The sequence below is a fragment of the Terriglobus sp. ADX1 genome, assembly GCF_036877645.1.
GTDB lineage: Bacteria > Acidobacteriota > Terriglobia > Terriglobales > Acidobacteriaceae > Terriglobus.
Genome location: NZ_JAEDXV010000003.1, coordinates 1 through 57,671 on the forward strand (window position 1 = coordinate 1; position 57,671 = coordinate 57,671).

30 protein-coding genes and 1 pseudogene (1 of these 31 running past the window's edge) are annotated in these 57,671 nt (G+C 55.2%); 17 read left to right on the top strand and 14 right to left on the bottom strand.

Features of this window, described 5'->3' with window-relative positions; genetic code table 11:
* Both JAO32_RS02935 and JAO32_RS02940 read left to right on the top strand, forming a co-directional pair.
* A partial coding sequence (locus JAO32_RS02935; protein ID WP_334237321.1) for a hypothetical protein occupies positions 1-271 on the top strand: 271 nt, incomplete at its 5' end.
* Between the two features lie 288 nt (positions 272-559).
* Positions 560-1,774, top strand: a complete 1,215-nt coding sequence (locus JAO32_RS02940; RefSeq protein ID WP_334237324.1) for a peptidylprolyl isomerase — start codon at positions 560-562, stop codon at positions 1,772-1,774.
* On the opposite strand, the gene JAO32_RS02945 is transcribed toward JAO32_RS02940, so the two are convergent.
* Positions 1,775-2,866 (bottom strand): Rieske 2Fe-2S domain-containing protein, encoded by a 1,092-nt coding sequence (locus tag JAO32_RS02945; RefSeq protein ID WP_334237325.1) that lies wholly within the window; start codon positions 2,864-2,866, stop codon positions 1,775-1,777. It abuts the gene before it with no gap.
* Between the two features lie 297 nt (positions 2,867-3,163).
* Between JAO32_RS02945 and JAO32_RS02950 the strand changes: the two genes are divergently transcribed.
* Positions 3,164-6,547 carry a TonB-dependent receptor gene (locus JAO32_RS02950; protein WP_334237327.1) on the top strand — a complete coding sequence of 1,128 codons (3,384 nt, stop codon included), beginning with the start codon at positions 3,164-3,166 and terminating at the stop codon, positions 6,545-6,547.
* An 84-nt stretch (positions 6,548-6,631) separates the two neighbouring features.
* Complete coding sequence (locus tag JAO32_RS02955; RefSeq protein ID WP_334237329.1) at positions 6,632-7,735, top strand: phosphatidylinositol-specific phospholipase C1-like protein; 1,104 nt, start codon at positions 6,632-6,634, stop codon at positions 7,733-7,735.
* Positions 7,736-7,745: 10 nt separating this feature from the next.
* Here JAO32_RS02955 and JAO32_RS02960 read toward each other — a convergent pair whose 3' ends face one another.
* The 4 genes from JAO32_RS02960 to JAO32_RS02975 all read right to left on the bottom strand — a co-directional run bounded on the left by JAO32_RS02960 (position 7,746) and on the right by JAO32_RS02975 (position 15,280).
* Positions 7,746-9,107: an MATE family efflux transporter gene (locus tag JAO32_RS02960; protein WP_334237331.1), complete on the bottom strand. Its 1,362-nt coding sequence runs from the start codon at positions 9,105-9,107 to the stop codon at positions 7,746-7,748.
* A gap of 138 nt (positions 9,108-9,245) precedes the next feature.
* Entirely contained in the window at positions 9,246-12,650 is a 3,405-nt protein-coding gene (locus tag JAO32_RS02965; RefSeq protein ID WP_334237333.1) for a TonB-dependent receptor, read from the bottom strand.
* Positions 12,651-12,853: 203 nt separating this feature from the next.
* Positions 12,854-13,900, bottom strand: a complete 1,047-nt coding sequence (locus tag JAO32_RS02970; RefSeq protein ID WP_334237335.1) for a glycoside hydrolase family 43 protein — start codon at positions 13,898-13,900, stop codon at positions 12,854-12,856.
* 30 nt (positions 13,901-13,930) lie between these two features.
* On the bottom strand, positions 13,931-15,280 hold the full coding sequence (locus JAO32_RS02975) for a DNA polymerase Y family protein (RefSeq protein ID WP_334237337.1): 1,350 nt from the start codon (positions 15,278-15,280) through the stop codon (positions 13,931-13,933).
* A gap of 326 nt (positions 15,281-15,606) precedes the next feature.
* Between JAO32_RS02975 and JAO32_RS02980 the strand changes: the two genes are divergently transcribed.
* The 6 genes from JAO32_RS02980 to JAO32_RS03005 all read left to right on the top strand — a co-directional run bounded on the left by JAO32_RS02980 (position 15,607) and on the right by JAO32_RS03005 (position 29,246).
* Positions 15,607-19,305, top strand: a complete 3,699-nt coding sequence (locus JAO32_RS02980) for a TonB-dependent receptor (RefSeq protein ID WP_334237339.1) — start codon at positions 15,607-15,609, stop codon at positions 19,303-19,305.
* 101 nt (positions 19,306-19,406) lie between these two features.
* Entirely contained in the window at positions 19,407-20,474 is a 1,068-nt protein-coding gene (locus tag JAO32_RS02985; RefSeq protein WP_334237341.1) for a ComEC/Rec2 family competence protein, read from the top strand.
* Between the two features lie 101 nt (positions 20,475-20,575).
* Entirely contained in the window at positions 20,576-23,425 is a 2,850-nt protein-coding gene (locus JAO32_RS02990) for a ribonuclease R family protein (protein ID WP_334237343.1), read from the top strand.
* A gap of 2 nt (positions 23,426-23,427) precedes the next feature.
* Positions 23,428-25,845: an ATP-dependent helicase HrpB gene (hrpB, locus tag JAO32_RS02995; protein WP_334237345.1), complete on the top strand. Its 2,418-nt coding sequence runs from the start codon at positions 23,428-23,430 to the stop codon at positions 25,843-25,845.
* Positions 25,846-25,936: 91 nt separating this feature from the next.
* Positions 25,937-26,605: a Bax inhibitor-1/YccA family protein gene (locus JAO32_RS03000; RefSeq protein ID WP_334237347.1), complete on the top strand. Its 669-nt coding sequence runs from the start codon at positions 25,937-25,939 to the stop codon at positions 26,603-26,605.
* A gap of 127 nt (positions 26,606-26,732) precedes the next feature.
* Positions 26,733-29,246, top strand: coding sequence for a phosphocholine-specific phospholipase C (locus tag JAO32_RS03005; protein WP_334237349.1), 2,514 nt, complete (start codon positions 26,733-26,735; stop codon positions 29,244-29,246).
* Positions 29,247-29,332: 86 nt separating this feature from the next.
* Here the strand turns inward: JAO32_RS03005 and JAO32_RS03010 are convergent, their stop codons facing one another.
* From JAO32_RS03010 to JAO32_RS03030, 5 genes are all read right to left on the bottom strand, one after another.
* Positions 29,333-32,044 (bottom strand): ABC transporter permease, encoded by a 2,712-nt coding sequence (locus JAO32_RS03010; protein WP_334237351.1) that lies wholly within the window; start codon positions 32,042-32,044, stop codon positions 29,333-29,335.
* 2 nt (positions 32,045-32,046) lie between these two features.
* The gene (locus JAO32_RS03015) at positions 32,047-32,391 is read right to left on the bottom strand and encodes a PadR family transcriptional regulator (protein ID WP_334237353.1); all 345 of its coding nucleotides are present in this window, start codon (positions 32,389-32,391) and stop codon (positions 32,047-32,049) included.
* Between the two features lie 117 nt (positions 32,392-32,508).
* Positions 32,509-33,276, bottom strand: coding sequence for an alpha/beta hydrolase (locus JAO32_RS03020; protein ID WP_334237356.1), 768 nt, complete (start codon positions 33,274-33,276; stop codon positions 32,509-32,511).
* Positions 33,277-33,506: 230 nt separating this feature from the next.
* On the bottom strand, positions 33,507-37,346 hold the full coding sequence (locus JAO32_RS03025) for a TonB-dependent receptor (protein ID WP_334237358.1): 3,840 nt from the start codon (positions 37,344-37,346) through the stop codon (positions 33,507-33,509).
* 367 nt (positions 37,347-37,713) lie between these two features.
* Complete coding sequence (locus tag JAO32_RS03030) at positions 37,714-38,880, bottom strand: substrate-binding domain-containing protein (RefSeq protein WP_334237361.1); 1,167 nt, start codon at positions 38,878-38,880, stop codon at positions 37,714-37,716.
* A gap of 246 nt (positions 38,881-39,126) precedes the next feature.
* Between JAO32_RS03030 and uxuA the strand changes: the two genes are divergently transcribed.
* Positions 39,127-40,332 carry a mannonate dehydratase gene (gene uxuA, locus JAO32_RS03035; protein WP_334237363.1) on the top strand — a complete coding sequence of 402 codons (1,206 nt, stop codon included), beginning with the start codon at positions 39,127-39,129 and terminating at the stop codon, positions 40,330-40,332.
* 2 nt (positions 40,333-40,334) lie between these two features.
* A complete protein-coding gene (locus JAO32_RS03040) occupies positions 40,335-41,081 on the top strand; it encodes an SDR family NAD(P)-dependent oxidoreductase (RefSeq protein WP_334237365.1) in 747 nt (248 codons plus the stop codon).
* Here the strand turns inward: JAO32_RS03040 and JAO32_RS03045 are convergent.
* The 3 genes from JAO32_RS03045 to JAO32_RS03055 all read right to left on the bottom strand — a co-directional run bounded on the left by JAO32_RS03045 (position 41,076) and on the right by JAO32_RS03055 (position 48,873).
* Positions 41,076-41,999: an SMP-30/gluconolactonase/LRE family protein gene (locus JAO32_RS03045; RefSeq protein WP_334237367.1), complete on the bottom strand. Its 924-nt coding sequence runs from the start codon at positions 41,997-41,999 to the stop codon at positions 41,076-41,078. The genes JAO32_RS03040 and JAO32_RS03045 overlap by 6 nt on opposite strands.
* Positions 41,978-45,190 (bottom strand): hypothetical protein, encoded by a 3,213-nt coding sequence (locus JAO32_RS03050; protein WP_334237369.1) that lies wholly within the window; start codon positions 45,188-45,190, stop codon positions 41,978-41,980. Before JAO32_RS03050 ends, JAO32_RS03045 begins: the two co-directional genes overlap by 22 nt.
* A 407-nt stretch (positions 45,191-45,597) precedes the next feature.
* A complete protein-coding gene (locus tag JAO32_RS03055) occupies positions 45,598-48,873 on the bottom strand; it encodes a hypothetical protein (RefSeq protein WP_334237371.1) in 3,276 nt (1,091 codons plus the stop codon).
* Positions 48,874-49,513: 640 nt separating this feature from the next.
* Here JAO32_RS03055 and JAO32_RS03060 point away from each other — a divergent pair.
* Positions 49,514-51,148: a PQQ-dependent sugar dehydrogenase gene (locus tag JAO32_RS03060; protein ID WP_334237374.1), complete on the top strand. Its 1,635-nt coding sequence runs from the start codon at positions 49,514-49,516 to the stop codon at positions 51,146-51,148.
* 94 nt (positions 51,149-51,242) lie between these two features.
* Here JAO32_RS03060 and JAO32_RS03065 read toward each other — a convergent pair whose 3' ends face one another.
* The gene (locus tag JAO32_RS03065) at positions 51,243-52,526 is read right to left on the bottom strand and encodes a hypothetical protein (RefSeq protein WP_334237377.1); all 1,284 of its coding nucleotides are present in this window, start codon (positions 52,524-52,526) and stop codon (positions 51,243-51,245) included.
* 499 nt (positions 52,527-53,025) lie between these two features.
* Here JAO32_RS03065 and JAO32_RS20000 point away from each other — a divergent pair.
* From JAO32_RS20000 to JAO32_RS03080, 4 genes and pseudogenes are all read left to right on the top strand, one after another.
* A pseudogene (locus tag JAO32_RS20000) lies at positions 53,026-53,214 on the top strand (c-type cytochrome domain-containing protein); the annotation flags it as partial.
* 39 nt (positions 53,215-53,253) lie between these two features.
* On the top strand, positions 53,254-54,258 hold the full coding sequence (locus tag JAO32_RS03070; protein WP_334237379.1) for a DUF1549 domain-containing protein: 1,005 nt from the start codon (positions 53,254-53,256) through the stop codon (positions 54,256-54,258).
* Entirely contained in the window at positions 54,252-56,312 is a 2,061-nt protein-coding gene (locus JAO32_RS03075) for a DUF1553 domain-containing protein (RefSeq protein ID WP_334237381.1), read from the top strand. The genes JAO32_RS03070 and JAO32_RS03075 overlap by 7 nt, the downstream gene beginning before the upstream one ends.
* 13 nt (positions 56,313-56,325) lie before the next feature.
* Positions 56,326-57,671 carry the 5' portion of a DUF1501 domain-containing protein gene (locus JAO32_RS03080; RefSeq protein WP_334237383.1) on the top strand. It continues 202 nt past the right edge of the window, so only the first 1,346 of its 1,548 coding nucleotides appear in the window; it begins with the start codon at positions 56,326-56,328; the stop codon falls past the right edge of the window.

Genomic DNA, 57,671 nt, shown 5'->3' on the forward strand with positions numbered 1-57,671 from the left:
TCAACCCACTACAACGCCGCAGGAAACCAAAACCGCATCAACAGCCAAACAACCGGTCGCCCCAGGCTCTCGAAGCGAAACTGGCATCGCGCAAAGCGCGATCACGCGAAGCGTCGAGAACGGTACGAAGCACTCGGAAGGGCAGGGCTTTAGCCCTGCCGTGAAAGCCCAGCCACAAATCCGCGCGGTCACCAAAATAAACAGGAGCATAACGCCAACCCCGCGCGCCCACGGAACAACCATGGCTGGCCGCTCTTCCAGAACCGTATAAATGCTGTCAAGCCCCAAAACCACCCAAACCCAACAAACCAAAAGAAATAGAGTTGGCATGTAATTTCCGGCGAACAACTAAAATAGAAACAAGGGGAATAGCTAAACGCGAAAAGCTAACGGCTAAAGGCTTCAGAAAGACGATTTTGCCCCTAACCCCAATAGGAAGACGATTTTACAGCCACTAAATCCATAAACCGTTTAGAAAGACGATTTTAGAAAAACAAGGGGGAGGGGGGTACCCCCTCACGCCTCAGTAATCTGGGAGGTTTGTGATACTCCAGAAGACATGCGGTTTCTCGGCCTCGTTCTCCTCGCAACCCTTTCTGGCATCAGTCTCCACGCGCAGACGCACAAGTCAGCCGCGCGCGGCCCGGAACCCACAGGTCCAACCGCAGTCTTCGACACCTCGATGGGCCGCATCGCCTGCCGCTTATACGCAAAGCAGGCGCCGAAGACGGTCCAGAACTTCACCGACCTTGCCGAGGGTAAGAAGGACTGGCACGATCACCTCAACCTCACCGTCATCCACAACACCCCGTTCTACGACGGCACGGCAATCGCCGGTATTCCCGACGGCATCCGCGGCGGCGACCGCTACGGCGGCGGCGAGGGTGATGCCAACGGCTCCATCCCCGAGGAGAAGATTCCCGGCGTCACCTTTGACCGCCCGGGTCGCCTCGCCATGGCCACGCACGCAGGCGAGATCAACTCCTCCTTCTACCTCATCACGCTCCACGCGGATGACGAGTTCGACAAGGGACATCGCGGAGCCATCTTCGGGCAGTGCGATGACGCAGGCGTCGCCGTGGCAGAGAAGATCTCCCACGCCATGCTGGAAGTAGGCAACCGCACCACGAAGGCCATAGCCATCAACAAGCTCACCATCGTGCAGCCCGGCGAACCGATGCCTCCTGTAGCACCCGAATGGGACCCGAAGAAGGTAGTGCCACAACCCGTACCACCCCAACCCTCCAACATCCCCACCCCAGACCCCACCGGCCCTACCGCCACCATAGACACCACCGCCGGAACACTCACCTGCAAGCTTTATAAAGAGCAGGCGCCAATCGCAGTGGCCACATTCACGGAACTCGCAGAAGGCAAACGCGAGTGGACGAATCCGACGACGCATGTCACCACAAAGAAGCCGTATTACAACGGCCTGCACATCAACCGCGTGATCCCGGACTTCATGGTGCAGCAGCAGGATTATCCCAACGGAGCGGAAGACGCAGGCTTCAGCTACAACATCGAGACCGCGCCGAACCTGACCTTCGACCGCCCAGGCCGACTCGCCATGGCTAACAGCGGCCCCACCAAGAACGACACAAGCTGGTTCATCACCGACGCACCCTCACCCAACCTGAACGACAAGTTCACCATCTTCGGCCAGTGCGACGAAGCCACGGTAAAGGCAGTGCACGACATCGCCCGCGTCCCACGCAACGGCCACAACCGTCCGATTACGCCGATCACCATCAAGGGTGTGACAATCCAGTAGCTAACTGCGCCAGTGCAGATCGACCGGCCCGGTCAGCGGATGCTCGCCCTTGCCGGTGAGCCTGCGCTGCTTCAGGGCGAAGTACCACTTGGCAGGCTTGTCCGCATCGTCGATCAGCATCATCGCCGGGCGGAAGCGCAGGCCTTCGGCCTGTTCCACCATCGTCTCCTGGTCCTGCTGCACGAACTTGGCTCCGAAGTAGCTGGCAATCGTCGGCACCAGCGGAACGCTGTAGAAGATGTTCCAGCACGCCATCACATCAATGCGGCAGGTAGAAGGCGTCACTGGCGTAACAGTGGTCAGAGAGGCAAACCACTTGTTACCCGCACGGATCACCTCATAGCGACGGTTCGGCAGGACGAAGTCGATGGTCGTCGTCACATCGCTGCCGTAAACCCCAAGCAGCTTGTAGGGCGCGGAGTTCTTGCTGGGTGCATGCGAGGCCATGCGGAAGCCGTCCGGAATGGGTTCAAAGTGCTTGGTCTTCTCATGGATGGAGGCAGCGCTGCGCCACCACCAGGCACGATGCACAAACGGTCCGTGCGCCGGATCCATCAGGCCAATGATGCCGTGATCCACATTGCACGGCAGGTCAGCCTGCAGATGCGCACTACGGAACTTCCCGGAGAACTTGGGTACCTCAGGCACGGGCGGCAGATCGGTCTCATCCGTAATGCGCCCCGAACCCGCTTCGGGCAGATAGACCCAGGCGTAGCCATCCACCTCACGGCACGGATAAGCGCCGGCATAGATCCTGGTGGGCTCCAATGTGTCGATCTGGGTAAGCGACGGGATCTCGACGCACTGCCCACCGCAGGGCTCAAACCGCCAGCCGTGGTACTTGCACTGGACGGTCTCCCCATCGAACCACCCCGCAGAGAGCGGAATACCCCGATGGGGGCAAAGGTCACGCATGGCAAAGATACTGCCATCGTTCTTCCGCCCCACCAACAGAGGAACCCCCAGCAGCAGGAGCGTCGTACTCTTACCCCTCGCCAGCCCCTCCGACCGCATAGCGGGATACCACTCCCCAAAGATGAGTTCGGTGGCGGGCTGGGTGCCGGGGTCAATCCTGTCGTTGCGTAACTTCATGCGCAGCATCAGGCTACACCGAAGGCGTTCCGGCTCCTGTGATCGGGGCACAGTTTGCACTTCTGGCGCAGGTGCGACATATGGCGACATATTCTGGGTGCCATCCCTATACGGAATGCGCTACACTGTCCGGCGCTTCCCGGAAGGCTGTTGTGTACGCGGCCTGTTCGGGGACCGTCCTCCCCCTCTCATGCAACAGTATGGGCCGGTTCATTCATGGATTTGTAACACTCCTGAAACCGTTCCGTTACCGCTAACTGAGAGTCTGGACGAAACCGGAATTTTCAGGAGTTTCTCTTGCGCCCAAATCGCATCACCATGCTTCCGCTTCTTGCGGCCAGCGCGGTTGTCTTCTCTCTCCCAGCTGCCGCACAGTTCGATTCCGGCGCAGTCATCGGTTATGTCCGTGACAGCGCAGGTGCTTCTATCCCCAATGCCACCGTCTCGCTGACGAACGTAGAAACCAGCGTGACCGTTACCCGTAAGGCCGATGGCGAGGGCAAGTTCGAATTTCCCAGCGTCAAGATCGGTGACTATCGCGTGACTGCTGAGGCCGGCGGCTTCTCGCGCTCCGATAGTGGCGTCTTCGCCCTGAACGTGAATGCTCGCCAGCGTGTGGATCTTGCTCTGAAGCCGGGCTCGGCTTCTGACACGGTAGAAGTTACTGCTGCTGCATCGCTGCTGGAAACCGAAAACAGCTCGAAGAGTCAGCTCATTGGAACTCGCGAAGTTGAGAACCTGCCGTTGAACGGTCGTTCGTATGCCGATCTGACGCTGCTCTCCACCGGTGTGCGTAAGTCTGCGCTTGAGAACAACGGCACCACCAGCAGCCGTGAAGCTTCGTTCAACGTGAACGGAATCCGTTCTGCCTTTAACAACTTCCTGCTGGACGGTCTGGATAACAACAACTACGGCACGTCGAACCAGGGCTTCGCGAACGAAAACATTGCTCCTTCGCCGGACGCAGTGGACGAATTCCGTGTGGAGACTAACAATTACTCCGCAGAGTTCGGCCGTCAGGTTGGCGCAGTGATCAACGCTGCGGTTCGTCGCGGTACGAACCAGTTCCACGGTCGTGCATGGGACTATGTCCGCAACACGATGTTCAATGCGACCGGGCCATTCCTTGCGCCGGGACAAACCAAGCCCAAGTTCATCCGCAACCAGTTTGGTGGCACGCTGGGTGGTTACATCTGGAAGGATCACACCTTCTTCTTTGGCGACTATGAAGGCGTGCGTCAGATCTTCAACAACGCATCGACAGCATCCACGATCCTTACGAACAATCAGCGGAATGGATTGTTCTATCTGAACGACGATACGTCCAACCCGAACAACGCCATCCCGCTTCAGGATCCGATCACCGGACGCACCTTCCTGGGCAGCATTCCGCAGGCACAGTGGACAACGTTTGCACGCAACGTTGTTGCGGCTCTTCCCACGACCAACGTGGCGGGCCTATCAAACAACTTCGTGATTGCGCCGCGCGGCATCATCAATGACGACAAGGGTGACTTCCGCCTGGATCACACTTTCAATCAGAAGATTTCTATCTTCGCGCGCTATAGCCAGCACCGTGGCTACATTTACGATCCGCCGGGTATCACGGGCCTTGCAGGTGGTAACAGCAACGGCAACGTAACCATCCGCAACAAGAACATCATGGGTGGTGTTACCTGGGCAGTTACACCGTCGCAGCTGTTGGATGCTCGCTTTGGCTGGTCCCGCAACATTGGCCAGAAGTTCCCGGTCAACGTAGGCCAGCAGTCCATCCTGGTGCAGAGTGGCATTACCGATGGTCTGCCCACGGATCCGCGTATTGTGCGTTCTTTGAATGCGCAGTCGGTTACGGGATATTCGCAGTTTGGCGCACAGTCGTCGAATCCGCAGTTCCAGAACCCGATGATCTTCAACCCGAAGGTGAACTACACCATCGTCAAGGGTAAGCACAGTGTGAAGTTCGGTTATGAGTTCCAGGAGATTCACACGGAACTGAACGACTTCAACCCGAGCTACGGCCAGGACAACTACGCAGGTCAGTACTCAAAGAATGGCAACCCTGTAAACACTACGGTGACGAGCGGCAATCCAACGCTGTCGTCGCAGTTGCAGCAGGCGCAGAACCTGGCGGACTTCCTCTTCGGTAACCGTTCGTCTTATTCGCTAACGACGTATGCCATTGTGAATCTGCGTCAGCGCTACAACTTCATGTACGTGCAGGACGACATCAAGCTCACTCCGCAACTGACCATCAATGCTGGTCTGCGCTATGAGATCGTCACGCCGCAGTGGGAGCGCGACAACAAGCTGGCCAACTTCGATCCTTCCACCAAGACTCTGGTGCAGGCAAAGAACGGCAGCATCTATGATCGCGCGCTGGTGAACACGCCGAAGAAGAACTTCGGACCGCGTCTCGGCTTTGCGTATCAGATGTCGCCCAAGACGGTTATGCGTGGTGGCTACGGTATCGGCTATACGCAGTGGAACCGTGCCGGTGGTGAAAATAACCTGACCTACAACGGTCCGAACGTTGTGAATGCCAGCATTTCGCAGGTGGCCCCGACGGCAGCTGCGCTTTGCACCAACGACACGCAGTTGCAGTCAAACTGCTTCCGTCAGACGCAGCAGGGCTACAGCAATGTGCTCACCACACCGGCATACTTCAATCCGGCGAACGTAACATCGCGCTATATCCCGAAGAACTTCCAGACCGGATATCTGCAGAGCTACTTCCTGGGTGTACAACAGCAGCTTGGTAATGGCTGGCTGATGGACCTCAGCTACGTTGGCAACAAGGGTACGCACTTCCAGATCCTTGCAGACTACAACCAGGCGACACCCTGCGTTGGCAGCACCTGCGGAAACCTGGCAGCGCGTCGTCCGGTGCAGGGTTTCGGCGATATTGAAATTGCGTGGGGTGGTGGCAGCACAAACTACAACTCAATGCAGTTCAAGGTGGAAAAGCGGACGAAGGTTGGCCTGTATCTTCTGAATGCATTCACCTGGAGCCGCGACTTCGATCTCTCTGGCGGCCACCTCGAGACTTCGAATGGCGACAACAGCCGTGTGAACTATGCGAACCCGAGCATGGACTACGGCCCATCCGGTTACGATCAGCCGCTGGCCGATACACTCTCCATCGTGTATGACTTGCCGTATGGTCGTGGACGTCGCTTCGGCAGCAACGCGAACAAGCTGGTAGATGAAGTATTGGGTGGATGGCAGCTTACTCTGATCAACAACATGACCAGCGGTGCGCCGATCAACATCAACTACTCGCTCTCCAGCGGATCGTCTCTGTTCGGAACCGATCTGTACACCTATCGTCCGAATCGCAATGTCGGCGTGCCGATTTACGGTTCGCGCACGAAGACAGCCACAACTGTAACGGGTGTATTCAACTCCGCTGCGTTCTCCACACCCACCACAAGCCCGTGGGGAACTGCTTCACGTAACCTTGGACGTTCGAATGCCTTCTATCAGGCCGATCTTGGTCTGCATAAGGCCTTCTCGCTCTGGAATGAAGCATCGAAGTTTGACTTCCGTGCAGAAGCCTTCAACGTGTTGAACAAGGTGAACTACGCTGCGGCAAACAGCACCTTCGGTGGCAGCAGCTTCGGCACAATCACCAGTGCTTATCCTGCGCGTCAACTGCAGCTCGCGGCGAAGATCATTTTCTAACTGCGAGTTACACACCATCCCAGACGTACGCGCCGATGAAACCATCGGCGCGTATGCTTGTCTGGCGAAGAGGAGTTATTTGAAATGCGGAAATTTGCACTGCTGCTGAGTGCAGCGGCAATGATGCTGGCGCAGGGTAAGAACGATGTGCGCATCAATCAGATTCAGATTATTGGCAGTCATAACAGCTATCACGTTGGCCTGACGCCGGGTGTGAAGGCGTTGCTGGCGGCGAAGAATCCCAAGTCGTTGCGCGGCCTGGATTATGAACATAAGCCGATCCCCACGCAGCTTGACGCTGGCGTGCGTCAGCTGGAGATCGACATCTACGCGGATAGCAAGGGCGGTCTGTATTCGCACCCAGCTGCTGCGAAGGTGATTGAAGGAATGGGCTTCCCGCCCGAGCCGTACAACACGGATGGGCAGATGGATAAGCCCGGTTTCAAGGTCATGCACGTGCAGGACATTGACCAGCACAGTAGCTGCATCACACTGCGCGAGTGCATCAACACGGTGCTGACGTGGTCGAATGCGCATCCCAATCACATTCCTATCTTCATTCTTCTTGAAGGGAAGTACGGCAAGCCGCACGCTGACTTGCCGGGCGCAGTTACACCTGAGCCGTTTACGCCTGCGGTGTTCGATGAACTGGATGCGGAACTGCGATCCATCGTGCCGGCGAACAAGCTCATCACGCCGGACCAGGTGCGCGGCAAGTATGCCACCATGCCGGAAGCCATTGCTGCGGGTGGATGGCCAACGCTGGAGCAATCCCGTGGGAAGATCCTGTTCCTGCTGGATAATCGCGCTCTTACGCCGGTGTATGTGGAAGGTCATCCGGCTTTGAAAGGCCGTGTGATCTTTCCGAACGCAGTCCCCGGCACACCGGAAGCGGCGTTTACCGAAGAGAACTCTGGTACGGAAGAACACATGAACGACCTGGTAAGGCAGGGAGTTCTAGTGCGTACGCGTTCCGATGCGGATACGGAACAGGCGCGGACGAATGACACATCGGTGCGCGACAAGGACCTTCGCAGTGGAGCGCAGATCATCAGCACGGATTACTTCGCATCGGAACCCGCGAAGTGGCCCGGGCATTTTGTGGTCACGCTGCCGAACAATGTGGTGGCGCGCTGCAATCCCATCAATGCGTCCGCAAATTGCCCGAAGGGTGATTTGGAAAAATAGTTAAGAAAGCTTACGGCAATGCGCCCGCTTCGGCGGGCGTTTTTGCTGCTCGCCGAAGCCATGCAGACAGAAGCACGACAGAGGCCGTAATCAATGCGCAGGTGAGGCCAATCCACAGGCCGAGCACGCCAAGATGGAAGTGGAAGCAGAGCAGCGCACCCAGTGGCAGGCCCACAATGTAGTAGCTGCACAGATGCGACCAGAGTGCGGTTTTGGTATCGCCCAGACCACGCAGCGCTCCGCTGGAAACGATTTGTATGCCGTCAAAGACCGCGAACGCGGCAGCCGTCACGAATAGAGGGAGGGCGGTGCGCGTAACTGCAGCGTCGTGTGTGTACATGGACACGAGTGCACGTGGGACACTGAGGAATGTCAGCGAAACGAGCATCATGAAACAGATCCCGAGAAGCAGCGAAAACATGCCGGAACGGCGCGCTTTTTGCCAGTCTTTCGCTCCCACGGCATGACCCACTGCAATAGAAGCGGCAGAACTGATGCCGAGCGGCACCATGAACGCCAGAGCGGCGTAATTCAGTGCAATCTCGTGCGCAGCCAACGCAACAGGCGATAACGTTCCTGCAAGCACTGCGGTTGCACCAAATGCGCCGACCTCCAATACAAATTGTCCTGCGGCGGGCAAGCCAAGACGTAGCAGTTCACGTATCTCGCGCATCACCGGCCTTGCCCAATGTTCGAACAGGGGATGGCCGCGTTTGCGTTCATAGCGCCATGCAAATGCAAAGAGTGAAGCGGCCATGACGATGCGAGAGAACACCGTGGAGAGTGCTGATCCAGCAACACCCATCGCAGGTATACCGAAGTGTCCGTAGATGAGGACTTCGTTGCCTGCCCAATTCAGCAGGTTCGCCGCAAGAAAGGTCAGCGTGATCACACGCACTTCACCGACTGCCTGCAAATAACGACGTGCTGCTGCATACAGCAATAACGGCAGTGTGCTGAGCAACAACACATGCAGATACGTGAGTGTGGGAGCGATCAGCTCTTTTGCAACACCAAAGTGTGGAAGACCAAGCCCAACACAGAATGCAACGAACATCAGTAACGGTGTGGCAACCAGCGCAATGTAGACTGCCTGCGCCAGCCATCGATGACACGCATCATAATCGCCACGTCCATAGGCATGCGAGACAACGGTGTCCAAACCCATCATCAGGCCGAGGCCAAAGAGTGATGGCGCATAGAACAGTACGTTGCCCAGTGCGACGGAACCGATGGCAACAGGGCCAAGGCGGCCCACCATCATTACATCGACAATGCCTTGCAACATCCAGCCAAGTTCCGCAAGGACCACCGGCCATGCAAGCTGCAACATGGAACGAAACTCAGCGCGCCATTGTGTCCGGTCGGGCATTCGGTCATTGTATCGACTTGATGCTGCGGAGTTCTTGAGCAGGACTTTGCTGAGAGACGAAGTGCGTGCTTATTCGGCAAAGGAAATGGGCTTCGAGATGTATCTCGAAGCCCGTTGGCTATGTATTGCACAGTGTCGTTAGAACTCGTACTTGAGTGCGAACTGGACAGTGCGAGGAAGATAGGTCGGCAACGTGGATGTAAGTTGTCCAAACGTAGCTGTTGTGCCCAGCGACGAAGTGGGGTTGGAGAAGCTGGTCTGATTCGCGATGTTGAACGCCTCCGCGCGGAACTGCAGCTTTGTTTCGCGCCATATGGGGAAGTCCTTGAAGAGAGACATGTCCCAGTGACGATAGTGTGGCCCGTGATACTGGTTGCGGTGTTCGTTACCAATCGTTCCCGATGCCTGTGCGGCGAATGCAGCGGCAGAGAAGAACTGAGGATTGATAGCGTTTCCGCCCACGGGGCGTTGAATGTTTTTGAATGGATCGCTGAGAACATTCGGGCGATCGGCAGAACCGCCGGGGCTGGTGTTGCTAATGTTGGAAGCATTGAGGATGGTGAAGGGAAGACCCGTCGACCACAGATTGAGTACGTTCAGATGCCAGCCACCCTCCACGATGCCGCGGAAACCGCTGGCCCCCTTGCCGAAGGGCAGTTCATAGTTGCCAGTGATGACAATGCGAGCGCGTGTATCCAGATCGCCGTTGCCGTAGTCATCAGAGTGTTGTGTCGCCAATAACTGACCAACACCGTTGCCACTTTGTCCATTGACGTTTGGAGCGTTGTCCAGCAGGTGAGCCCATGTGCTGCTTGCACTGAAACCCAGACCATGGCTGAAGCGACGCTCAAAGGTGGCCTGCAGCGAGTGATAGCTCGATGCTCCTGAACTAAGTGTCTGAGAAACGGTCGTGATACCGGGCATCGTGGAGTACCAGCGACGCAGAGTCTGGCTGCCGGATGTATTTGGTGGTGCGCGGTTGATGTCAAAGCCAGTGGAGAGATGACGGCCCAAAGCTCCTACATAAGCTACTGTTAGGACATTGCCTTTGAAGTCCTGCTGTACGACAAAGTTGAATTGCTCCAGATAGCCGGAGCCCATACCTCTGTCCACAACGGCTGGAATCGAGCCGACCATGGTGCTGGGGGTCGTGCTTGGATTTTGGTTCGGTAGCGGCATGCCTTGTGCGAAGCGAGTAAATGCTGTGTTGCATCCACTGGTGCCGGCCGCTGCCTGGAAGGAAGAACAGTTGCCATAGATGGAGATATTCGGCGTGTTCTTCAGGTTGGTGGGAGATTCGTAGTTGCTGGCGAAGAAGGCCAGGCCAAAGCCTCCGCGGAGTACGGTACTCGGGCGTGGATTATAGGCAAAGCCAATGCGCGGCGCTGCGTTGGTTAAATCGGTACGCACACCTGCCGTTCTGCTGATGCCATTTACACCGGCTTGAATAATGCAGATGCAATTCGGGTCAAAGTTGGAGATGTGGTTGTGCTCTTCCGTGAAGGGAGTGAACACGTCATAGCGCAAACCCAGGTTCAGCGTGAGGTTACTCGCAACATGCCAGTCATCCTGAAAGTACACACTGGGTTCCCAGGTCTGGTAGTGCGGTGGATACAAGTTATTGTTGCGCGTGGCTGCGGAGAAGATACCTTCCAGCAAGCCGGGGCCTCCCGTACGGAAGGTCCATCCGCCTTCACCCTGATTGTCCTGAATATTCAACGCCTTGCGGCGAATGAGCGCGGCACCCATGCGGAACGAATGATTGCCACGGCTGTAGATCACCTGTCCATTGATCTGATAGGTGTTGTCCTTGTCCTGCAGTGGAACGAAGTTACCTCCGCCACCGAGGCCCGTCAGGCCAGTCGGCGAAGCCACCGCAAGACTCGACGTCAGTTGACTGACATTTACGTTTGCCTGTCCGAACTTCGTATTCGGATTGACGCCATAGTTCAGTGGGTACGATGCGTTGTTGATATAGGTCCACGCAGCGCCCAGCGTGGTGAGCAGGTTTGGCGTGAAGGTGTGTGTGTAGATTAGCGCCGCATTCCGTGCGAGTTGCGGTGATGTGCCGAACCCGTTGCCTGTCTGCGGATCTACAGCAAAGCCGTTTGCGTTGGATATGGGGAGAGCGCCCGGCGATACGGTGTAGACATCGTTGATGATGTACTTCGCGAAGAGCAGGTTCCGATCGTTGAAGTGGTAATCGACGCGAACGTCGTACACGGTGGAGTATTGTTCCTGATTGCGGACACCCACGTAGCCGTTGGTGCCGCTGTTCGGTGCGGGATATAGCTTGAAGTAAGCAAGGCCAGCAGGATCAATAAAACCAGTGGGAATTTTGTTACCGGGGACAGGTGTGCGCAGGTAAATCGACGTTCCCGCATAGCCATTGAGCCCTGTGATGTGCGTGGGATCAGGATCATAGACGCAGCCGGTGGTCTGGCTTTGTGTGGGATCGGCAACGCTGGCAGCAATTGTGGCGCAACTGGCTGGAATCGCATCTGAAAAATCGCCAGGATGCTGTTGCTGATACAGCGTAGGTACGGTGAGTTGTGAGGGCAGGCCGCCCTTGATTAAACGGAAGAATTCCGCATCACCGTGGAAGAAGGCCTTGTTCTTGAAGATTGGCCCACCAAGGCTACCGCCGAACTGATTCTGTCGTAGCTCTGGATTGACAGGCTTCGTCGCGCCGAACTGATAAGGATAGGCATTCAACTTATCGTTGCGGAAGAACTCATAGAGCGTGCCGTGGAAGTTATTCGTGCCGCTCTTCGTGATCACGTTGACTACCGCGCCAGCAGAACGCCCAATGTCTGCAGAGAACGTATTGGTGACAACGCGAACTTCCTGAATGGAGTCGATGCTGGGACGAACGCCGATGGTGGCAATCAGTCGTTCGTTGTTATCCAGGCCGTCCACCATCTGATCGTTCAATGTTTCCGATTGACCGTTCATGGAGATGGAAGAACTGGGGCGGCGATCATCAGGACGTGTGCCGCTGTTGATGCTGTTCGGCGCTGCTTCTGTTGCGCCGGGTGTGATCTGCACCAGGTTGATGTAGTTGCGGCCGTTCAGTGGCAGATCCTGCACGGCGCGTTGCGACACATTGGAGCCAATGGTGGAACTATCTGTCTGGAGAACGGGCGCTGTTGTCGTGATCTCTACCGTTTCATTGGCAGCGCCAATGGCCAGTGCTGCGTCTGCGCGGCGACGGTCGCCCGCCGAGACCGCAAGATTGGCGAGGCTCGCCGTTTGGAACCCCGGCATCTTGATGGTGACGGAGTACGTTCCCGGATTCAGATTTGGTACGGTGTATGCGCCGGAGTCCGTGGTTTGCGTAACGACAGAGACGTTGGTCTGAGTATTGGTGACGGTGACTTGTGCCTTGGGAACGGACGCGCCGCTCGGGTCCGTTACATTCCCCAGGATGGTGGCGGTTGTGTCTTGTGCCCATCCCGGTATAGACATTGCAGCAGCGCACAGTGCAAGAAGAACAATGCGCACGGTGGACAGAATCCAACTCCTGCCACTTCTCGTCTTCATGGACCCCTTACCTGCAGGGTTTTTGCTTACAACGTTCATGATTGGCCTCACAGCGCATAGGGATCGCGCGTGTGCCGGGCATCATAGGTTTGCGTCTCAAAAAAGATCAAGCATCTTTCGCAGGAAAATGGTCCAGTGTCTTTTTCCTCGAAAGATGCAAGATCGCGATAGCTGTAAGGGGGAACTAAGTTATCTCTACAGGGTCAACGCGAGATCGTAACCGCGCCAGGGCCATCCTTAGTTAGCGTTACCGCTTCGATATTGCCGTCTTTGTCGAAGCGCATACGATCGATAGCCATCACGCGTTGGTTGCGGTCGCCGGTGCCAATCGGATGGCGGTGATAGACGATATACCAGTCATCCGAATTCGGAATGCGAACCACGGAATGATGTCCTGGCCCATTTGCAATCGCTGGATCGGTGGAAAGGATTTTCCCAGCAGATGTGAAGGGGCCGGTGGGAGTTGTGCTCTTGGCGTAAGCCACGCCATAGGTGCTGTTACCCCAGTCGCCCTCAGACCACATGAAGTAATACGTACCGTTGCGTTTGATCATGAAAGGGCCTTCGGTGTAATGCGCGGGCGTGATTTCTTTGTAGAGCGTGCCGTCGGCCATGGGAATGACATGTGTCAGATCGCTGGATAGTTTTGCTACATTACAGTGACCCTGGCCGCCGTAATAGAGATAGACCGAGCCGTCGTCATCCTGAAAAACCATGGGGTCGATCGGTTGCGCGCCATTCTGGAATGCTCCAATGAGCGGTTTGCCCAGCGCATCCTTGAACGGACCACCAGGCGTGTTGCTAACTGCAACGCCAATGCCGCCGGGGAATGTGTCGGTCTTCTGAATGTCATTTGCTGCGAAGAAAAGATAGTACTTGCCATTGCGATAGATCGCGGAGGGTGCCCACACTGCATACGCCGCCCACGCTACGTTCTTCACGCTGAGGACATGGGGATGCTTCGTCCAATGCACCAGGTCCGGCGAAGAGAACGCATCCAGTGATGTTTGCGAAAGGTAAGCCTTGTGAACGACATGTTGTTTGCGCAGTTCGCTCTGCTGCGCATTGAAGGCGCTCTCGTCGCTTTGTTCGCCAGTGTTGGAAGAGGTCGGGTAAATCCAATACTGATGATCGAAAATGCGAATCTCCGGATCGGCGTAATAGCCCTGCGAAGAAAGATTCGCTGTAGCCTGCGAGAAGCAGGGTATGGCAACAAGAACGGCAGAGAGCAATGTGAGAAGGCGCTTCATGTCTGAGCATGAGGCTACTGCAATCGCTGCCTAGATGTAATCTTTGCCGTATTGCACAGGAATCTGCGTGAAGGCGATGCGTGTGGGTGCGCTTTCGCGTGCGGGCAACATGCCTGCGAAGTGCAGTGTGGTGTGGCCGTATTTCTGATTCAGTTTGTCCAGCGTGCGGCTCAGTTCGTTGCGATTGTCTGGATCGGCGAAAAGCGTGGGTTGCTGTTCATCTTCATTGATCAGACGGCCCAACGTGACACCGATGAAGAAGGGACGTTGATACTCCGGGCCGGTGGGCTGTTGCTGCCATAGCTTTTGCAGCATCTCCAGCAGCGTAAGCGTGTCCTGGCAAGTGGGGAAGCGCGCTTCCATACCCCAGCCATCGTGCTTAATACCGCTCTGATGATGGCGGACTTTGTTCTTCTGTTCCGCTTGCTCGCGAGTCAGCTGATAACGAATCGTCAGCGCGAGCGAACCCGCGCACATCTTTTCCATACGAAGACGCATGGCTGCCTTATGCAGCAGCTTATGTGCGATGGCCCATGCGCCCTGAAGATTGCGATATTCCGGGCCAAGCACATGCGAGTGTCCCAGTGACTTCTGCATCTCGCTTGGCAGGGGCGCACCATCGTCGCCTGTATTGTGCCCACGAAGCCAGTGATACAGCCTGTCTCCCCACACGGAGTTCCACAGCTTGTGCATCTCTTCGCGCTTCAGATCCAGCAACTGCGTCATAGTGGTGACGCCTTTGCGATGCAGCATCTGTTCTGTGCGTGCGCCAACACCAGGAAGATCACGCAGATCCAGATGAGCGAGCGCTCGCGGAAGCTGCGATGGCAACAAACCGATGAGGCCGTCGGGTTTCTGCATGTCGCTGGCAATCTTTGCCAAGTAACGGTTTGGGGCCATGCCAATGGAGCAACGGAGCGTCTTGCCCACGTCATCCCGGATGGCTTGTTTGATATCAAGAGCGATCTGACGTGCGCGTGGCGGTTCCTGCTCGCGGCCGATTAACTGGCAGGCCACTTCATCAATGGAGGGCACGTGAGCGACAGGACAGATCCTGTCCACAGCGTCATGAATCTTGTGGGAGAACTCGGCGTAACTGGAGTGGTCGCCCTCCACCAGAATGATGTCGGGGCAGAGGCGTTTCATGTCTGCCACGCGCGTGCCGGTTTTAATGCCAAGCGCCTTTGCCTCATAACTGGCCGCAATGGCAACCGTGGTGTCCGCGAAGGTGGGCACAACGGCAATGGGGCGGTCGCGATATTCAGGATGTAGCTCCTGCTCCACCGAAGCGAAAAAGCTATTCAAATCCACATGAAGGAACCCGAAGCGATCTGGGAGATTGCTTCGCTGCTGATTCAGAAATGGATCGGATAAATCCATGGAATCAGTCTATCGTTTTATTCGCCTCTTGTTCGCTCTTGGGGAAGCTCTAGGCCTTTCCTTGCTGCATTTTTCTGAGGATGTGCTTGGACGAAGCCCGGGAACGAATGTTTCTGTAGCGTGAAGAAAAAGTGAGAAAAGTAAAAAACCGGCGTTTATTGGCGTTGACAGGGCGGAAAAAGTAGGGCAATCTAACGCAAACAAAGATCAACCAGAGTCTCGCTGCAGGCCGTTTGTCTGTGCCTTCCGGCGAGATTCCCTTTTTGCTGTACATTGCGCGGAGATTTTGCCTTCTTCGGCTCCGCGTATTTAGGAGGCAGTACAAAATGAAGAAATTTTTGCTCACGGCACCGTTGGCGGTTGTTTGCGTCGCGGCATATGGCCAGGCCGTTTCCGTAAACGGTGGCGCCATTCAGGGAACCATTACAGATGCATCCGGCGCCGCAGTTTCGGACGCCAGTATCACGATCAAGAGCCTCGATCAGGGCACGACCAAAACGCTGACGACTGACAAATCCGGTTTCTACAGCGTTGGTCCACTGAATCCCGGCGACTACACCGTTACGGTGGTTGCCTCGGGCTTCCAGCAGCTAGAAGTTAAAACGCGCATTCTTACAGGCACCGCGACCCCCGGCAGCTTTAAGCTCCAAGTTGGCCAGAACTCGGAAACCATCGAAGTCACCGCCGGCGAGGTTCAGGTCAACACGGATCAGGCTGGCGTGGCAGACGTAATCACGCGCGAGCAGATTGCGAACCTTCCTGTGAACGGCCGTAACTTCCTCGATCTGGCCCAGATTGAGCCGGGTGTACAGCTGCAGAACGGCAACACCTTCGACCCAACGAAGTCGGGTTACACGGGGATTGCTGTGAACGGCACTTCGGGCCGTACGACCCGTATCCTCCTCGATGGTGCGGACATCACCGACGAGACCGTCGGAACCACGATCTTCAACGTGTCCCAGGGCGCTATCAACGAGTTCCAGTTGAACCGTTCCACGCAGGACGCTGCCGGTGAAGTTACCTCGCAGGGCGCTGTGAACGTATCGACCCGCTCGGGCACCAACTCAATCCACGGCGAAGCGTTCTACATCTTCCAGGATCAGCGCGCTCTTGACGCCAATCCGAACTCCACGGCAGATGCCAACGGCAACCACATTGCACCGTACTTCCAGCGCAACCAGTATGGCGGCAGCGTCGGCTTTCCGATCATCAAGGACAAGCTCTTTGCTTTCGGCAATGCCGAGCGCATTCAGCAGAACAGCGCGTCCCCATCCAACCTCGGAACTGTATTCAACACGGCCGGCAACAACCCAGTTGGACAGTCCTCAACGCTTGCCGCACAGTACCCCACAGTGGGAACCCCCTATCGCCAGACTTACTCCACCGTGCGTCTGGACTACTCCGGTCCGTTTGGCGGCCATTATTTTGCCCGTGGTAACTACAACGTCGATTCGACGACCACTGCAGGCGGAACGACGCGCTTCGCCTCCTATCCGAACCGTGATAACACCTGGGGTATTGCATTCGGTGCTGACTTCTCCAAGGGCCGTTTCACGCATTCATTCCGCGGTTCTTATGAAAAGTTCCACAACCTCATCACAGACGGTAGTGCTTCCTCTGGGTACGATCCGCTCGTGACTGCTAACGGTCCGGTTGCTTACAACTACAGCAATCAGCTTTACTTTGGACCGAACTCGAATGCTCCGCAGGCGACGTTCCAGTCAGACAAGCAGCTCCGCTATGACGGTGGCTACACGCGTGGTACTCATAACATCCGCTTCGGCGGCTCGTTGAATCGTCTGCAGGGTGGTGGCTATGCTGCGTTCTATGGCTTGGCTCCGCGTCTCAACCCTACTGCGAGCAACCTGCTCTCCGGAACGGTAAACGCTACGAACCCGCTTGGTCTTGGATGCAGCGGCGTAGTGGGAGCGGCTGCCTGCCCGGGCGATCCTCTCAACGGCTACAACACCAGTTCCGCAACCATTGCCACGGGTAACGGTTATGGCAATAACGTCCCGGGATTCGGTCTGCCCGGTGGTGGTGCACCCGCGTGGCGTTACGCATTCTATGTTGCCGATGCGTGGAAGATTACACCGAGCTTCACTGTGACAGCGGCTCTTCGCTACAGCGTTGACACCAACCGCCAGAACAATAGCTTTGCTTTGCCGACCTGTGCGGACACGGTCGTAAACGGCGTCGGTAACACGGCAAGCTACGTCTGCTCGGGCAAGCCGTCGAATACTCCGCTGCTCAGCCTCTTCGATCCGAGCTATACCGCAAGCAATGTGCGTCAGCCGTACAGCAATCTCGGACCTCAGGTCGGATTGGTATATGCTCCTGGCAATCACAAGACCGTTTTGCGTGCAGGCTTCGGTCTGTACTACGAGAGTGTTGTCTTTAACAGCAGCGGCAATGCAGCCTCAGGTCTCCTGAAGACGGTCCAGTCGTACAACCCGGCATCTGCCTGCGCGTCGACCTCGATTCTCTTTCCGGACAGCAGCGTCGTGACAACGTCCCCTGACGGTACGCCGCTGCAGACACTCTGCCTCCAGCGTACGATTGCTCAGTCTGCGCCGCAGTTCGCAGCTCTGCAGAAGAGCTACCAGGCTGTGGCTAAGGCGAACCCGAATGTTGTGAACAGTGGATATCTTGGCAACACGCTGAATGCTTCGGGTCTATATGCACCGACCTACAAGCAGCCCGTTTCGGAACAGTGGAACTTCGGCGTGCAGCGCGAACTGTTCAAGGGCGCAGTTCTCAGCGCTGACTATATCCACAATATGACGTGGCGCATCGGCCAGTCTATCGACCTCAATCACACAGGTGCTGCCCGTACGTTCAGCCAGACGAATGCACTCGCAGCGATCAACCGCCTGTCCAGCGCATCCACCACAAAGGGTGCGTGTGGTATGGCGACGGCGGCTACATCCATTGCTGTAGTGCAATGCCTTATCAACGCTAATCCCTCGTTTGCGATCAACTCCTTTGCCAGCCAGGGTCTGGATGGTGATGCGTACACCAGCTACAACAACTACAAAGTGCAGGGACGTTCCACACCGGCTGCCTTTCCCGGTGTGAACCCTGACTTGGGCCGTGGTACCCTCATCCGTCCCGCGGGACGTTCGGGCTACGATGCGCTGCAGGTTGTCTATCGTCAGGCTGCTTCGCATCCCATGAAGGGTATCGATCGCAGCAATATTCAGGTGTCCTATAACCTGTCTCGTGTTGTGTCGAACATGACCTCAAGCGATGAGTTCTTTGGAACCGGCGCATGGGATTATGACAACCCAAATCAGTACATCGGTCGTAACACCCTTGACCGGAAGCACCAACTCTCTTTCGGTGGCAACATCAAGCCGAAGTATGGACCGGAAATTGGTCTCATCGGCCACTTCTTCTCTGCGCTCCCGTCGAACTTGATCCTCGACTCGAGCTTGGCAGCAGGAAATATCTTCACGACCGATCTGACCGGCGACGGAACAACGGGCGATCTGGCCCCTGGTACGTTGCAGGGCGATTATATGCATCGCGTGAAGGCGAAGACTCTTGGTAGCTACATTACCAACTACAACGGTAGCTACGCAGGAAAGGTAACTCCGGCTGGCCAGCAGGTGATCAACTCCGGCCTGATGACCCTTTCGCAGCTCACGCAGCTGAAGGGTGTCATCCAGCCTGTCGCCCAGCTCCCCACGGGAACAGCCAATAATAATCCGGCATTCCGTTCGCTGGACGTGAACTTCTCTTATCCTTTCCGGTTCAGCAAAGTGCATGAGGGACTCACGCTCACACCAAAAATCGCGTTTTATAACGTGGCCAACCTCAGCAACTTCAGCTCCTATACTGGAACGCTGCAGAACACGACCACCGCAGGTGGACCGGTCAACAGCGGAACAAGTGGTGCGAGCTTTGTGACCGGCCCCAACAACTTTGCTACGCAGTCCGCCTACCGTACGTATCGCGGTGTAGGAACGTTCTCGCAGGGTGCGCCCCGTCAGACTGAGTTCCAGCTGACAGCAACGTTCTAACCAAACTTGAACCTAACCAGAAGGGGCCGCGAAAGCGGCCCCTTCTACATTTATCGATTCGCAATGCATATGGCAGGCATAGCGCGATATGCTGTTGGGCCATGAAGATCTTTCGTCCTGTCGTTGCTTCCTGTTTTGCTTTCGCGCTGGCTTTCGGTGCTACCGCGCAGAAGAGTTCGTTGCGTATTACGGCTGTGGATGTGGAGGGTGGTCAGGCTACGTTGTTTGTTGCTCCTGCGGGGCAGTCTCTGCTGGTGGATACGGGATGGGACAAGAACAATGGGCGCGATGCGGACCGCATTGTTGCGGCGGCGAAGGCGATGGGGCTTTCGCGCATTGACACGGTGCTGTTGACGCATTATCACGATGACCACATTGGCGGAGTGCCGCAACTTGCAGAGCGGTTTCCCATTGGCGCTTTCTTGGATCACGGCGAACGCATCCCAAGCGATCCCAATGACACGTCTTTTCTGGAGAATTACCGGAAGCTGCTGGCTACCGGTAAGTACAGGCACTTCGTCGTAAAGGCGGGAGATAAGCTGCCTGCTCCGGGCTTTGACGCGGTGGCTATCAGCAGCAATGGAGCGGTGATGGATCATGATCCCGGCGCTTCTACCGCAAGCAAGACCCCGAACCCTCTTTGTGTGAATGTGCGGCAGCCCGCGACGGATACGCAGGAGAACGGACAGTCGCTTGGCATCATGATCCGCTTTGCAGGATTGAAGATTGTTGATGCGGGTGATCTGACCTCAGATCGTGAGTATTCGCTGGTGTGTCCGGTGAACAAACTCGGGCAAGTCGATCTGTTGATCGTTTCTCATCATGGTGTGGATTGGAGCAGCAGTCCTGTCTTTATCAACTCCATTGCGCCGCGTGTAGCCATCATGGACAACGGTGCGCATAAAGGCGGCAGCACCTCGGTGATTGATACGATTCGCAAATCGCCTCGCATGGAAGCCCTGTATCAGCTTCACCTAGCGCCACCCGCAGGCTCGCCAAATCCCGGTAAAACGCCACAGGAGGGCCCAGAGCACAACGTACCGGAGGCGTTCATTGCCAATACATCCGGCACAGATGGGAAAAACGTGGCTGTTGTCATCAGTGCGGATGGAGCTATGCATGTGACGAACGGACGCACCGGGGAAACGAAGCAGTTCGCACGCAAGTAAGCCATTCCTGTGATGCCGCAACGCTTCACGATTGTTTGTATCTGCGAGGAGGGGCTAGCGGATTCTGCAATCGGACGGCACTCAGCGTATGCTTCAGGCAGATGCCGGGTCACCCTTATCAGCATACGGATCGCGAGATTCTGCGGCGCATTCAGCGTGCCGGAGGCCGCGCAGGCTACAAACAACTGGTTCGCGAACTCGGCATGGGCGGCGGTCGCGAGCGCCGCATGTTGCTGGAGCAACTCACGCGCATGACGGCTCGCGGTGCCCTGGTAAAGATCGACCAGGAGCACTGGGCGCTGCCGGAGACCAACGTTGAACGTGCGAAGAACGATAGCCGCTTTGGCGATGGTCGGCGCGGCTTTGCGCATGATTTGAAGCGTCGAGTGCGGGAACGCATGGATGCGCGTGAAGGCAGCCGCAAGGATCTGATTGCGGGCAGGCTGCAGTTGCATCGTGATGGCTATGGTTTTGTGCGTCCAAGTGAGGCCGCATCTTCTGACGGCGATCTTTTCATCCCACCGCACGAATTGAATGGAGCCATGCAGGGCGACCAAGTGTTGGTGTTGCCTGCGCCTCCCTCCCGTGACGGTCGTCGCAGCGGTCGCATTGTGCGCGTGCTCACGCGTCGCAATCCTACAGTTGTTGGCATTTTTCATGCAGCGGGCGCGCGTGGACGTGTTGTTGATCATCGTAGTGACGACGTACGGCATCGCGGCAGCTACATCACACCGCTGGATGAGCGTATGTCGCATCTTGTGCTCATTGAGAACGATCATGATCTTCCGGCTGCGGCCATCACGCCGCATCGTACGCTTGGCGCAGAGGCAACTGCGCAAGAACATGTATGGGATGGCACGTTGCAGAATCTGCACGGGCTTGCCGTGGATGTGGAGATTACGCAATATCCCACGGAGTATTCGCCGGCGCGTGGTCGTGTGATTGAAGTGCTGGGCTCACCGGACGCGTTTGGTGTGGATGTGGAGATCGTCATTCGCAAGCATCATCTGCCGCGTGTATTTCCTGCGAATGTATTGGCGGAGGCGCAGGATGCGGCGCTACGGAATGTTGCATCGCTGGATGAGAATGAGCTTCACTCGCGCAAGGATTTTCGCAGTGAGGCAATTGTCACCATTGATGGCGAAACAGCAAAGGACTTCGATGATGCCGTGCTGGTGCGCAAGCGTGATGACGGTACATGGGAATTACAGGTTCACATCGCGGATGTTGCAGAATACGTGCTTGATGGTACGGACCTTGATCTGGAAGCGCGCTTGCGCGGAAACAGCGTGTACTTTCCGGATCGTGCGGTGCCCATGCTGCCGCAGGAATTGTCAAACGGCGAATGCTCGCTGCGGCCCGATGAGGACCGCATGGTACTGTCCTGCATCGTAACGATCGACAGCGACGGTAATGTGCTTGGGTATGAAGTATGTGAAGGCATCATCCGTTCTGCACGTCGCATGACGTACACGAAGGTGCAGAAGATACTCGACGGTGATGCAGAACTGCGCGCTGAGTACACAGAGTTTGTGCCGCAGTTTGAGCTCATGCTGGAGCTTGCGCAAAAGTTAAACAGCAAGCGGGTGAAGCGTGGTTCCATTGATTTCGATTTGCCGGAACCGGTGATTGATTTTGATGAGAACGGCGCGATGCGTGGTGTACGCAAGGCCGAGCGTGCTTGGTCCAATCGCATCATTGAAGAGTTCATGCTGTGCGCGAATGAATGCGTGGCGCGATGGATGGAAGCCAGCGGCGTGCCTGCAATGTATCGCATTCATGAGATGCCAGACCCAAAACGCATTGTTGAGTTTGAAGATGCAGCAGCGGCGTTCGGTGTATCGCTTGGTGTTGGGGCGTTGCCAGTGAAGACGTTGACCATGAAAGCGGATCGTCGCGATCAGCGCCGTCAACGTGAACGAGGTCGTGATGGTCGCAGACCACATGAACATGAAGTATCTGCGCAGATTGAAGTAGAGCCGCAAATGTATCAGCGACTCGCAGCGAAGATACAAGGCAGACCTGAAGAGCGCATCCTTAGCTACTTGATGTTGCGCTCGTTGAAACAGGCGAAGTATTCCGAGAAAAATGAGGGCCACTTCGCGCTTGCTGCGCCTGCATATACGCACTTTACTTCGCCCATTCGCCGTTATCCCGATCTGATTGTGCATCGCGTAGTGAAGACATTGCTTGCAGAAGGTGCTTCGGCTTTTGGCGGCCCGGAGGAAACAGCATCGTCGTCCGCGCAACGATTCGCGGCGACTCATGCTCACGAACTGATCCATGCGGAAGGCTATGATGAGCCGTATCCGCGCGAAGAGATTGCAGCCATTGCCCAGGAGTGCAGTGAAACGGAACGTCGCGCAGCTGATGCCGAACGTGAACTCATTGAGTGGAAGAAGATTGAGTTCATGAGCGACCGTGTGGGCGAAGACTTCGCCGCGATGGTGCTTTCCGTAACAAAATACGGCGCGTACGTGGAGTTACACGATCTGTATGTGGAAGGTCTTGTGCCAATTCATTCGCTTACGGATGACCACTACACGTATCGCGAAAATGCTCGCGAAATACGCGGTTCGAAGAGCGGTAAGACGATTCGTCCTGGGATGCAGGTGCGCGTTTTGCTTGATCGCATTGACCGCGGCAATCGCAGGTTGCAATTTGCGATTCTTCCTGGAGAAGAAGCATCTCCACAAGATGGAACGCGGCCGTTCGTTAGTAAACGCACAAGTAAGACGGCGCAACGCAAAGAAAAGCAGACGGCGCCGAGAACAGAAGGGCTGCGTCCTTCGAAAAAAGGCGGCAAGTCGCGTGTGACTGGTAAGCAGCAGTTGTCGCATGAATCTCCCTTTGCAAAGTTCGCGACGATTGACGGTGTGAAGCCACGGCGACGCAAGAACAAGGATCTGATTGCAGCCAGCCGCAGCAAGAAGAAGGGCAAGCGTCGTTAGCAATGTGCGCTGGACTGTCTTCTCGCAAATTGCACCTGCCTATTGATGATCTGCTGTCGGAGATTGTTGCGGCCATACGCTCGTCACATGCACTGATACTGCAGGCAGAGCCGGGCGCGGGTAAGACAACGCGCGTTCCTCCTGCGTTGCTGGATGTGGTGCAGGGCGACGTGATTGTCCTGGAGCCACGGCGTCTTCCCGCACGCATGGCAGCGCGGCGTGTTGCGCAAGAGTTAGGCGAAGATGTGGGGGGCGCTGTTGGCTACCAGGTGCGCTTTGATGAGAAGGTCAGTGCAAAGACGCGCTTGCGTTTTGTGACAGAGGGGATTTTCCTTCGTCGCCTGATTGCCGATCCTGCGTTGCGCGGTGTGAACGCCGTCGTGTTGGACGAATTTCATGAGCGGCATCTGGATGGCGATCTTGCTCTGGCGTTGCTGCGGCGCGTGCAGCAAACCACACGACCCGATCTGAAGATTGTGGTGATGTCGGCAACACTGGATTCTGCGCCCATTGCGGAGTTTCTTGGCGGATGTCCTGTGATGGATGCGCCTGGACGTGTGTTCCCACTGACGATTGCATACATGCCACAGCCATCCGAGCCGCTGTATGTGCAGGTGCGCATGGCCGTGCAGCGATTGATGCGCCAAGAACATCGCGGTCATACATTGGTGTTTCTGCCTGGCGCTGCGGAGATTCGTCGGGCCATGCGTGAGTGCGAAGGTGTTGCGCAAAGCTATGGCTTATGGATGCTGCCATTGCACGGTGATCTCTCTCCTTCGGAGCAGGATCGTGCGGTTGGGCCATCGACGCAACAAAAGCTGATTCTATCCACAAATGTTGCAGAAAGTTCTGTCACTGTGGACGGTGTTACCGCAGTCATCGATAGTGGTCTGGCGCGTATCGCATCACACTCGCCTTGGACTGGACTGCCTACGCTACAGGTCAAGCGAATCAGCAAGGCGAGCGCGAAACAGCGTGCAGGGCGTGCTGGAAGAACCGCGCCCGGACAAGTTTTGCGTCTGTACTCTGAGATGGATTTCTCGCAACGCGCAGGGCATGATGTGCCTGAGATTCTGCGCAGCGAGTTGTCGGAGTTGGCGCTTGCGATGCGTGCCATGCAGCCAACACTCCGAGCAGAGGACATTGCATGGCTCACGCCGCCAGATGCGGCCTCGTTGTCGCAGGCGGAAGCATTGTTGGATAGGCTCGGCGCTCAAGATGAGATGGCGCGGCAACTTGCACGCTATCCGCTGCCGGTGCGGCTGGCACGCATGATGGCGGCAGCACAGGAACGCGGCGCGGCAGCGGAGGCCGCAACCGCTGCGGCATTGTTGAGCGTAGGCGGCAAAGTCGAGCGCAATGATCTGCTGGCCGCAATGGATGCGCAGACCGCGCAACCCGACCCAAAGGTACGGCAGACGGAACAGCAGCTTCGCCGCATTGCCGGTGTCACTGCGGGTACGAGACATAGCGCTTCTGATAAGTCATTGCTGCTTTCTGTATTACAGGGGTTTCCTGATCGTGTTGCCAGAAAGCGCAATGGCAAAGAGGTTCTGTTAAGTGGTGGCGGCTCCGCAGAAATACAGGGTGATGCTTTGCCTTATGAGTTTGCAGTCGTGATGGATGCGGAAGACCGCAGTGACCGCCCTTTGCCGTTGGTGCGCATGGCCTCACGCATTGAGCCGGATTGGTTGATTGATCTGTTTCCGGAGCGCGTGAATGAAGAAGAGGCGCTCACATGGAACCGCAATGCAGAGCGCGTGGAAGCAGTTACATCGTTACGCTACGACGGCTTGCTATTGCAGGAGTGGCGCGATGTACGACCTGACGCCGAACGCGCCGCGAAGCTGCTGGCGGAGCAGGCTGTGGCTGCGGGCATAGGTCGTTTTCTGGACACGGAGGTAATAGAAAATCTTAAGGCGCGTGCTGCGTTTGCAGGGCTTACGACGCCGGATGTGCAGCAGGAACTCGAAGAACTTTGCATTGGGCTGAACAGGTTTTCGTTCGAAGAGCTGCGTCGGGCCGCAGAGAATTTGCTACCGGTGATCGAGGCAAAGCTGGAGGCGCAACGTCTTCGCGATTTGGCTCCTGCGACACTGAAACTGAAGGCGGGGCGGCAGGTGAAGGTGAATTATGAAGCGGGCAAACCGCCGTGGATTGCATCGCGCATGCAGGACTTCTTCGGCATGGAGGACGGTCCACGCGTCGGCCCGGAGCGGACGCCGGTGGTGATGCATCTGTTGGGGCCAAATCAGCGTGCGGTGCAGACGACGGCGGATCTTCGCGGGTTCTGGCAGCGGTTGTATCCTGAAGTACGACGTGAACTTATGAGACGTTATCCACGACATAAATGGCCGGAAAACCCTCTTTCAGCGGAGGCGGTGGAAGAGGCGAAACATCAGCCCGGACGTCGTTCCTGACAGTTTCGAAGCTTCGTCATGCCTCATGCGTCTAATCTGTATGGAGTGGTGCGGCGAGTGACCTGACGCCGCGCCGGAGAGAGTTCTGACGATGTACGTGAATCGCACCAACGGATATCCCACCGTAATCGACGTTCCGCGCGAAGGCACCGCACCGCTGCTGGCGAAGGTGTTGGGGATCACTGCGCTTGGATTTTTCATCACTGCCATCGGCGTGGCCACTGCACCTTCATGGAGCATGCTGCCGGGCCTCATTGCTGTATTGGCGTTGATCTTTGCCATCAATGGTGTGAAGCGCCAGAGTCCAGGATTAGCGTTGGGCCTATTCCTTGGACTGGCATTCTTCATGGGCTGGGAGATTGCGCCGATCATCCACATGTATGTGCGCATGATTGGGCCTTATGTTGTCTTTCAGGCAGCCATGACTACAGGCCTGGGCATGACAGCACTGGCATGTGTCTCTTACCTGTTCAGCATTGACTACCGTAGACTCAGTGGCATTGCCGGTGCCGGACTGTTGGTGCTGATTCTGGTTGGTGTTGCCAGCATGTTCTTCCACTTTCTGTCGCCGACGACATACTCGTGGATGGCGCTGGCCATCTTCACGGCGCTGACCGTGGCCGACTTTGCGCGCATCCGCGCAGGTGGCGATGGACTTACCGCGACGCAGCTTGCTGTGGGCATTTATCTGGATGCCATTAACATCTTCCTGATCCTGCTGCAGCTTTTCGGCAGCGGTGGACGCGATCGTCGCAATTAAGGAAATAACTCTAAAGAAGGGCCGGAGCGCTTTGCTCCGGCCTTTTCTATTTGCTCTTAAGTCACTGGATAAGATGACGCTGCTATGTTCACGACAATGAAATTGCCGTTTTGGTTTAATACTCACCATGTCCACATCGCGTCGTGATTTTCTGAAGTTTGCCGCTCTGCTTTCCGGGGCCACAGGTATCTCCGGCTTTGTTCCCGAATCGATTCAACGAGCTTTTGCAATTGAACCAGCACCGGGCAGCACCTTTGCCGACGCGGAACACATCGTCATCCTGATGCAGGAAAATCGCTCTTTCGACCATTCGCTGGGGAGCTTACAGGGGGTACGTGGGTTTAACGATCCGCGTGCTATCCGCCAGCCTGATGGCAATTCTGTTTTTGTGCAAACGTCGAAGGCTACAGGAAAATCGTTCGCGCCGTGGCGGCTTGATCTGCGTGATACGCGCATTACTTGGATGGGCTCTATTCCACATTCGCGTAATTCGCAGGTGGATGCATGGAACGACGGCCATTATGACAACTGGCTTGATGCCAAAAAATCTGGCAACAAGGACTATCAGCACATGCCCATCACGATGGGCCATTACACGCGCGAGGATCTGCCGTTTTATTACGCGCTGGCCGATGCGTTCACTGTATGTGACCAGAGCTATTGCGCTGTGATGAGTTCCACCACCCCTAACCGTTCCATGTTCTGGTCGGGCACCATTCGCGATAAGCAGTCTTCGGATTCGCGTGTGTACATGCGCAACGACGAACTTTTTCGAGATCCGTTGGGATGGAAGACCTATCCGGAACGCCTGACTGAGGCAGGTATTTCATGGCGTTTCTATCAGAACGATCTGTCCATGACGAGCGGACTCACTGCGGAGGAACGTTCCTGGCTCTCCAATTATGGTTGCAATGTGTTGGAATGCTTTGCCGCATACAACGTTCATGCGTACAACTATGCGCCGGAGTTGCTGAAGAACCAGTTGGAAGCAGCGCAAAAGCAGGTAGCGCGTTTGGAGGAACAGCTTTCGGAGCTCTCCAACCCCGAAATGGCTGACGAACTACATGTGCAGCTTGATCTGGCGCAGGCACATGTTGCTCACTTGCAGAAAGCCGTGGCCACTGCGGGCGATGTGCGTTACAAACAGCTTTCACCAAAGGAACGCGCCCTGCATGATGCTGCATTTGTGACTAACACTGGCGATCCCAACTATCGTTCGTTGGAGCCGCTTCGATTCAATAGTGACGGTCGCGAAGAAACCATCAACGTACCTAAGGGCGATATCTTGCACCAGTTCCGCGCCGATGTGGAAGCAGGGAAGTTGCCTACGGTGTCATGGCTGGCAGGGCCGGAACATTTTTCTGATCATCCTTCGTCGCCCTGGTATGGAGCGTGGTGGGTATCGGAGATCATGGATATTCTTACCAAGAATCCTGAGGTATGGAAGAAGACCATCTTCATCCTCACGTATGACGAGAACGATGGTTACTTCGATCATTCGCCGTCGTATGTCGCGCCCGATCCTAAGAGGCCAGAGACAGGCGCTGCATCTGCAGGAATTGATGTTGCCTTGGAGTACACCTATAAGGCCGACGAGATTGCGCAGGGTGTCCCCACCCATGAAGCACGTAGCGGCCCCATCGGTATGGGCTTCCGTGTACCTACTATCATTGCTTCGCCATGGACGCGTGGTGGTTGGGTCAATTCGCAGCTTTGTGATCACACCTCCACGCTGCAATTCCTGGAGAAGTTCATTCAGGCAAAGTTTGGTAAGAACGTACGCGAAGACAATATCAGCAATTGGCGGCGCACCGTTGCGGGCGATCTTACCTCTTGCTTCCGCCCACATCGAGAAGATGAAGCGAGATTCAGTTTCCTGCAGCGAGATCAATTCATTGAATTGATTGTCAACGCACGTAACAAAGCGTTGCCTACGGGGTACAAGGAGCTTTCTGCGCAAGAGATTAGTGCAATCAATACGCACCCAAGCAAAGCTTCTGCAATATCGCATCAGGAATCCGGAACGCGACCATCCTGTGCGTTGCCGTATGAGCTGTACGCCGATGGTGCGGTGTCTGATGATGGCAAACATTTTGAACTGAAACTGACGGCAGCGACTGAGGTTTTCAAGAATCGTGCAGCCGGCGCTCCGTTCAATGTCTACCTTCGCAATCTCACAGCAAAGCCGGGAATGCGCGCTGCAACCTATACCGTAAAGGCAGGCGACACATTGAAGCCGTCGTTTGCACTCGATGAGTTCCGCGATGGGCAGTACGAAATTGAAGTGCTGGCGGCAAACGGATTCTATCGCCGCTTCACGGGTAATCTGCAAGATGCCACACCGCAGGTCACTGCGAAATTGCAGATGCGTAGCGGGAATCCAACAGGTGCTTTAGAGTTGCATCTTCGCAACGCTGGCTCAACTCCTCAGCAATTTGAAATTAAAGACAACAGCTATGGGGCGGCTGCCATAGAGAAATCGGTTGCGGCAGGTACAACGCAGGTGGTTCTCATCCCACTTGAGAAGAGTTTTCACTGGTATGACCTGAGTATTCAGAGAGCAGGTAGCATAGCCTTTGCGCAGTTTGCAGGACGCGTAGAAACAGGCGCGTCCACCAAGACGGATCCGCTTATGGCTTGATGACACGAAGCGTAAGAAAGAGAAGCGGTAGCCTCAAGGCTACCGCTTCTCTTTGTAGATCAAGTTTTTCGCAGGAAGATAGAGATCTATTCTGCTCGCAAGGCACGTAGTGGATCTACACTTGCAGCCCGTCCTGCAGGCACAACACTGGCTAACAGAGCCACCAGAACGACTCCCATGATTGCGAAGAGGTAGCTCGTTATATCAAGAGCCCTCATCCCGTAGAGTGAACTTTCAAGACCACGTCCCGCAATGATTGCGAGCGGGATGCCGATTGCTACACCGCCTGCGCAAAGCAGAAGGCTTCCGCGCAGGACCATCCACACCACTTGAGAGCGTTGCGCACCAAGGGCAATGCGAACTCCGATCTCCGCGCTACGCCGGTTCATCCGATAGGCCAACGTCCCATAGAGTCCAGTCGCAATCAGCACGATCGCCAGTACACCAAAGCAACCGGCAAGTCGGGCAAAGAGGATCGGCCCTGAGATCGATTTTTCAAACACTGCCACCTGCGTCATCGGTTCCAGCAGCGGCATATCCGGATCCATCTGTGCGATCACTTTGCGCACCTCTGGCAAGATCGCCATCGGATCGCCAGGCACGCGCATTTCGACGTTGAGTTGGTTGGTGGCTCTGTCTTGTGCGAAGACGGTCCACATCATCGGCCTGGTCTCTTCCGTGATGCCGGTGTATTTATGATCCTTCACCAATCCCACAATCTGTTGTGAAGTCTTTCCACGGGGACTATTTAGCACGTGTCCCACTGCATGTAACGAGCCCACATACTTCTTCGCAAAGCTCTCGTTCACAATGGCAACGCCCGGTGCGCTTGCCGTATCCGCATCAGAGAAATCGCGGCCATCTAAAATTGGTACGCCCATGGTTCGGAAGTAATCGGCTGCCACTGTGTTTTGTCGATACGTCACTTGTTCCGGCTGTAGTCCATTCGCATTGTGTCCGTCCAGTAAAAGGCCACCTTGATTGCTGGACCATCCTGAGCCCGGCCGATTCGCCGCCATGGAGACACTCTCCACTCCCGGAATCGTTCGAAGTCTTTGTTGCAACGTTGTAAAGAACGCAATGCCTTCTTCCTTGGTGTGCACATGCTGCGGACGAACGCCGAATACCACAAGGCCTTCTGGCTTCTGTCCCATAGGTGTATGCAATAGGTTTCTCAGCGTCTTCAGCAGAAGGCCTGCGCCCACAAGCAATACCACGCACAAGGCAATCTGAGTCATGATCACGGCGTTGCCTGCGCGTGACTTCTGTGAACTGGTTTGTGATGATGTGGCCGAACTGCGTAACGAACTCTGCGAAGCGTTCGACATGGCTGCACGCAGAGGTGCCAACCCAAAGACAATCGCAAGTAAGACCAACACACCCAGCGTTAGCCCAAGCACCTTAAAGTCTGGCTGCAGATTCGATTCGATATGCGCCCATGTTCCCAATGCGCGTGTTGCTCCTAACGCAAAAGCCCATGCCACGACGCCACCAAGTGCCACTAACAACATACTTTCAGTAAGGAGTTGCCGTGCAATTTCTCTACGTCCTGCACCAAGTGCGAACCTTACGCCGAATTCGCGTTGGCGGTTCGCATTGCGAGCCATCAACAGCATCACTACGTTGCTCATGGCGATGAGTAGTACCATGCCGACCATCGCCATCAGCACTTTCAATGCCCTGGCGAAAAATCCGTTGTCACCGTCGAACTGTTTGGCTGCGGGCAGAGAGAGGCGATAGGTTGGCGCTCCGCTCTTCTTTTCAGGTAGACCGATGTACGCGGTGTGTTCGTAGAGTGTCTGCATCTGCGCCAGCGCCTGTTCGCGAGTTACTCCGGGCGCCGTGCGCACCATCAATCGCATCATCCACAAACGTGGTTCTGTCAGATACATCCCGTTTTCAGCGGAAGAACCCCACGCATTAAACTCTGGCCTGCTTTGCAGAGGGATCCAGAAATCCAGCGGCAGTGCTCCTTCCGTTCCTTCAAATCCATTCTTCGCAACGCCCACAATCGTGAAAGGAACAGACTTGATATAAAGCGTCTTTCCGATCACATCCGCGCTGCGCTGATAATGGGATGACCAGAATTTTTCGCTGATCACCGTAACCTGCGTGTGATCCGTTTCATCCTTTGCTACAAAGCCGCGTCCCAGTTCCGTTCCCACTCCCAAACCATGGAAGTAGTTGCCGCTGACCATATCGCCCGCAGCCTCTTCGGGGACTGTATCTACACGAATGGGGGCCTTGCCGCTATTCGACATGGGGATAAACGTCATTACATCCTGCAAGCCGTTCAACCCATGCAATGCCTGATAAAACGCGTAGGAAAACGACGTTGACGAATCTCCCGTCTGCCAGGCTCCATCAGGAAAGTCCGTTGTATGAACGTAGAAGACTTGCGAGGCATCTCGCACCGGCAACATCTTTTCTAGCACCGCATGCATCACGCTGAAGACAGCGGTGTTTGCGCCTACTCCCAGCGCAAGTGTTAGCACGCAAACGATTGTGAATATTGGCGTCTTGATCAGCTGCCGCACGCCATACCGCAAGTCGCGGCTTACATTCGCAAAGAACATCGTTGTCCTCGATTCCCGTTGTCGCTGTTTCAACAAAACGGTGTTACCAAATTGCCGTCGAGCTGCACGTCTGGCATCTTTCGCACTCATACCCTCACGCTCATACTTCTCTGCAAGCATCTCCAGGTGTGTGCTCATCTCTTCATCGAAGAGCGAGTCCTCATGCACCTGCGTGAATAACGCTTTGAGTTTGGCCAGAAAGGTGAGTGTGCGGTCAGACATTGTTATGCCTTGGCCTCAAGAGCCAGCACGCGGGCAATTACACCTGCAATGCGCTCCCAATTGCCGGTTTCAATCGCCAGCTGTGTGATCCCGCGTTTCGTAATGCTGTAGAAGCGCGCTCGCCGATTGTTCTCGGAAACTCCCCACTCGCTTGAAATCCAGCGCTTTTGCTGCAGTCGCAGTAGGGATGTGTAGACTGTCCCTTCGTTCAGCGTCAGCACATCTTCGCTCAACTGTTCAATGCGTCTTGCAATCCCGAACCCATGCAAAGGTCCCAATGCTTGAAGTGTCTTCAAGATCATCAAGTCCAGCGTTCCTTGTAAAACCTCTGATTTTTCCTCAGCCACGCGCTCTCCTATGGATACTGCAAAGAACATACACGAGTTTCCTTTGCAATGGCCATAGAAGAATCGCAAATGGTTTGTAGCGGTAGAAAAAGATGTTGCTTTTGGATTGCGAGCGGCCTATTTCCCCATCCACCCGTGCCGTACCATCCACGTGGCCAATAGATTCGGCCATGCGGATGGCCCAGGAAGATTCTGCGCAAGCACAACACCGTGAGGTCCATGTTCAAACAGGTGCATCTCGATAGGTAGATGCTTTTGAACATAAGCTGCATAGAAGGCCATGCTGTTTTGGACTGGCACTACGCCGTCATCTGTTGTTGCAAACAAGAAGGCGGGCGATGAATTTTCTTCAACATGAAGTTCACTGGAGAGTTGCGCTTCCTGTTCCGGCGTTGCGGATGGACCAAGCAAATTCTCATGCGAACCGTGATGCGTGATTTCAGGCCGCATGGAGATCACTGGGTAAGCAAGAATTCCGAAGTCGGGCCTCGCATTGACGGCATCCATGCTGTCTGGCGAAGGCGCAAGCGGTTGTCGCCATTGCGTCATCAGGTAAGAGGCAAGATGTCCGCCGGCAGAAAATCCCCACACACCGATCTTGTCTTCAGAGAGATGAAACTCACTTGCTCTGGAACGAATAAGGCGCACAGCACGCAAGCCGTCGAGCATTTCAGCGGGATAGTGATACGGAGAAACGCGATAGTGCAGGACAAAAGCAGCAACACCATGCTCCTGCAACCAGATAGCTACAGGCTTTCCTTCCGGTGCCGCCAGATATCCATAAGCGCCGCCTGGAATGACGAGAACCCCGGTCTGCGTTGGGTTCGTAGTCGGTAGATAAACATCCACGGATGGTTGGTCAGCATCTGTCGACCCATTCGACATGGGAGCCGCCCCAGACCAGAGCGGAATCGTTACGGCTGAAGACTGTGCTTCTACTTTCGTTCCGGGAAAACAACTAACTAACAACGGTAGGAAAATAAGCCGCACGCATCTCCATGCGGTAGCTTTGATCATTCTCTTCACGCTCTGTCATCTCCTGAAAATGTTTTGGCCAGCGATCCGCTTGTCTGCGGAATCGCTGGCCAGAACACATTCTTTGTTGTTGTTAATTCTTAGAAGGTGAACTCTCCACCTACCAGGATGACTCGTGACATGCCTGCAGTCTGGCCCTGATTGAACTGTCCAAAGTTGGCTGCAGGCGTATGCGCCAGAGTACCCGTTACATTGGATGCCACGGTGGAACTCAGCAGCGAGCGGTTAACGCCGTAATACACAGGATGATTGAATGCGTTGATGAAGGTACTGTTGATCCGAAGGTTATAGCGCGAACCAAGCTGGAATCCCTTGCTGAAGCGCATGTCAAACATAGCTTCACGGGGAGAGCGAGCACCAGCGAGCGTGCGGGGCGCGTTGCCAAGTTCCGGCGCATTCAATGAGCCCGGAGCCTGGCAGCTTGTTGCGATGCCTGCTCCGTTCACTGTGCAACCAAACGCGGCAGGGTTGAGGTAGGGAACAAAGCTCGAATTGAGAGCGTTTTTCTTCCAGTTCTTGTTGAGCAGCGGGACGCCAGGAACAATGTTGGGACGCAGGTTATATCCGGTAGGCAATGCAGTTGCGGTGCAGAATTTATTCGCCCCACTGGGATTGCAACCATTGGTTCCACCCGGTGTCACAGACACGAAATTACCTACCGTGCCAAGAGAAATCGCGTTAGGCAGACCATCTGCATAGGTTGCAATGCCTGCGGTGGAGATATGACCCAGGAGGTTGTTGAGAAGGCGGTTATGTAGGTCGAGGCTTTGTCCGGTGCCAAGCGGTAGATCGTAGGTGTAGCCAATCTTGAGTCGGCTTGCCTGATCGAAGCTGGCCACTGACCACTCGGCATAAGGGTTGTAAGGATTTTGCGGAAGAACATAACCAAATCCTCCACCGTTTGCACCGGTGTTGGTGTCGGGGATGTTATCCAGCGTCTTTGACCACGTGTAGTTGGCGAGCACAGAGAGACCATGGCCCAGGCGATGGTTCACGCTTAGGTAAAGGCCGTTGTACTCCATCGTTCCGCCGCGGGGAAAGAGTTCGTTGATCGATGAGTTGAAGAAGTTCTGATACGGGTTGAGCAGCTGTAGCCCAGTTTCAGAAACCAAGGCTCCATTCTGAGTAATGCCCCACGGGTTGGGAGCAGAAGCACCCAGGTTCTGATGTGTCTGAATTGCGCTGGTAATTGTCCCAAGGGAAGGAACGTTCAGCGCGCTGGAGTAACCGCTACCACCGAATGCGCCCGCAAGATGCGTTCCTTTGGAACCGTTATAGGTTGCCTGCAGAACAGTGCGTGTGGAGGGCTGATACTGCAAAGTGAGGTTCCACATCTGCGTATAGGGAACCTTATTGGTCTGGTTGACATATACGGGTGTCAAACCAGTCGTGTACAGAATAGGTCCGCGGTTTCCATTGAGCGCCGTATATGCGGAGGTCAGCGGTCCAATCGGATTGGTGATGTAGTTAACGGTTGAGTTCGCGATCGTGCCTCCTGTCTGGCCACCCACAGCCTGCGAGGCAACATTGAAGTTCGGATCGGGGACGTTCTCATAGCCCGTCAGTGGCAGACGCTGCAGCGTATAGCCTGCGCGAACCGTAGTCTTTGGCGTGGGAGCGTAAGCGAAGCCAACACGAGGCTCAAAGCCCGCATAGTTCGTGGGCCACAGCGTCTTGGGATTGCCGCAAGCTCCAGAGAAGCAGAGTGCTGTGGAAGTTGTAAGGTTATTCAACGTCCCCGGCATATTGAGTCGAACGTAGGCCTGGTTGTTGAACTTTTCCATCCTTGGTGTTTCGATTTCGTACCGAAGGCCTGCGTTGATGGTGAGGTTTGGCAGTATGCGCCAGTCGTCCTGGAAATAGCCTGCATAGTATCGCCAGCGGTAGTAGCCGGGCACTTCAACCGGTGTATTCGTAAAGCCATAAATCGATCCCAGAATGAGACTCGCAAGTGGAGCACCGCCGGTGGATCCATTGTTGGTCGAATTAGCCGAGAAAGTATAGCGGCCACCGGTGGCACCACCCAGGTCGTATTGATTTGATTGTAGCCACCGAACTTCTCCACCAAACTGGAACTGATGCAGTCCGTGCACCCAGGTGATGTCGTCACCCGCAATAAAGTTCTGATCGACCTGAATAGCAGCGTTAGAAAGACCCATCTGCATGGTGTAGCCCACGCCATTTGCATTCAGATTGCCGAGGCTTGGAAAGCCATAACCGAAAGAGGCTGGCGTAAGGCCGTAGGACCCGGCATAGTCTTTACTGCGCGTGCTGGGAGGTGCAAGCCTCTGCTGATTGACGCGCATGAAGGAGTAGTGGAAGCTGTTGACCACATTGTTTGTAAGCGTGCGCGTATAACCGATCGCGATATCGTGCGTCGCAGCAGAATCAGTTGGCACGATCGTAAGCGGATTACTTGCAGCAACCGCAAAGAAGCGCTGTGCGCCCACCGGAATTACGCTGTAGCGAACAAAAAACTGATCGTTCTTGAAGTGTTGATCGATTCGGATGGAATAACGATTGTCCGTATTGATAACACCACGCTTGTAGGTTGCATTGGTGCCATCGTTCTGAGAGGTGGCTTGGGGATTATCGAACTTGATGTAAGGCCCTGGGTTGGACGGCGTTGGAAACTGTGACAGCACAAATTTGGCAAACGAATTCTGTGCCAGTTGCGCTGAGACATCGTTATTAGGAATAGCCCTTATCTGAGCAGCGTTATAGGGGCCATTCGGAAAGCCATTCGCGTCGACGGTGGATTGATAGTTGATAGCGCCAATGCGCGGAGCTGCAAGCGCTGCCGCATAACCGGAACTTTTCAGGACACTCTGGTTGAGCAGCGTGAGCGAATTGTTGAGGTGGCCCGCCAGTTCATCAGGTGTCGGGAAGATGCCACGGAACCCGAAAGAATTCTGCATGCGAGCCGGTTCAACACCTACGTAGAAGAAGGTCTTGTCTTTGAAAGGATAGATCTTGGGAATGTATACAGGGCCGCCAACATAGAAGCCGTAGTAGTTCTCGTGCAGCGCGCTCCGAATTGTGCCGCCATCCGGGAAGGCGTTGAAGTAAGGATCGGTGTGGCTGTAGGTAATGGCTCCGTGATACTGGTTAGTGCCAGCTGCGCTGCTCTGAACAATGACACCGCCGCCTGTTCTGCCATATTTAGCAGCAAGGCCAGTTGTGATAACGGTTGTCTCCTGCACCATGCGACCCGAGAGGTTGACGCCTGTACGTGCAAGGCTCGCCTGGGTTACATCAGAACCATCCACCACAATGGAGCTGGTTCCCGGAGGCGCTCCACCAACAACAATGCCGGCACCCGGTGTGACATAACTTGTATAAGCGCCAGGATTTTCGGTAGAGATGCCACCCGGTTGCAGAGGATCGCCAACAACGCCTGGAACGAGCAGAGCTGCTTCGAGTGAGCTGCGTTCCGGATAGGGAAGATTTTCAACAATCGCGTGATCGACGGTGGTCGTTACGTTCGATTCCGATTTGTTGAGCAGGTCGGAATCCGATGTCACTGTTACAACGTCGGTCGCTGCGCCGATTGCCAGCTTGATATCGAGCGGTGTGGTTCCTACGGCTGATACATTAACGGACTGTTCCGATACACGCTGGAACCCGTCTTTCTCCACGGTGACGGTATAGAGTCCCGGATTTAATGACTGAATCCGAAACAGGCCGTTATTGTTTGTTGTCGTCGCCTGCTTCACGCCGGTGGACTGGCTGACAACTTCTACTTTGGCTCCTGGGACAAGAGCTCCCAGGTTATCCGTTACCGAACCACCGATGGCGCCTTGTCCAGTCTGAGCAGAAGCGCTCACTGCGAATGCCAGTAGTGCAATGGCTGTGCTGTGACGGGGCAAAGGAAATGACAGCGCTACATTCGCTGCAGAGCCGATGCGTAACCTTCTCATAAAATCTCGTTCTTCTTTCTTATCGTGTCGACTCATTTGAATCAGCCTCCCAGGAAATTCACCTATGACAACTACCGCGCACACACGTACACTTTTGCGTTGTCTGAATCGAGCAGCTTTGTAGTTCTTCGCAGAAAAGCATGTCAACGATGTCGCTGCGCTAAAGCGACCCTTCGCTTCCGTATCACAATGTGAAATAACCGTGCAGAGGATATGGCTTGAATACGGGCTCGTTAAATCTGCAATTTCTGCGCTGGGAGCGCTATTTATAGAGAACTTCCTTGTTATGCATACCCTTAAGGAATTCTCGAAGTGCGTTGCACAATGCGAGATAATCTGGGTGACATAAAGATCGAAGGCACTGTGCTTAGATCGACTCTGGAGACGATTTCATCCACGTATCATTGGGGTAAATCTTGTCAACATTCTGTGGCGTAAGTAGCTCATGTTGTACGAATACGGCAGGCGCAACGGGTTTGTGCTTGAGCACATCCAGCGCCAACCTTACGAGTCTTTCACCGTAGGTTTCCGGGAAGTATGCAACCGAACAGATAAGACGACTTGAACGTCGCCGCATCTCTTCGCGCGCGCCTAGACTTCCATCTTGACCTGCGATGGCACAGCAGCGTTCGATCCCCGCTTCTCGAAAGGCCTGCAGGGCTGCCAGAGCTGTGGTGTCATTGACTGCGCCTACGAGAGCACGCTCCGGCGCACGGCGCCGGATATGTCGGCGAACTACATCCAGTGTGGCTTCGAACTGACCACCCTTGGTGTCGTAATGATGTGTTGGAATGCGATGTGCAGAAGGGTTCATCTCATGTATGCCATCGAGCACACCAGAAAGCCGCGCATTGAGCAGAGGTCCCGCAGCATCGACCCCAAGAAGGATGATCTGTTCTGCTCCGCTTTTCCAGTTCTTCGCCGCCCATTTCGCCAGATGACGGCCAGCCATACGGCCTGCCTTATAGTTGTCTGCACCAAAGTAGATGGCGCCAGGATGCGGGATATCGAGTGCAATGAATGGAATGCGAGCAGCTGCGAATTTCACAGCAATCTGGGCGGCAATACCGACATTGATCTGCGAGTCAATGACCAGGTCGACCTTTTCAGACACGAAGGTGTCTGCATTCTGCAATGCAATGCGAGGACTGAGGCCGTTGTTCAACACCAGAAGGTCAATGTTCGCATTGTTAGCCGCGACGGTCAGCCCGTCACTTACCGCTCCGGTAAAGGGCAGCAGGCTGGTCTGAGAGCCATAACCGATGCGGTAGCGCTTGGAGCGTGCAAGCTGGACGCAGCAGCGGTAACCCTGCTTTCCGGCTCGTTCCAGAAGATGCGTTTCGACCAGCGTCTCCAGCAAGCGGAAGGTCGTTGCTTTATGCAGTCCGACGCGTGCAGCCACAACGCGCAGATCAAGAACCTCCGATGTGGATTGAAATGCGTTAAGGATGGAAGCAGCTCGTACAACAGCCTGAATTGTGTATCCACGCTTCGGACTTGCTTCATTCCGTGCAGATTTTGAGGTCGATTTCATGAAAATCTCCGCGACAGATAAGCATTCGACGGCGATGCAGACGTTTCACAATGCAAGACGAACCTCTTCTAGTCGAACTTCTGTTTTCTATGGCGCGCTACGCGCCGTAGCATCTTGAGGCTGATGGAGGGATCTCGTTAGAGTTCTCAAAACTCAGCACTGGAAAGTTATCGCAAAGCACGTGTAGTAGGCAAAGTATGCGCTAGCCGGTGGTGAAACGGGAGCTGCTCTGTCGGAAAGGCAAGGATGGTACTGGAGCAGACGTGGCGTTGGTTCGGCCCAGAAGATCGTGTCACATTGCGAGACGCACGCGAGGCCGGAGCGACTGGTATTGTGAACGCTCTGCACGAAATCCCCGCAGGTGAGCTATGGCCGATCGAAGTGATTCGAAAACGGCAGGAGGCCATCCGATCGGCGGGGCTTGAGTGGACTGTTGTTGAAAGTTTAGGCATCACAGAACGCGTAAAAATGCGCGCACCCGGCTGGCAGCAGGATGTAGAGAACTTCATCCAATCCATCCGCCATCTCGCCGAGTGTGGCATCCGGACCATCGCCTACAACTGGATGCCGCTGTTCAGTTGGACAAGAACGCACCTGCGTGAACCTGCACCGGGTGGTGGCTACACGACGCGATTCGATGTTGTGGCGTTTGCAGCTTTCGATGTGTACATGCTGAAACGTCCTGGAGCAGAAGCAGAGTGGGGCGAGGATCTGAGCCGGGAGGCTCTCCGTTATTTCAATGCTCTTTCTCCGGCACAAGCAGAAGAGTTGCGCGCAACGATCCTTGATGGTTTGCCGGGCGGACATACGAAGCTAACTCTGGAGGAGACAGCCGAACTGCTGCGCAGCTATGAAGGAATTAGTCCCGATGCGCTTCGCTCGTCGCTGAGAGAGTTTTTGCGAATGGTTGCTCCGGTAGCGGAGGAATGCGGTGTGCGATTGTGTATCCATCCCGACGATCCGCCACGGCCGTTGTTGGGATTGCCCAGAATTGTAAGCACAACGGAAGACCTTCGCTGGATTCTTGAGCAATATGAGGGAGACGCAAACTCCCTGACCTTCTGTACGGGTGCGCTCGGTGTGCGAGCCGATAACAAGCTGCAAGAGATGGTCGCAGAGTTTGCTCCACGCATCGGCTTCCTGCATTTACGTTCCACACAAAGAGAGCCGCGCGTGGATTTAGAGATCGAATCCTTCTTCGAAGCGGCACACCTTGAAGGTGATGCAGATCTGATCGGCATCATCATCGAGTTGTCTCGAGAAAAGCACCGGCGCACTTCACTTGGAGACAAACGCAGCCTGCCATACCGCGCGGATCATGGGCAGGAATTATTGAACGATCGGGAGCGTGGAGCAGCGCCGGGATATCCCGCAGTGGGGCGTCTGCGTGGTCTGGCGGAGTTGCGCGGGGCCTTCATGATGGCGGAACGATGGATGACGGAAGGCAAGTAGAAATGGATTTACAAAATAAAAACGCACTGATCTTCGGCGGATCCTCTGGCATTGGTGCAGCGACAGCCAAGGCCTTATTAGAGCTTGGATCACAGGTTGCCATTGCAGATGTGAGCAAGCCATCCGAGAACAGTGCAGGGCTGTACATCCCATGCGATGTACGCGACGAAGCGCAGGTGAGCGAGGCTGTGCAGCGCGCAACGGAAAGCAAGCCACTAGATTGGCTGGTGTATAGCACCGGTATTCAGCACTACGGATCGGTCGTCAGCACAACGGTCGAGGATTACGACCTGGTGCAATCGATCAATGCACGCGGGGCCTTCCTTGCCTGCCATACGGCGATTCCTGTGATGCGCAATGGTGGCGCGATTGTATTGGTCTCTTCCGTGCAGTCGCTTGCGTGTCAGGAAGGTGTTGCCGCTTATGCGGCCAGCAAAGGCACGCTGGAAGCACTGACTCGCGCAATGGCGGTTGACCATGCAAAAGAAAACATTCGAGTGAATGCGGTATTGCCAGGAACAGTGGACACGCCAATGGTTCGCACCTCAGCAGAACGATTCAGCGGAGCGGATGGGCTGGAACAGACATTGCAGCAGTGGGGAGGCGATCATCCTCTGGGCCGCGTTGCCCATGCCGATGAGATTGCGAACCTGATTACGTTTCTGCTGAGTGAGAAGGCTTCCTTTATCACTGGAGCTTCCTATCGTGCGGATGGAGGGTTGCTGGCACAGCTAGCTGTGCGGCTATAAACAAAACGGCGTGATGGGCAAACCCTGCACGCCACTTTCAAATGCGAAGAGGGACTCTGCGGGACCACCGTGCGGCGCTGCATTACCGGCCGAGGTGAAAACCAGAGTCCCTTTGTCGTCCGCAATGAAGGTGCACGTTGTGGGATTGGTGACTGGTGTTTCGATGATCGCCGCAATCGATCCATTAGGCGCTATGCGAACAATGCACGATCCACCATAACGACAATTCCATAGATATCCTTCGGCATCCATGGTGGAACCATCAGGAAGCCCACGCTTGAAGTCGCGAAAGAAAACCTCGCTGCCTGCAAGGCTGCTCTGCCTGGGATCGAAGCGGCCGCGATAGATGGTGTTTGCAAGTGTGTCGGCGAAGTACATCGTTTCGCTATCGGGCGACCACGCAAAAGTATTGCTGATTCCAAAGCCGGAGTGCCATCGCTTTACTTCGCCACTGGCCGTAAGCGAATAAAGCGCGCCCATCCACCCCGTAATGTCCATTGTTGTGCCATCGCTTCGCACATTATTTTGCATGGTGCCAAACCAAAGAACACCAGCGGGATCGACACGCGCATCGTTGCAGCGGACCGCGGGCCACTCAGGAAGGCGGAAGAGAATATCTGTCTCCTGATGCGTGCGCGTATCCCAAAGAACGATTCTGCCTCCAAGAACGAGAACAAGAAGTTCAGCTTGGCTGGTAAGTGCGATGGCCGTAACCGGTTGATCGAACTTCCAGGTTTCCACCGCGCCACTTTCGATTCCCAATCGATGAAGTAAGCCGCGATTGATATCAGTCCAGAAAATAGCGTTCTGCTGTGGATGCCATACGCAACCTTCCCCACAAAGATCACTCGTCGTGGCGAGGCAGCGTATGTCGGTGCTTGGTATTGAGTTCGTCATCAAAATCGAAACAGGCCCCATTGGCTGGGATTGAGATTCGCCTCACTAGGAATATCGGCAGTCATGGCATCTGCTTTGTTGTGCCAATAGACACGAGCCTGTGCGCGCGTCCCATCGCTAAGGACAAAGCCTACATCGCCTCGATACTGTTTGCCAGAAGACGGATCAAGTCCAAGTAGAGATAGCGGAGCGGAGATCTGATAGAAACCACCATCAGCAGAAAGCGTAACGCGATCACTCACGTCTTCCACATCGTCGAAGACAACTTCACTGATAGGCGAGGCGAAGCTGACCCGATGGCCCGGCGTAATGGCCTTCTGGTGGTAGAGAACCGCGAGCAGTTTGCCATTGCGGCGTGTCACAAAGAGGCGTGCATCGCCGTTCGTGGCATGGCGATCATCACTTGGACCCGAAGCGCGCACCATCAGATCGAGGCCACCACCTTGTGTAAAGGCGAATGGAAATTCGGCTGCTGAGTTGCGTAGCAGGTCCGGGTAGCTAGTGCGATATGCAACGATCAGGCTCTTACCATCAGTGCCAAGTTGGAAGGATGCATTCTTGTCGATTGTTGCCCAGTCTCTCGCGTGCCAGCTTTCAACAGAGGCTTTCATGGATGTGCCAACATGATGAACCTCAACTTCGGCTTTCAGCTTCTCACGCAAAACAGATTCCTCACGCAATGGTGCAGCTTCGGCAATCTGCTGCTGACTCACCGTTAGGTCTCCAAGATCCACGCGTTGTATCGATGCAAGCCCATCAAGACGAACAATAGACGTGTGCCACTTTCCAACCGCTAAATAGACGTTGCCATCATCTTCGCCAAACATGAAGGGCCAGAACTGTTCCGCGTCGAAACTGAGCTCCGTGATTTCCATGCCGCGAGTCTGATTTGGATACGGCCAGAACGGAGCGCTGCGCGTGTCGCCACCAAGTGTGGATACAAGCAAACCATCGACGGTGTAGATGTATATCTCACCCATGTAGGAATAACGCGCAACCAGATATCCAGCTTGCCCAGCGGCAGGGCGCACGGGATAACCCAACATGCGCTTGGGGTCTTGGATGTCGCCGGTGCCCGTGGGGGGAAGGGACGAAGGGCGTGTCGGTATACGCCAGCGCAATTGACCATCTTTATAGCCGCTCATATCCGCAACGAACCAGCCGTCAGGACTAAGTGCAACGTCACCGTTCGCTGGCGTATTTGAGAGGAGCGCAAGCTTCGAAAGATCAAACGAAGGCACACCCGCTGCATCGACCGATGTTGTGGGCAAATGATACGGACCGCCGCTGATGATGGAGAGATCCGGCTGGAAAACGACTCCTGCTCCACCCTTTGTCGACGGGCGGAAGAACTCAACTTCGTCGGCTTGAACAGCGTGGTCATGATTGCGATCTGTCCAGGTGAAAAATGTTTGGTTGGGATCGCCTGCTGGCATTCGACTGCGTATAGCTGGTTGATCCAGTGTGCTCCAATGATGCGGATTGTTCGTGGGTCCCACCCAACCTGCACTGGCAATGGGACGGCAAACGCCGTTTTCAAGAATCCAAAGTGTGGTGACGGTGGTCTGGTTATACCAGTACGTGTTGTACGAATCGGTGAAGTACTGATGGCCTTTGTAATAGAAGGTTTGCGCGGGAGTAATACCTCCGTGTGAACCTACAGGAATCATGTCGTTAGGAAAGAAGATTGGCTTGGGTTGGTAACCGCTATAGCTGATGGTGTCATTCAGCGGATCTGGAAAGCGATAGCGCACGGCTGTGAGTTGTTCGTTGCCAGTCGTTGGGTCGACGCGGAACTCAAGCAGGCCCATGCTGCCAGGATTGCCGATTGAGGGATAGTAGGCGCGATAGAGATCATGCGGATCGGCAAAGCCTCCGCCACCATATTGTGTAGGCCCATACCACGCATTAAGGAAGCGACCTGTTTTGGCATCCCAACGACTGATGCGCTTTGGGAGATAGTCTTCTTCCGCGACCCACAGCGCACCGTTGGAATCAATCGTCATACCCATCGGATGCGCCATGCGTTGCTCATCATAAGAACCAATTTGAGGTCCACCCGGACGCCCAATGATGCGCGCCAGTTTGCCCGTAGCAGCGGAGAACACCTTCACCTGATGGCTATGTCCCCAGTCAGTGACATAGATTTCATGATCGTTCTCGATGATTTGTTTCGGCGATTCGAGTGCAGATGCAGGAATTACTTTTTGAGGATCTGTCAGACGAAGCGAATGCCAATCGTTCTGCACTGTGAATCGTGTGATGTTTCCATCGGTGCTCACCAGCAGGTGACCATCTGGCTCAAATGCCAACGATCCCAATCGGGGAAGCATTATCTTTGCAAACGATGGTTGTGCACCATGTCTGACATCGAACGCGACAATCTCATTCGCTGCAGGATTGGCAAGCAGCAATAGACCATTCTGCACACCAAGTCCCACAAGCTCGCGGAATGCATCGTGCATCTGTATTCCGCCGACAACTTTTTCCAACGGAGTCAGACCAGTCTTGGTAAGGATGAAGATCTGCAAACCCCCTGGATCGGTCTTCCCAAAATCCCGGCTTGGATTGACAACATATACCGTGTACGCAGTGTGATCTGGATTTCTATCGCGTCCATCATCACGCGCAAGCGCGATGCCACCATTCCATCCGCGTATCTTGATGCCATCCAGCTTGCGTCCGTTTAGATCGGTCCACATCAGAGCGTGGCCAGCCTCGGCTGCTTGCGCACCGAATAAGATCTGCGGCGAATTTGAGTGCGTGGGCCACACGCTTCCTTCCGGAAGAAACAGAGCGGATGCCGGTGCGGTATGGTCCGCAAGCCACGCTCCTGTGCCATCAGCCTTGGGCCACGGAGGCGTCCCGGGTGAGTAGATGGAGTATTGCAGATGTGTCACGATCTTTTGGTGAAACAAGCCGCGTACATGGTAGCGTCCCGGATGCGCTACGCCGTCCAGTGAGCTTCCGTCCCATGAGATGACGTTATGTCCGGTATGCACGGGTATATCTGGAGAAAGGTTCTTGATGCGGTTGCCTTTGTCGTCTTCCAGAACAATTGTCAACAAGCCGTCTTGCTTTGACTCATAAGGAATGGAAATTCCATGAGGCTGTGCGCTTTCCTGTGCCACAGGCGTCTGGCCCTGAACATGTCCGCACAATCCAAGTGCGAAACTTCCTAAACCAACAAGCACTGCAATGGGACGGTACATACATCTCCTGATCGGTGGAGCTGGCTTTCATGCAGTGTGAATGACTCTACGGATGCTCTCGTCTGGTCACCTGTTACCAGTTTCTCTGGTACGCATTACACCACTGCATCAAAGTTCATGCTCCTCACCAAACAGGCACTATAGAAGTTCGGAATCGCAGCAGGCGAGTCTCGACACCCCCATTTCTTAAGCGTTTCATTTTTTGATGCGTAGATGTTGGAATGATTTTCCTGTACCGCGTGCAATTTCTTTATCAACATTGATCCAACGGCATTACCTCTACTGCTTCTTCTTGAGGAGCGTTCCTCATGAACCCTGCTGTGCATTTCACGATGCGATACGGGAAGGTTCCCAGCAGTCTTCGGAATCCCGATCTTTCGAGACTCCGAAGACGACTGGTGTGCTCATTACGGAGTGGTGATGGAGACGTTGTCAAAGGTTGCCGTGCCCAACTGCGAGTTGGTACGGCTGCTCACTACAAGTCCAATGTAAGCACTGCTCGCCATCGTTAGCGTGACTGTGCCTTGCTGTGTCCAGGTCACGCCGTCAGCCGAGTAGTATCCGGTGAAGGTACTGCCATTGCGAACGAGACGAACCCAGTATGGAGCTACAAGGCCACTGGTTCTGCCGCCGCTCGCACTGCCGCCAGTGGTTGTGCGGTAGACCCACGTGACACCGTTCGATGGTGTGAGATTGATGTTCACCATCGCCGCACCAGATGCGAGTGTTTCTCGAATCATCACACCTGCCTGCGCTCCGCTGTTGGTGTTTGTCATGCTAGCGACGCGAGCCGTAATTGTGTAGTTTGTTCCCGCAGTTTGGTAGGCATAGTTGAATTGATCGGCAGTGCCACTAATGCTGGTTCCCGAGCCGTTCACTGTGAACGTGCCGTTGTTATAGCTGGCGCTTCCGGCAATGCTTACGCTGCCTACGTCCTGGTCTGCCCAGCCTGTAGGCAGGCCTCCGGTGGTTGCACTGACGGTCAGAGTGACAGTAGCTGAATGCGACAAGCTGCCGCTCGTGCCGGTGATTGTCAGGGTGTACGTGCCGATTGCTGTCGTGCTGGCTGTGGTGACTGTTAGCGTTGAACTTCCTGAAGTGGTGACAGACGTCGGATTAAAGCTTGCCGTCGCTCCGGTAGGCAATCCACTTACCGTCAGGTTCACAGCGCCAGTGAAGCCGTTCAGTGTTGCGATTGTTGTTGTGTAGTTCGCGCTATTTCCCTGCGACACCGTTTGTGAAGCGGGCGTCGCTGAAATGCTGTAGTCCGGTGTCGGAATCACCAAGGTTACCGTCGCTGAATGCGATAGGCTGCCACTCGTACCAGTGATGGTCAGCGTGTACGTACCAGTTGGAGTTGTCGTTGCCGTTGAGACGGTAAGCGCTGAATTGCCGGAACCAGAAACGGAGGTTGGGCTGAAGCTCGCCGTCGCCCCTGTGGGCAATCCACTCACACTGAGATTCACCGTTCCCGTGTAGCCACTGATCGCGCCAACGGATGCGGTATATGTGGTGCTATTACCCTGAGTTACTGTCTGAGAGCTCGGACTTGCTGTAACGCTGAAATCAGGTGGTCCAGACACAACCAACATCGCGGTGGCCGTGTGAGACAGAGTGCTGGTAGCACCAGTGATGGTAAGGGTGTATGTCCCAGCAGGTGTTGTCGATGCTGTTGCGACGGTTAGTGTTGAGCTTCCTGACGTGTTGATCGATGTGGGATTGAAGCTCGCCGTGGCACCAGTAGGTAAGCCACTTACACTTAGGTTCACAGTATCGCTAAAACCATTCAGCTCACTGATAGTCGTCGTATAGGTTGTGCTGCCTCCTTGCGATACCGTCTGTGAACTAGGCGTGGCGGCAATGCTGTAGTCCGGTGTTGGAACGACCGTCATCCTGTGAATGACAATTGAATTGTTGTTGTAGTTGTCCTTGCTGATCAGATATTGGCCACTGTTCGTTTGATATGCCCGAATGCCATACATCGAATCCACATCGTTGCCGACTGCCACGTTAGGATTGGCGCTGGTCATCGTGAGGTCGTTGGCGCCTGTAGTCAGGTTGTAGGCATCAATATCGGGCACCGTGTGAACGTACGAGATGAACAGATAATTCCCCGCGGCAGCGCGCCCCTTGGGATTCTGGCCAGTCTTCAGGTTAATGACTGGATTGGGGGTAGTGGTGTTACCAGCAAGCCAACCGTGATACACCTCAACGCGACCGCCTAGAGAGGTCCAGTCGGTAGACGCTGCACTCATCAGGATCATCGTGTCAGTGGACGGGATGTACTCAATGCCGCCCAGCGGAGCGATCGTTGATGGTGTTGGAGTCGTTGTAGGAGTTCCATAAATTGGCACCCCATTGGCGTCGAAGCCCGTCAGCGGGTAATGGGTGATCGCATTCGTCTTATCCAGTCCCACCCATATGTCTCCGTTGGTGTCGAGGCAGAACCCGTTGCGAACGCGAGCGGTGGTATTGAAATAGTTCGTATAACCCGCCGGGCTCGTCTGACCCGGCAAAGTACCAAAAGGTATCGATGAATATTGGTTGGTAGGGAAGTAGGAAAATAGAAAGATATCTGGGTTTTGGCCGGTGGCCGCAAGAATGCGATGACCGTTCACACTGGTCATAAGTCCGAAGTCAAAGCCGCGGCTGTTATTGGTTATGTCAACACGCGGGTCTGTTGGATAGTCGATCGTATCAACGCTGTTACCTACATACCCTGCAGCTGCTGTACCTGAGAAAACATCCTGGCCACCGTACAGATAGGCGCCATCCGTACCGGGATCAAAAGCCGCATTGCCTTCGAAGTTCAAGCCCTGCAGCGTGTACTGCAGCACACCAGAGCTGTTGTACGCATGAATGTCTGTCTTACCATTTCTTCCCAGATCCCAGGTTCCACCCCATGGATTGTTGAGCACATACAGATTGCCCGTGCTGTCCTTTCCAATACCGACGATGCGTGTAAAGCGCTGGCTACCGGTTTGTCCTTTATTGCCGGTGGACGAATTCAGATATCCACCCTGCACACCAAAAGAGCCTGCAAGAGATGGAGTGCTCGACAGGTTCCCATAGATCTGAATGTTCATGTTTGGGCCCTGATCACCAACCATTAACTGGTTGTTGGTCGCGTCATAGTACAAAGCCGATGGGCGCGCACCGGACCCCAGGTTGATTGTGCTGAGAGACGTTCCCGACGATGAAAACTCCTGGACCGTTCCTTCGTTCATCTGAGCAACCCATATATTGCCCGATCCATCGATTGCGATCGCACCCGGATCGGTAAGGCTCCAATCCGATTGCCATACGCCTGCAGTCGTGTAGCAGCGTACCAGGTTGTCAGGATGATCGCTGACGTAAACGAGCGTGCCTGTGTCTGCGATTCCGGTGATGACATCGGCGCGTCGCTCCGTTAAGTCAGTGCTTGCAGACCACGTCAGATCCCGTGTGCCGGTGCTGCGGTTGTAACGTCCGATATAACCGCTGCCGCCGAGGGTGGTATTGAATTGCAATGCAGCAAAGAGATGTGTGGAGTCGCCGCTGATTGCACCACCCTGGGCTTCTCCGTGCGCACCAATGGTGTTTGTTTTCTGTCCGTTTTGATAGACGTTGATGCTGCCTTGGCTTTCGTCCCACATAGATGCGGTGTAGATGACTCCCTCAGGCGCAACCCACATCGAACGCATCGCGTTTCCAACATATGTGGGAGTCGTTGAATACGTGTTCCCAACCCATGTCGTTGTATAACTTACCTGTGCATGGCTTATCGACACGCTTATCAGCAGGAAGAAAAGCCAGGAAATGCTGCGCGACAGCCAACCTCGTTTTGAAAACATAGGATCTCCTAAGCCTTCTGGCACATGGTCAGGAGGCTTCAGCAGGGGGATTTGTAAATTCCACGAGCCTTTTAGTTCTCAGTGCAAAGGCGTGTCAACGCGAATGCGTGAGACAAATGTGTCGATGCATGGCGTTTCATTTTGCGCCCGCGATCTGGCATGGCCTGCATGTTCTGAAAGAAGGAAATTCGCCGAAAGTTCGGGGTTTTTCTCAGATTTGGAATGGTCAAGGCCTATGAGATAAGCGCAACGACAAAATAGAAATCCGTTTCACCTGGTAATACCTCAGCGATGCAGGCGTTCAGTCGCTGCGTACTGCGCGAAAGAATTCCATTGTCCACATATTCCGTTTGGCGCGAAACTGTTCTCCGTTTTTCGAAGTCTCTCTGAGGTTTCGCCTTCTTGCTTTCTAAAAGAGCCAGTTGCTAACATCCGAGTTCTCAGGACGAAACGCACGTGAGAGGGCGCGAAAACGCGCAGCGAGGTCGTAATGTCATCAGTAAAGTGGTTTGGCGGATTGGTCACGCTTTTGCTTGTTGCGTGCACGAATGCATACACGCAACAAACAACGCATCAGGATGCTTCACCCACGCTGACATTGCAGGTGCGCGATTATCTAACGTTGCCCACGACGGAAAAGCTTGATCCCACAACACAGCAGCAAGGCGAATTCTCGCGCGTCAACTTCCTTCGTGAAGAGCCCGGGCCTGACCGTGATCGCGTCTTCCTCTCCAACCTAAATGGCCCGCTCTACATTCTGAACAAGCGCACGAAAAAGCTGACCACATACCTCGACTTCAACGGCAGAGATGGACGTCCCGGCATCTTCCATCGTTTGAACTTTGCCACGGGCTACCAGAGTGGTTTGATCACGATTCAGTTCGATCCTGACTATCAGAAGAATGGAAAGTTCTACACCATTCACATGGAAGATCCATCCGTGAAAGCTTCGGCAGTTCCGGACAATAAGGACTTTCCAGGATTGAATGTGTCAGGCTACGAGACGACTGCGCCGGTGCATACTTCAGGCCCGGTAGAACGCGAATGCGTTCTGATCGAATGGACAGACACCAACACATCTGACGACGTATTTCAGGGAACGGCACGCGAGATCCTTCGTGTGCCGTATCTCTCCCACATACATCCATTGGGCGACATCGCGTTTAACCCCACGGCAAAGCGTGGTGATGCGGAATGGCAGGTGATGTATCTGTCCAGCGGTGACGGTGGCTCCGGAGAAACCATCAAGCCTATTACTCGCAACAACCCGCAGCGGTTGGACACCATGGTGGGCAAGATTCTGCGCATCATCCCCGATACCAAAGCACACACAGATAGCAGCACTCTTAGCGCCAATGGCCGGTATCGTGTGCCCAACGACAATCCCTTTGTGCACACGGAAGGCGCCTATCCCGAAATCTGGGCTTATGGCCTCCGCAATCCTCATCGCCTTACCTGGTACGTCGACCCAAAAACTCACAATCCGATTCTGATTGCCAATGTCATCGGCCTGGCAACGTGGGAAACGGTAGACATCATTCACAAGGGCGCAAACTATGGCTACTCCGAGCGCGAAGGCAATGAACGTCTGAAGGCAAACAATAGAACAGAGCCTCTGCCCGCAGATGATCGCATTCCAGTTCGCATTGGAGATGAGCCTGGCAGCGAACTCGTTCAGCCCACTTACCCGGTCTTGTTGTATCCGCACAAAGAAGGTGGTGGCGATGCCATCTCAAGCGGCTTTGTCTATGAAGGAAAGATCGCAACACTCCGTGACAAGTTCCTCTTCGGAGACATCACTACAGGCCGCATCTGGTGGGCTGACATTCACGAGATGATCGCGGTGGACGATGGCAATCCCAAGACCATGGCCACAATGCATCCTGTACAGATCGAGTACACAGACGCTGAAGGCCAGAAGAAAATCTATCCCAACCTTGCGCCCATCGTAAGTGCTGCTTATCACGCGCGTGGCGGTACCGCAGAATACATGCCGGGTTACGGAACCCCTGTGGGCAAAGGACGTGTTGACATCCGTCTGGTGATGGATAACGCGCAGAACATTTTCATCATCAGCAAGAGCGATGGCATGATCCGTGCCGTAACCGGGGTGGCCCTAAAGTAACGTCGGTCTGTGGGCGCACCGTTTGCATGAAAGAGAATCTGCTTGCTTCGTGAAAGCCCGTGAGCGTGGTTGCTGCTTTTCTGCAGCGATGGGCTTAGCGCCAGGAATGCATCGCGATGACGCGAGGTGGCCCTGGCACGGTGTCAATCACGTTGGTTGCGAGTACGAATTCCACGTTCTCTTCCATGCGTGTGCCGCTCAGTTGCTGTACGTATGTCTCGTCTGTTACAAACTCCGCTGCAACAACGGTGCCAGCGCTTCCAAGCCCGGCGACGATGATTACACTACCGCCCGTCGTTGGGTCTTTCTCACGAGCGACGATCGCGTAGTCCATGTGTTCAGCAGGTTCCACCGCGCCGAATTGCGGACCGATCCAGCTTCGTTTTGTTGCTGTATCCACAATGGAGCTTCGCCCACTCGTGTTGTCGAAGGTCATGCGATAGCGGGCATGATCGAGCAGGCGGAGTACCCAGGCATTATTCAAGCCACCAATAAGAACGCTGGGGCGTTCGCGGAGCGTGGCGTATTGTGTCTCCCGAGCGGGATGGATCTCGTAGTTCTCTCCGTGTGTGCCAAGGAATACTGTGATGCGACTCAGAGCAGCGGCGCTGTCCATCGACACGGTAGGCGGACTGAACGAACTTGGTGTGAAGCGAGGCGCGCTCGTGCTTGAGGCATTCTCACGGCTGCCCCGAGTGCCAATGACGAGAACGACGGGAGAGCCTGAATGAAGCATTGGCATCCAGAAGTGATCCAGGGCAGTTTGCGATGAAGCCTTGTGGCCACTCCGCCAAAATCCAACTCCCACGATTGAGCCCAACACCACGAGCACTCCGACCGTGGCAAGTAGCCAGTGATACGTGGCAAGTAGCCAGTGATAACGGTGCAGGTGTTGGACCGGTATGCCTGAACTGATCTGGCTTATCTCATTCGTATCTGTAGGATTTGTGGGTTTCTCGATCGGCTCGTTTTGCGCAGTATGGGTTGAGGGCTGCGCAAGGCCATGAAACAGAGGGATGTAAGATCCTGCGGGCAGCTCAATGCGCACTTGTGATTCGGAGTGGTTCTGGGAGTAGAGACCAAGGCGCTTTCGAACTTCGGATGCGATATTTCTTACTTCCGGATCCGCAGCGTTGTCATAGTCTCCTTTCTTGCCGAGCAGTTCGATTCCAATGACCCGTTCCTTAAGGCTTGCGAAATCCTCGGCGAGGCTTTTTTCGACAATGAATCGAAGAAACTTGGGATACCGCTTGCTCTTGGTAAATAGCGGATGTTTCAGGATCGATTCCAGCTCCTGCCGAACCAGGAGTTCGTTCGCGCGAAGGAGAGACTGCGCAGCGTCTACATCTTTCGGTTCCTTCACGCGTATCTGAGACATGGCCTCAAAATGATATATCCCCGATAAATCAGAACGATACTGGTGAAGCACTGCTCTACGGTTTTCTAAGGCGTCAAACTTACTCAACAGAATCTGTTACTTACGCTACGTCTTAGTGCATGTACTGAATCACCTCGCTGCGTGAACAGGCTTGCAACGTCCTCAGCGAGAGAGCACAGTGCATTTGTCACAATTCCTCCGGGCGGCTCTTTGAGCTGCCCTTCTTTGTTTGTGGCAACCATGAGGGGCCTCTCTTGGCGGAACGGATGCTCAACGGACTTTACGTGCAGCTATCTCTTACGTGGACAGTGCGTGTCTTTATTCCAAGGGTTTAAGATTACCGTCCGTGGAACGGCTGCTCAGACTTTTGCTGACGAAATCTCCCGGCTCTGGGCGACGGCTTGTGGCATGCCTTCTGGTTGCTGGACTGTCCGGGTGCAAGGCCAAACCCGTACCCTTGGTGGTCGACGGCAAGGGAAACCTGGATTTCAACCGGGACGTGCAACCCATCCTGGCCAGCAATTGTTTCAGTTGTCACGGTCCCGACCCAGGGAATCGCAAGGCTGGGCTGAGGCTTGATCTTGAGGAATCGGCGTTTCGAAAGCGGCCCGGACATCCGGATGCAATCGTCCCCCATCATCCAGAGCTGAGTGAACTCGTCAAACGAATCGAATCCAAGAATCCGCACTACCTGATGCCTCAGTCTCCACAAGGTGATGCTAAGCCGATGAAGCCGGAGGAAATTGCCGTGCTGAAGGAGTGGGTGAAGGAAGGTGCGGTCTACCGCCCGCACTGGGCTTTTGAGGTTCCGGTCAAAGCACAACTACCGCAAGTAAATAATGTGGCGTGGGACAAAAGCCCCATCGACCGCTTCATCCTGGCGAGTCTGCAGAAGGCTGATCTTACCCCCTCTCCTGAGGCGGACAAGCGTACGCTCATCCGTCGTGTCACGCTCGACCTGACAGGCCTCCTACCGACCCCGAAGGAGGTGGAGGCATTTGTGAGCGATACGTCGCCTGATGCGTATGAGCACCTGGTGGACGATCTGTTGGCACGACCATCCTATGGCGAGGCGCGCACACGGTACTGGCTTGACTACACGCGCTATGCAGACACGTACGGAATTCACTTTGACAACAATCGCTATATCTCGCCGTATCGCGATTACCTGATCCGCTCCTTCAACTCGAACAAGCCGTTTGACCAGTTTGCGATGGAGCAGATCGCCGGCGACATGATGCCGGCAAAGACACTGGATGCAATCATCGCCAGCGCCTATGTACGTTCGGGGATCAGCAGTAATGAGGGCGGCGCGATTCCTGAAGAGTTACGCGTGAACATCGCTCGCGAACGGACAGAAGCGTATGGTGCGGCATTCCTTGGTCTCACTGTTGGCTGTGCTGTATGTCACGACCATAAGTACGACCCCACCACGCAAAAAGACTTCTACGCGTTGAGCGCCTTCTTCAACAATATGGAAGAGCTGCCATTCAACGGCGACGCTCCGAATTGGGCTCCCGTGGTGCGGATGCCGAAGTCGCAGAATGAAGCAGCATACGACCGAGTGTGGGCGCGGCGAACGGAACTGCAGAGTCAAGTGAACCAGGCTCGCGCAGAGGAGCGCAGCATGATCACTGCATGGCTCGCCACGCGGAATAATCTGCCCACGCCCGTGTCGACGGATGCGATGCAACTTCGCCTGCGCCTGGATGAGGGGGCGGCGAGGTGCTGAAGAACTCGGCGCCTCATGCGATGCCTGCTGAGTTTTCCATTGGCAAGAACAAGCCGCAGTGGGGCGAGAACACATTCCTATGGCCTGACTTCCGCCTGGATACGACCACTCGCATAAGCCTCGGCCAGACCGGCGACATCGAGTGGAACCAGCCGCTCTCCGCAGGCGGTTGGGTAATGCTTCGCGTTGCACCCAGTTTCAGGAACGTACTTGGGACACTGCTTTCCAAGGCGGATAGCAACAACCAGATGCGTGGATGGGATCTCTTCGTAAATCGCGGCGTGCTCAATCTTCAACTGGCAGACGAAGGACCGACGGGCCTCATGGTGAAGGATCCTGCACCGGTGAAAGCCACACCTCAGGCCTTTCACTTTGACGACCCTCATCCTCGTCCCAAGCCAGCGCCAAAGAAGCCTGATCCAAAGAAAGCTGATCCCAAGAAGATGGCAGCGGCGCCACCTCCTGAGGAGAAGAAGCCGGGACGTGCGATCCGTGTCGCTGCGGTAACGCCCATTCCTTCCGATGGCACCTGGAAACACATCTTCTTCACATATGATGGCTCGGGTAAGGCCGCGGGAATCAAGCTTTACGTCGATGGCAAGCCGATAGCGACAACAGTCGTCGTGGACAATCTTCGCCCGAACGATAAAGCGCAGCCGCCTACGATTCGGACGCAAGCGCCCATGATGCTTGGCTGGCGTTATCCCGAGGGCAACCCCGCACATGACACGCGATATCAGGACCTTCGACTGTACAAACGCGCTCTGCAGCCGGACGAGATCGCTCGGCTGCCTTATGAAGACTATGCTGCCGAATTGGCTGGCAGGCAGACCACGCAGTGGAACGCGGACCAATGGCACGCAATGGGCGAGTTCTATCTGAACCACGTCAACGTGGACACGATGGCAAAGCAGTCTGAGATTGCGAAGCTAGACAGCGAACTCGCCACGTTATCGGAGGGCGGTGAACTGTCCATGGTCTCTTTCGAAAAGTCTTCGATCCCATATGCCGATGTTCTAACCCGAGGTGTCTATAGCGCACGTGCTGAACGTGTTGCCGCCAACACGCCGCACTACCTTCCAGCGTTGCCTGCAAACATGCCGCATAATCGCCTGGCATTGGCACAGTGGACAGTGAGTCCTCAGAACCCGTTGACCGCTCGAGTTACGGTCAATCGCATGTGGTACGAGGTCTTCGGCACGGGGCTCGTGGAAACGACGGAAGACTTCGGCATCATGGGGGGCCGTCCTTCGCACCCGGAATTGCTTGACTGGCTTGCTGTCGAGTTTCGCGAGAGCGGATGGGACATGAAGCACATGTACAAGTTGATGGTGATGTCCGAGGCCTATCGCCAAAGCGCGGTGTCACGACCCGATCAACTAAAGAAGGATCCCCGAAACCTACTGCTGGCACATGGTCCGCGATTCCGCATGGATGCGGAGATGCTGCGTGACGTTGCGCTTCAGAGCAGTGGTCTGCTTGTGAACAAGATCGGCGGGCCGAGTGTGAAGCCGTACCAACCTGCGAACGTGTGGGAGCAAGTGAGCTATCCCACAGCCGACACGGCGAAGTACGAGCAGGACCACGGCGATGCACTCTATCGCCGCAGCATGTACACCTATTGGAAACGCATGGCTGTTGCGCCAGATATGGATGCGTTCGATGCGCCGATGCGTGACGGGGCATGCACACGCAGGCAGCGCACAGATACGCCTCTGCAGGCGTTGGTCACCATGGACGATGTGCAGTGGGTGGAGGCATCGCGAGCGCTTGCGCAGCGCGTAATCAAACAGGGTGGCCGACAACCGGAGCAGCGCATCCGCTTATTGAGCAATATTCTCCTTGCGCGCGATCCGTCGCCAAAAACGACGGCAGTATTAATGGCCTCGCTCGACAAAATGGAGAAGCATTATGCGACGGACACGAAGGCTGCAACTCAGCTTGTTTCAGTCGGCGAAATGAAGCGTGACACGTCCATCCCCGCGCCGGAACTAGCGGCATGGACTATGGTTGCCAGCGAAATGTTGAACCTGGACGAGACGTTGACGAAGTAACGAGGGACGGGACATGAAACAACATCCTCTCTGCACGGATACTGAACACGAACTTGATGTCTCGCGCCTCGCGCTGCCTGCGGAGGTCCGGCGAGAATGGGCATCGCTGCAGACACGCCGCCACTTTCTGGGCCGCGCGGGCAAGGTGATGGGGTGGGCCGCCATGGCAAGCCTCATCGGCGACCGCGCCTTACAAACACATGCGTCCAGCCCCAAGACAACCGCAGGCGCACCTGGCCCCGACGAATTGAAACTGCCGCATTTTGCACCCAAGGCCAAGCGTGCCATCTATCTGTTCATGTCTGGTGGACCGCCACAGCTCGACATGTGGGACTACAAACCGAATCTTGCTGCGCAGTATGACAAGGACATTCCCGATTCTGTTCGAGGAGCGCAGCAGGTGACCGGCATGACCGCAGGCCAGGCGCGCTTTCCCGTTGCACCTTCCCATTGGGATTTCAAGCGCTATGGTCAAACGGGAACGTATGTCAGTGATCTATTGCCATACACCAGCAAGCTCGTGGACGACCTCACGATCATTAAGTCCACCAACACGGACGCCATCAACCACGAACCCGCAATCATGCTCATGAACACCGGCAACATGAACGCTGGCAAACCGTGCCTGGGGTCTTGGCTGGCCTATGGGCTTGGCAGCATGAACGATAATCTGCCGACCTTCCTGGTGCTGCAGACCAAACTGAATCCTAAGGAGAACAATCAGCCGGTATCGTCACGCTTGTGGAGCAGTGGCTTTCTTTCGTCGGAGTATGCAGGCGTAGGTCTACGCTCTGCAGGCGACCCAGTCTTATACATCAACAACCCGGATGGTGTTGATAGCGCGACACGCCGCCAAATGCTCGATGCTGTGAATCAGATCAATCGTGAGACATACCAAGAGGTAGGCGATCCAGAGACCAACTCGCGCATTGCGCAGTACGAGATGGCGTATCGCATGCAGACATCCGTTCCGGAACTGGCCGACCTCAGCAAGGAACCACAGACGACGTGGGACTTGTATGGCAAAGAGGCGAAGGAACCCGGCACGTTCGCATACAACTGCCTCATGGCGCGTCGCATGGCGGAGCGTGGCGTGCGCTTCACGCAGGTCTACAAGCGTGGCTGGGATGTACATGGCAATGTTGTGGGTATGCTGCCGCAACTGTGTGGAGAAGTGGATCGTGCCTGCTATGCGCTGGTGACCGACCTGAAGCAACGTGGGCTGTTGGACGACACGCTGGTGATCTGGGGCGGTGAATTTGGGCGCACGGTGTACAGCCAGGGCGGACTGTCGCGCGAGAACTATGGTCGTGACCACCATCCGCGCTGTTTCACCACATGGATGACTGGCGGTGGTGT

Coding starts and splice junctions, on each gene's coding strand:
- JAO32_RS03050 (WP_334237369.1), bottom strand. CDS start 45,190: ATGTACCGTCCCATTGCAGTGCTTGTTGGTTTAGGAAGTTTCGCACTT.
- JAO32_RS02970 (WP_334237335.1), bottom strand. CDS start 13,900: ATGAAGCGCCTTCTCACATTGCTCTCTGCCGTTCTTGTTGCCATACCC.
- JAO32_RS02945 (WP_334237325.1), bottom strand. CDS start 2,866: ATGAAGTTACGCAACGACAGGATTGACCCCGGCACCCAGCCCGCCACC.
- JAO32_RS02965 (WP_334237333.1), bottom strand. CDS start 12,650: ATGAAGACGAGAAGTGGCAGGAGTTGGATTCTGTCCACCGTGCGCATT.
- JAO32_RS02985 (WP_334237341.1), top strand. CDS start 19,407: ATGAAGATCTTTCGTCCTGTCGTTGCTTCCTGTTTTGCTTTCGCGCTG.
- uxuA (WP_334237363.1), top strand. CDS start 39,127: ATGGTACTGGAGCAGACGTGGCGTTGGTTCGGCCCAGAAGATCGTGTC.
- JAO32_RS03020 (WP_334237356.1), bottom strand. CDS start 33,276: ATGTCGAATGGGTCGACAGATGCTGACCAACCATCCGTGGATGTTTAT.
- JAO32_RS03055 (WP_334237371.1), bottom strand. CDS start 48,873: ATGCGTTCGATGTGGGTTGCGCCTGAGGGAGTCATCTACACCGCATCT.
- JAO32_RS03005 (WP_334237349.1), top strand. CDS start 26,733: ATGTCCACATCGCGTCGTGATTTTCTGAAGTTTGCCGCTCTGCTTTCC.
- JAO32_RS03030 (WP_334237361.1), bottom strand. CDS start 38,880: ATGAAATCGACCTCAAAATCTGCACGGAATGAAGCAAGTCCGAAGCGT.
- JAO32_RS02990 (WP_334237343.1), top strand. CDS start 20,576: ATGCCGGGTCACCCTTATCAGCATACGGATCGCGAGATTCTGCGGCGC.
- JAO32_RS02940 (WP_334237324.1), top strand. CDS start 560: ATGCGGTTTCTCGGCCTCGTTCTCCTCGCAACCCTTTCTGGCATCAGT.
- JAO32_RS03000 (WP_334237347.1), top strand. CDS start 25,937: ATGTACGTGAATCGCACCAACGGATATCCCACCGTAATCGACGTTCCG.
- JAO32_RS03060 (WP_334237374.1), top strand. CDS start 49,514: ATGTCATCAGTAAAGTGGTTTGGCGGATTGGTCACGCTTTTGCTTGTT.
- JAO32_RS03065 (WP_334237377.1), bottom strand. CDS start 52,526: ATGTCTCAGATACGCGTGAAGGAACCGAAAGATGTAGACGCTGCGCAG.
- JAO32_RS03040 (WP_334237365.1), top strand. CDS start 40,335: ATGGATTTACAAAATAAAAACGCACTGATCTTCGGCGGATCCTCTGGC.
- JAO32_RS02975 (WP_334237337.1), bottom strand. CDS start 15,280: ATGGATTTATCCGATCCATTTCTGAATCAGCAGCGAAGCAATCTCCCA.
- JAO32_RS02960 (WP_334237331.1), bottom strand. CDS start 9,107: ATGCCCGACCGGACACAATGGCGCGCTGAGTTTCGTTCCATGTTGCAG.
- JAO32_RS03025 (WP_334237358.1), bottom strand. CDS start 37,346: ATGAGAAGGTTACGCATCGGCTCTGCAGCGAATGTAGCGCTGTCATTT.
- JAO32_RS03070 (WP_334237379.1), top strand. CDS start 53,254: ATGAAGCCGGAGGAAATTGCCGTGCTGAAGGAGTGGGTGAAGGAAGGT.
- JAO32_RS02980 (WP_334237339.1), top strand. CDS start 15,607: ATGAAGAAATTTTTGCTCACGGCACCGTTGGCGGTTGTTTGCGTCGCG.
- JAO32_RS03010 (WP_334237351.1), bottom strand. CDS start 32,044: ATGTCTGACCGCACACTCACCTTTCTGGCCAAACTCAAAGCGTTATTC.
- JAO32_RS02955 (WP_334237329.1), top strand. CDS start 6,632: ATGCGGAAATTTGCACTGCTGCTGAGTGCAGCGGCAATGATGCTGGCG.
- hrpB (WP_334237345.1), top strand. CDS start 23,428: ATGTGCGCTGGACTGTCTTCTCGCAAATTGCACCTGCCTATTGATGAT.
- JAO32_RS03045 (WP_334237367.1), bottom strand. CDS start 41,999: ATGGGGCCTGTTTCGATTTTGATGACGAACTCAATACCAAGCACCGAC.